The 57,671-nt window shown below is 59.6% G+C and carries 43 protein-coding genes, 2 tRNA genes and 2 rRNA genes (2 of these 47 cut by a window edge); 16 read left to right on the top strand and 31 right to left on the bottom strand.

The features are described from left to right. From DKK74_RS00630 to DKK74_RS00625, 3 genes are all read right to left on the bottom strand, one after another. Positions 1-223, bottom strand: a 23S ribosomal RNA gene (locus DKK74_RS00630); it reaches 2,848 nt to the left of the window's first position. A 171-nt stretch (positions 224-394) separates the two neighbouring features. Further along, the gene (locus DKK74_RS08665) at positions 395-616 is read right to left on the bottom strand and encodes a hypothetical protein (RefSeq protein WP_146210516.1); all 222 of its coding nucleotides are present in this window, start codon (positions 614-616) and stop codon (positions 395-397) included. 11 nt (positions 617-627) lie between these two features. After that, positions 628-2,152: ribosomal RNA gene (locus DKK74_RS00625) — 16S ribosomal RNA — on the bottom strand. The 16S and 23S rRNA genes sit together here, the layout of an rRNA operon. A gap of 652 nt (positions 2,153-2,804) precedes the next feature. Here DKK74_RS00625 and DKK74_RS00620 point away from each other — a divergent pair. The 7 genes from DKK74_RS00620 (at position 2,805) to DKK74_RS00595 (ending at position 9,828) form a co-directional block, all read left to right on the top strand. Further along, the gene (locus DKK74_RS00620) at positions 2,805-3,560 is read left to right on the top strand and encodes a Sir2 family NAD-dependent protein deacetylase (protein ID WP_110412322.1); all 756 of its coding nucleotides are present in this window, start codon (positions 2,805-2,807) and stop codon (positions 3,558-3,560) included. Positions 3,561-4,534: 974 nt separating this feature from the next. Next, entirely contained in the window at positions 4,535-5,188 is a 654-nt protein-coding gene (locus DKK74_RS00615) for a DUF1648 domain-containing protein (protein WP_110412321.1), read from the top strand. A 45-nt stretch (positions 5,189-5,233) separates the two neighbouring features. Beyond that, positions 5,234-5,605, top strand: coding sequence for an SdpI family protein (locus DKK74_RS00610; RefSeq protein WP_110412320.1), 372 nt, complete (start codon positions 5,234-5,236; stop codon positions 5,603-5,605). A 505-nt stretch (positions 5,606-6,110) separates the two neighbouring features. Continuing rightward, complete coding sequence (locus tag DKK74_RS08710) at positions 6,111-6,254, top strand: hypothetical protein (RefSeq protein ID WP_181414841.1); 144 nt, start codon at positions 6,111-6,113, stop codon at positions 6,252-6,254. Then, entirely contained in the window at positions 6,255-6,449 is a 195-nt protein-coding gene (locus DKK74_RS00605; RefSeq protein ID WP_110412319.1) for a hypothetical protein, read from the top strand. Between the two features lie 648 nt (positions 6,450-7,097). Further along, on the top strand, positions 7,098-9,131 hold the full coding sequence (locus tag DKK74_RS00600) for a bacteriocin-associated integral membrane family protein (protein ID WP_146210518.1): 2,034 nt from the start codon (positions 7,098-7,100) through the stop codon (positions 9,129-9,131). A 25-nt stretch (positions 9,132-9,156) separates the two neighbouring features. Beyond that, positions 9,157-9,828: an ATP-binding cassette domain-containing protein gene (locus tag DKK74_RS00595; RefSeq protein WP_052733229.1), complete on the top strand. Its 672-nt coding sequence runs from the start codon at positions 9,157-9,159 to the stop codon at positions 9,826-9,828. Between the two features lie 5 nt (positions 9,829-9,833). Here the strand turns inward: DKK74_RS00595 and DKK74_RS08705 are convergent, their stop codons facing one another. The 7 genes from DKK74_RS08705 to DKK74_RS00565 form a co-directional block, all read right to left on the bottom strand. Then, positions 9,834-9,980 (bottom strand): hypothetical protein, encoded by a 147-nt coding sequence (locus DKK74_RS08705; RefSeq protein ID WP_181414840.1) that lies wholly within the window; start codon positions 9,978-9,980, stop codon positions 9,834-9,836. Positions 9,981-10,359: 379 nt separating this feature from the next. Then, positions 10,360-11,625, bottom strand: coding sequence for a threonine ammonia-lyase (ilvA, locus tag DKK74_RS00590; RefSeq protein ID WP_110412317.1), 1,266 nt, complete (start codon positions 11,623-11,625; stop codon positions 10,360-10,362). 457 nt (positions 11,626-12,082) lie between these two features. Further along, complete coding sequence (locus DKK74_RS00585; RefSeq protein WP_181414839.1) at positions 12,083-14,548, bottom strand: bifunctional alpha,alpha-trehalose-phosphate synthase (UDP-forming)/trehalose-phosphatase; 2,466 nt, start codon at positions 14,546-14,548, stop codon at positions 12,083-12,085. A gap of 162 nt (positions 14,549-14,710) precedes the next feature. After that, entirely contained in the window at positions 14,711-16,621 is a 1,911-nt protein-coding gene (locus DKK74_RS00580) for a glycoside hydrolase family 13 protein (protein WP_110412315.1), read from the bottom strand. 87 nt (positions 16,622-16,708) lie between these two features. Next, the gene (locus tag DKK74_RS00575) at positions 16,709-17,608 is read right to left on the bottom strand and encodes a carbohydrate ABC transporter permease (protein ID WP_258334393.1); all 900 of its coding nucleotides are present in this window, start codon (positions 17,606-17,608) and stop codon (positions 16,709-16,711) included. Between the two features lies 1 nt (position 17,609). Beyond that, complete coding sequence (locus tag DKK74_RS00570; RefSeq protein WP_110412782.1) at positions 17,610-18,548, bottom strand: carbohydrate ABC transporter permease; 939 nt, start codon at positions 18,546-18,548, stop codon at positions 17,610-17,612. Between the two features lie 20 nt (positions 18,549-18,568). Next, positions 18,569-19,867, bottom strand: a complete 1,299-nt coding sequence (locus DKK74_RS00565; RefSeq protein ID WP_110412314.1) for an ABC transporter substrate-binding protein — start codon at positions 19,865-19,867, stop codon at positions 18,569-18,571. A 165-nt stretch (positions 19,868-20,032) separates the two neighbouring features. Here DKK74_RS00565 and DKK74_RS00560 point away from each other — a divergent pair, with 165 nt between their 5' ends. Beyond that, complete coding sequence (locus tag DKK74_RS00560; protein WP_110412313.1) at positions 20,033-21,316, top strand: ROK family transcriptional regulator; 1,284 nt, start codon at positions 20,033-20,035, stop codon at positions 21,314-21,316. A 22-nt stretch (positions 21,317-21,338) separates the two neighbouring features. Here DKK74_RS00560 and DKK74_RS00555 read toward each other — a convergent pair whose 3' ends face one another. Both DKK74_RS00555 and DKK74_RS00550 read right to left on the bottom strand, forming a co-directional pair. Then, on the bottom strand, positions 21,339-23,591 hold the full coding sequence (locus DKK74_RS00555) for an alpha-galactosidase (protein WP_110412312.1): 2,253 nt from the start codon (positions 23,589-23,591) through the stop codon (positions 21,339-21,341). A gap of 150 nt (positions 23,592-23,741) precedes the next feature. Continuing rightward, a complete protein-coding gene (locus DKK74_RS00550) occupies positions 23,742-24,716 on the bottom strand; it encodes a ketopantoate reductase family protein (protein WP_110412311.1) in 975 nt (324 codons plus the stop codon). Positions 24,717-24,827: 111 nt separating this feature from the next. Here DKK74_RS00550 and DKK74_RS00545 point away from each other — a divergent pair, with 111 nt between their 5' ends. Next, positions 24,828-25,766 carry a sulfite exporter TauE/SafE family protein gene (locus DKK74_RS00545; protein WP_309146450.1) on the top strand — a complete coding sequence of 313 codons (939 nt, stop codon included), beginning with the start codon at positions 24,828-24,830 and terminating at the stop codon, positions 25,764-25,766. A gap of 16 nt (positions 25,767-25,782) precedes the next feature. Here the strand turns inward: DKK74_RS00545 and DKK74_RS00540 are convergent, their stop codons facing one another. After that, a complete protein-coding gene (locus DKK74_RS00540) occupies positions 25,783-26,205 on the bottom strand; it encodes a nucleoside deaminase (RefSeq protein ID WP_110412309.1) in 423 nt (140 codons plus the stop codon). A 59-nt stretch (positions 26,206-26,264) separates the two neighbouring features. Further along, positions 26,265-29,051, bottom strand: a complete 2,787-nt coding sequence (locus DKK74_RS00535) for a cation-translocating P-type ATPase (RefSeq protein WP_258334392.1) — start codon at positions 29,049-29,051, stop codon at positions 26,265-26,267. Between the two features lie 522 nt (positions 29,052-29,573). On the opposite strand from DKK74_RS00535, the gene DKK74_RS00530 reads away from it, so the two are divergent. Further along, positions 29,574-31,805 (top strand): cation:proton antiporter, encoded by a 2,232-nt coding sequence (locus DKK74_RS00530; RefSeq protein WP_110412307.1) that lies wholly within the window; start codon positions 29,574-29,576, stop codon positions 31,803-31,805. A gap of 6 nt (positions 31,806-31,811) precedes the next feature. Here DKK74_RS00530 and DKK74_RS00525 read toward each other — a convergent pair whose 3' ends face one another. The 6 genes from DKK74_RS00525 to DKK74_RS00500 form a co-directional block, all read right to left on the bottom strand. Next, positions 31,812-32,567 carry an alpha/beta hydrolase gene (locus tag DKK74_RS00525; protein WP_181414838.1) on the bottom strand — a complete coding sequence of 252 codons (756 nt, stop codon included), beginning with the start codon at positions 32,565-32,567 and terminating at the stop codon, positions 31,812-31,814. A gap of 31 nt (positions 32,568-32,598) precedes the next feature. After that, positions 32,599-33,408, bottom strand: a complete 810-nt coding sequence (locus DKK74_RS00520; protein WP_110412306.1) for a hypothetical protein — start codon at positions 33,406-33,408, stop codon at positions 32,599-32,601. Positions 33,409-33,608: 200 nt separating this feature from the next. After that, positions 33,609-33,842: a DUF2188 domain-containing protein gene (locus tag DKK74_RS00515; RefSeq protein WP_045934889.1), complete on the bottom strand. Its 234-nt coding sequence runs from the start codon at positions 33,840-33,842 to the stop codon at positions 33,609-33,611. 651 nt (positions 33,843-34,493) lie between these two features. Beyond that, the gene (locus tag DKK74_RS00510; RefSeq protein WP_110412305.1) at positions 34,494-34,952 is read right to left on the bottom strand and encodes a hypothetical protein; all 459 of its coding nucleotides are present in this window, start codon (positions 34,950-34,952) and stop codon (positions 34,494-34,496) included. Between the two features lie 103 nt (positions 34,953-35,055). Beyond that, positions 35,056-35,126, bottom strand: a tRNA-Gly gene (locus DKK74_RS00505). Between the two features lie 123 nt (positions 35,127-35,249). Further along, positions 35,250-36,446, bottom strand: a complete 1,197-nt coding sequence (locus tag DKK74_RS00500; RefSeq protein WP_110412304.1) for an ROK family transcriptional regulator — start codon at positions 36,444-36,446, stop codon at positions 35,250-35,252. A 220-nt stretch (positions 36,447-36,666) separates the two neighbouring features. Here DKK74_RS00500 and DKK74_RS00495 point away from each other — a divergent pair, with 220 nt between their 5' ends. The 4 genes from DKK74_RS00495 to nagA are packed head-to-tail and all read left to right on the top strand — an operon-like array spanning position 36,667 to position 41,190. After that, positions 36,667-37,971, top strand: coding sequence for an AGE family epimerase/isomerase (locus DKK74_RS00495; RefSeq protein WP_110412303.1), 1,305 nt, complete (start codon positions 36,667-36,669; stop codon positions 37,969-37,971). 5 nt (positions 37,972-37,976) lie between these two features. Then, positions 37,977-39,083 (top strand): ROK family protein, encoded by a 1,107-nt coding sequence (locus tag DKK74_RS00490; protein WP_110412302.1) that lies wholly within the window; start codon positions 37,977-37,979, stop codon positions 39,081-39,083. After that, positions 39,080-39,868, top strand: coding sequence for a glucosamine-6-phosphate deaminase (gene nagB, locus DKK74_RS00485; RefSeq protein WP_110412301.1), 789 nt, complete (start codon positions 39,080-39,082; stop codon positions 39,866-39,868). The genes DKK74_RS00490 and nagB overlap by 4 nt, the downstream gene beginning before the upstream one ends. A gap of 14 nt (positions 39,869-39,882) precedes the next feature. Then, positions 39,883-41,190: an N-acetylglucosamine-6-phosphate deacetylase gene (gene nagA / locus DKK74_RS00480; protein WP_110412300.1), complete on the top strand. Its 1,308-nt coding sequence runs from the start codon at positions 39,883-39,885 to the stop codon at positions 41,188-41,190. Between the two features lie 20 nt (positions 41,191-41,210). Here nagA and DKK74_RS00475 read toward each other — a convergent pair whose 3' ends face one another. The 10 genes from DKK74_RS00475 to DKK74_RS00430 form a co-directional block, all read right to left on the bottom strand. After that, the gene (locus DKK74_RS00475; protein WP_110412299.1) at positions 41,211-42,053 is read right to left on the bottom strand and encodes an ABC transporter ATP-binding protein; all 843 of its coding nucleotides are present in this window, start codon (positions 42,051-42,053) and stop codon (positions 41,211-41,213) included. Positions 42,054-42,185: 132 nt separating this feature from the next. Further along, positions 42,186-44,018, bottom strand: coding sequence for a hypothetical protein (locus tag DKK74_RS00470; RefSeq protein WP_146210517.1), 1,833 nt, complete (start codon positions 44,016-44,018; stop codon positions 42,186-42,188). Between the two features lie 223 nt (positions 44,019-44,241). Continuing rightward, a complete protein-coding gene (locus DKK74_RS00465; protein ID WP_110412297.1) occupies positions 44,242-45,441 on the bottom strand; it encodes a sensor histidine kinase in 1,200 nt (399 codons plus the stop codon). Continuing rightward, positions 45,438-46,097, bottom strand: a complete 660-nt coding sequence (locus tag DKK74_RS00460; protein WP_181414837.1) for a response regulator — start codon at positions 46,095-46,097, stop codon at positions 45,438-45,440. The genes DKK74_RS00465 and DKK74_RS00460 overlap by 4 nt, the downstream gene beginning before the upstream one ends. Before the next feature lie 47 nt (positions 46,098-46,144). Beyond that, complete coding sequence (gene htpX / locus DKK74_RS00455) at positions 46,145-47,080, bottom strand: zinc metalloprotease HtpX (protein WP_110412295.1); 936 nt, start codon at positions 47,078-47,080, stop codon at positions 46,145-46,147. A gap of 81 nt (positions 47,081-47,161) precedes the next feature. After that, the gene (locus tag DKK74_RS00450; protein ID WP_110412294.1) at positions 47,162-47,755 is read right to left on the bottom strand and encodes a DUF4411 family protein; all 594 of its coding nucleotides are present in this window, start codon (positions 47,753-47,755) and stop codon (positions 47,162-47,164) included. Then, positions 47,752-48,933, bottom strand: coding sequence for an ImmA/IrrE family metallo-endopeptidase (locus DKK74_RS00445; protein WP_110412293.1), 1,182 nt, complete (start codon positions 48,931-48,933; stop codon positions 47,752-47,754). The genes DKK74_RS00450 and DKK74_RS00445 overlap by 4 nt, the downstream gene beginning before the upstream one ends. A gap of 175 nt (positions 48,934-49,108) precedes the next feature. Next, positions 49,109-50,575: an FAD-dependent oxidoreductase gene (locus tag DKK74_RS00440; RefSeq protein ID WP_110412780.1), complete on the bottom strand. Its 1,467-nt coding sequence runs from the start codon at positions 50,573-50,575 to the stop codon at positions 49,109-49,111. Between the two features lie 118 nt (positions 50,576-50,693). Next, positions 50,694-52,661: a heavy metal translocating P-type ATPase gene (locus DKK74_RS00435; protein ID WP_110412292.1), complete on the bottom strand. Its 1,968-nt coding sequence runs from the start codon at positions 52,659-52,661 to the stop codon at positions 50,694-50,696. A 154-nt stretch (positions 52,662-52,815) separates the two neighbouring features. Next, on the bottom strand, positions 52,816-54,702 hold the full coding sequence (locus DKK74_RS00430) for a S1C family serine protease (protein WP_110412291.1): 1,887 nt from the start codon (positions 54,700-54,702) through the stop codon (positions 52,816-52,818). 231 nt (positions 54,703-54,933) lie between these two features. Between DKK74_RS00430 and tgt the strand changes: the two genes are divergently transcribed. Together tgt and DKK74_RS00420 are read left to right on the top strand one after the other, a co-directional pair. After that, on the top strand, positions 54,934-56,232 hold the full coding sequence (tgt, locus tag DKK74_RS00425; RefSeq protein ID WP_110412290.1) for a tRNA guanosine(34) transglycosylase Tgt: 1,299 nt from the start codon (positions 54,934-54,936) through the stop codon (positions 56,230-56,232). 56 nt (positions 56,233-56,288) lie between these two features. Then, positions 56,289-56,371: transfer RNA gene (locus DKK74_RS00420), tRNA-Leu, on the top strand. Positions 56,372-56,561: 190 nt separating this feature from the next. Here the strand turns inward: DKK74_RS00420 and DKK74_RS00415 are convergent. Continuing rightward, positions 56,562-57,671, bottom strand: the 3' portion of a protein-coding gene (locus DKK74_RS00415) for a dicarboxylate/amino acid:cation symporter (RefSeq protein WP_110412289.1). The gene runs 225 nt beyond the window's last position; the window shows 1,110 of its 1,335 coding nt (coding positions 226-1,335); its start codon lies off the right edge, out of view — the gene reads right to left on this strand; its stop codon occupies positions 56,562-56,564.

Below are 57,671 nucleotides of genomic sequence, written 5' to 3'. Positions count from 1 at the left end.
TACTCACGGAATATCCTTTCCTGCAGGTACTGAGATGTTTCACTTCCCTGCGTACCCCCCGCACGAATGCGGTGCCGGCCCATAACAGCCGGCGGGTTACCCCATTCGGACACCCTCGGATCAAAGCCCTGTCGGCGGCTCCCCGAGGCCTATCGCGGCCCCACGCGTCCTTCATCGGTCCTGTCTGCCAAGGCATCCACCATGCGCCCTTGCCGACAACACGACCACAGGCCATGCCACGACAACAACAACTGCGAACTGCCAGACGACAAATCATCACACTAAACGATCACAAAACGATCGACCCGAACCCACTCACATGGGCCCGGACGAAACAATACAGCAGACAGCCAGCACAACAGCCAGCCATCCGCTCGCGTCCACTATCCAGTTCTCAAACCACCAGCACACCATCAGGACCCGCCACAGGGCAAAACCCCACGCAGGACCCGACGGGCATCAGGAACACCACCCACAAGGGTGGCGGTCCGGGAACCCAACAGCGCATCCATGCCACAGCCTCAAGACCGTTCCACGCCAGCACGCCCACGCCAGCCAGCCATCCGGCCGACCCGCAGGCACGACCCCCACGCAGACCACGCAGGGGAATTTCCATAATCTCCGTAGAAAGGAGGTGATCCAGCCGCACCTTCCGGTACGGCTACCTTGTTACGACTTAGTCCCAATCGCGGACCTCACCTTAGACGGCTCCCCCCCTCACGGGTTGGGCCACCGGCTTCGGGTGCTGCCCACTTTCATGACTTGACGGGCGGTGTGTACAAGGCCCGGGAACGCATTCACCGCGGCGTTGCTGATCCGCGATTACTAGCGACTCCGCCTTCACGGAGCCGGGTTGCAGGCTCCGATCCGAACTGAGACCGGTTTTCAGGGATCCGCTCCATGTCACCATGTCGCATCCCGCTGTACCGGCCATTGTAGCATGCGTGAAGCCCTGGACGTAAGGGGCATGATGATCTGACGTCATCCCCACCTTCCTCCGGGTTAACCCCGGCGGTCCCCCGTGAGTTCCCACCATAACGTGCTGGCAACACGAGGCGAGGGTTGCGCTCGTTGCGGGACTTGACCCAACATCTCACGACACGAGCTGACGACGACCATGCACCACCTGTGAACCGGCCCCGAAGGGAAGCCACGTCTCCGCGGCCGTCCGGCACATGTCAAGCCCAGGTAAGGTTCTTCGCGTTGCATCGAATTAATCCGCATGCTCCGCCGCTTGTGCGGGCCCCCGTCAATTTCTTTGAGTTTTAGCCTTGCGGCCGTACTCCCCAGGCGGGATGCTTAACGCGTTAGCTCCGACACGGAACCCGTGGAACGGGCCCCACATCCAGCATCCACCGTTTACGGCGTGGACTACCAGGGTATCTAATCCTGTTCGCTCCCCACGCTTTCGCTCCTCAGCGTCAGTGACGGCCCAGAGACCTGCCTTCGCCATCGGTGTTCTTCCCGATATCTACACATTCCACCGTTACACCGGGAATTCCAGTCTCCCCTACCGCACTCCAGTCCGCCCGTACCCGGCGCCGATCCACCGTTAAGCGATGGACTTTCACACCAGACGCGACGAACCGCCTACGAGCTCTTTACGCCCAATAAATCCGGATAACGCTTGCACCCTACGTATTACCGCGGCTGCTGGCACGTAGTTAGCCGGTGCTTATTCGAAAGGTACACTCACTCTCGCTTGCTCCCAATCAAAAGCGGTTTACAACCCGAAGGCCGTCATCCCGCACGCGGCGTCGCTGCATCAGGCTTGCGCCCATTGTGCAATATTCCCCACTGCTGCCTCCCGTAGGAGTCTGGGCCGTATCTCAGTCCCAATGTGGCCGGTCGCCCTCTCAGGCCGGCTACCCGTCGAAGCCTTGGCAGGCCATCACCCCGCCAACAAGCTGATAGGACGCGACCCCATCCCATGCCGGTAAACCCTTTCCCACACCATCATGCGACGGTGCGGAGCATCCGGCATTACCACCCGTTTCCAGGAGCTATTCCGAAGCATGGGGCAGGTTGGTCACGCATTACTCACCCGTTCGCCACTCTCACCAGGCAGCAAGCTGCCCGGATCCCGTTCGACTTGCATGTGTTAAGCACGCCGCCAGCGTTCATCCTGAGCCAGAATCAAACCCTCCACAAAAAACCATGAAGAAGGCCGAAACAGCCCACATCAATAATTGACGGGCCAGCTTCCATAAGGAGGAAACCAACCCACGAAAAACCCCGACACCAATTACACGCTCCCACGAAACCCCACAACAGAGGAAGGCATCGGACTGGCAATCAAAAAGCTATAAGTAGCACAAACACGCTCTTGAGTTCTCAAACCACCACCACACCAACAAGCGCTCATCTTCCTCCCGGAAGAAGAACCGCCGTGTTGAGCAGCAAGAGATAAACTTACCACGAGCCGGCCAAAACGCAACCCGGCCCCTCCGAAAAGACCCTCAAAACAAGATATAACAAGCCCTCATACGGCGTGTCGCTACATGTCCCCTTTTAACTTTAGACGTCGCGAAGATTGGACTTCAGCGCACTGCCACGGCTTCATGCACACATTTTATTCACAAAGTGACGATCGGGTTCCAGCGCTATTGGCGCGTCGGCTTAGTCCCTTCATAGTCCTTTTGAACTCTGCTCATAGTCGGCTGTATCCAATGCGGAGTTCACCTTCCGTTCTCGACCGCCAGTCATCCACAGCCTACGAATATGAATGTTGATATAGATGTATGTTCGCGCACTATGTTGGTCTGCGAGTCATGGATTCTGTTGACGGATGGTAAGACGGGTGTATGAGCACAACAATTGCAGTACTGACCGGGGCGGGAATCTCGACTTCCGCCGGCATACCGGATTTCCGCGGGCCTGACGGGGTTTGGACCAAGCATCCTGATCAGATGAACGTTTATGACCTGGACCTGTTCATGAGCGACAAGAAGCAGCGGGAGTATTCATGGCGGTGGCAGAAGGAGTCACCAGTCTGGAAGGCCCAGCCCGGAGTAGCGCACAAGGCACTGGCCAGGCTGGAGCAGGCAGGCATGCTGAACCTGCTGGCTACGCAGAACTTCGATGCCCTCCACGAGAAAGCCGGCAACTCCGAGGATGTCATCGTCAACCTTCACGGGACCATCGGCAGCTCCCATTGCATGAAGTGCGGTCAGGCATATCGGACGGCCGACATCATGGCCAAGCTCGATCAGGAACCTGATCCACACTGCCACAAGCACATGCCCTACCAAGGCAACATGCCTTGCAATGGCATCATCAAGACTGATGTGGTTTATTTCGGTCAGGCCCTGCCCGAGGGAGCCATGGAAAAGAGCATGAGGCTAGCCAGCCAGGCTGATCAATTCTGGGTGATCGGCTCCACCTTGGAGGTGTATCCGGCGGCCTCACTGGTGCCAGTGGCAGCCCAAGCAGGTGTGCCAATCACCATCATGAACATGGGTTCAACCCAGTATGATTCTCTGGCAACCCGACTCATCCATGAACCTATCGAAGAAGCGTTGCCCAAACTCGTCGACAAAACTATTGCCGGACAGGAATGATTCGCTGACTGCTCCGCGCAATCGCTGGAACAGATCTGCGATCTGCAGATTTCTGATGGGCTCTGCAAGAACCTGCGGGGCCTACTATTGCAATCCTTGCGCCGTCTTCCGTCTCACTACAGACAGACTCCGACTGTACCGGTCCCCTGTCAGCGTCGCTTTGGGACCCCGGCACCCCTATCACGCGGATACTCTGCATCAGGTAGCAAACCCCTGCCCCAGAAGAAGGACAGCGAATCGACTCCGGAAGCCAAAGTCTTCCCGCCCGAGCAAAGCTAAGATGCCCTGGACATGCCCTTATCAGCACCGCCGAGTACTGGGACAAGATACCGATAGGGCCCATGAAATTCGAACAGGAATAACCGTGCTCCCCTGCCCCTCTGCTTCCAACTCACCCCCGTCCTATCCATCCACCCATTCGCAGCACCGACAGAGTCGATTCTTTGCTCCAAAACACCCTAGCCACGCCATAATGATCAGGGGGCACTCCGCTGACTTCCAGCCATACATCCCATCGGAGTCTTTTCATGCCCGATAGCATACTTTTAGTAGAGCCATAAGCCTGAAGCGCACTGTCCCAACAGAGCTCCGACGCTTCCGATATAGAATCTAGCCCTCAGATAGTCACCAAGTAGATTAAACGTGTAATAGCCGAGCTCAAACTCGCTTGAAAGACATGATCACGAGTCCAAATTCATCGGAGAAAGAACCGGCGCCTCTCGCCAGCGGAAAACGACCGATTATCGCTTGACAAGTACTACAATATTTGTCAATCGCATCACATTTTGCGATTGCATTTGATGAACGTATATCGACTAGGGGGTTGTTGATTATGGGTACTGTAACTAAGGAAAACGAAGAGTTAGTGGACGGAGTCTGTACCTTTATTTTGCGTTCCCGAAAGGGTGACGGTGGTTTAACGCTGTTGAATTATGGACATCCATATTCCCAGTCATTAACGTGGAAGTTATGATATGAAAAAGTTGCTGTCGCCGTCCGTAATGTTTTCGTTCATTCTTGCTTTGGTGATGGCTATCGTACTTGGTAGTAACTATTATGCACTGCCTGATGTAGTGCCAACGCACTGGAATGCTCTTGGGAAGGCTGATTCTTGGGGGGAAAAATATACCGTTCCGATTTTCCCTGCAGTCATTGTGTGTGTGGTGCTCATTGTTCTCATTGCTCGATCTGTACTCGTGATTAAACAAAGTGTTGGACGAGCAATTGACTCTATTGATGTTTATCTTCCTGTGGCCACTGCCGTTTCAGGGTACGCTGCAATGGTGATACTTAGTAGTTCAATGGAGCATCAATCACCAGCTTTTAGAAATCCAGTGAATCAATTTATTGTTGCTTTTTCGGTGCTTCTTGTACTGTCAGCCATCACAACAGTTCCATCAAAAAGGACCCTTCTGCAAGAACCCGGCAATGGAGATTGCCTTATGAAACTGTCGATTCGGACAGTAAAAATCATATGGGTTTCTGATCTTCTTTTTGTTGGAGTCGCAGGTCTTGTTGTCGCAGCACTGATATCGATGACTGGCTTCATAGCTCTTATGTTTGCCTTGATTGCCATCTTTTTATTACTTATCGGTGTTGCAACAGCGTTTGTCATATCCAACAATTAAAAATCGGATCCATTAGCAATAGTTTTCAAAAAAAAGCGAAATTCAATGGTAGCAGCACTTTGTGTATTGATGATGGTTTTGGCAATTTACTTTGTGTGGCTGTACCGAAAGGCGAAGCTGGGTAATTTACGCAGAAACGGGCAAGTCGGATTCAGGACTAAAGCCATAATGTCATCTGATGAAACCTGGGGGTATATTCACGCCAAGTATTCTTGGTTGTTCCTATCGGAAGCCGTAATTATGGCATTGATGTCGATAGACTTGGCGTTTAGTTGTATTTTCACTAAGGGTGTCAGCGCATTTGATCCCACTTGTTTGGTCATACTTTGGGTGTTGCTGGTAATAATGCTTGGAGCAACTGCCGTTATTGGAATTTATGCAAACAGTGCTGCCAATAATCATAATAAGCGGGGATAGAGTTTCGGATATCTGAACCAGGCTATGTGTCGTAACAAGCAAAATAGTGGATTAATTCTGGCGTTCCGCCACTGATTACGATACGTAGCCTAGTTTATTTCTTATGTATCGTAAACGACCCAAAAACAGCCCACCACATCCATGCAATCACAGCCCACCAAACGTAACCACCCAAGCATCAGACCCACCAGCAATCACGAAACCGCCATCATCAACACACCCCAAGTGCATCAACCAGCGCAGACAGCAATCACGCCCAGACAAGCCACAATCAGGCCAAATCAAGAGAGGGACTTTGAATGCAGCAAAACCCTCTTAACCATACTCGCAGTGAGGCTAACGAGAGGTCCCCCTATATACCTATACAAGAAAACTTGAATTTTTGATTTTGACCGTGGATAACTTCGCCTCACGGGCATTGGGGAGACGCCCATCGAGAAGCTGCACGAACAGATTAAGAGCGTGGCCGGGGAACTACAATCGCTGCCGGACGAAACGAGGAGACATGGACGAGAACCCAAACCAGAGCAACGAGGAGGACCTGAGCGCGCAACGGCGCGAGACGAGGCATGTACTCGAGGAGCTCAGGAACTACCAGGGCGCGCAGATACAGCTCGTCACCAGCCGCCAGGTGAACCTCAGGGAGTAGTTGGAGACGATAACCTCCACGATGGAACAGGCCAACCAGATGCTGTTGACCAGCTTGCAGCGATTAGAGGACTCAGGCGACAGGCAGAACGAAGCCTCAAGGAAGGTCATCCTCTCTGGCTACAAGGCATTCGAGGAGAGCGTGGAGCAAACGGCCAGCAGGGACGAAACACAGCTCAGGAAAATGTACGACTAGCAGCGGCACGTGAACGAGCAGCTCTTAAGCCTGCAGAGCAAGCAGAAAAGCAGGCTCGACTCGCTCGCCCACAACGTCCACGGCACCTCGACGAGGCCCTGGCCTCACTCAATCGACAGGCCAGCGAGCAGATCGGACGAATGAGCATCCGACTCGACTGACATCAGATCCGCAAATGGCTGACCGCCGGCATCCCCACCAGTGTCATCACCAGCGGAATCCTCTACATGATTCCGCACTGCATCCACTAAACATCCCATGCTCATGGTGTGAGTGTAACCAAGCAAACTGGTCTTTTATGTGTTGTTCGAATTCCGGCAGGGGTATTGTTCCAGGAGTGGTGGCGTCATCGTACCAGTTCGGATTTCCACATCGGTGTCAGTGACATGAGAGCAGTCTCAATGTGTGAGAGGCCGGAATGAGTTAGCTGTGTTTATGGAGTAGAATAGTCAGCGGTGGAACGTTTTCGCCTCATATTTGCTTTCAAAGGAGAAGACTATGAGGAAGTTTGGGAAAGTTATTGCTTCATGAATGGCAGCTCCTGCCTTGTCGGCCGGCATGTGTCTGCTCTTTGTTTTGAGTGGGTGAGGTGATTTGCGAATTCACTGGATTCAACGGTTGACGATTTGGGCTTCCTTGATTCTCACCATGGTGGTGACATTCGAGATGCTTATCACTATCGACCAGGAGCTTCCAGCTGGTACCGGTACCTCTTTCACCGTCGAGAGGGTTGATACCGCGACGAAGGCGGATGCTGTGCGTGCGATTGCTCAAGCATCAAGAAATTTAGGGATTAATGTCTTCAAAATCCAACCTTCATTTCGTGATTCAATGAAGTCTCGTGTTCTCGTGGCCTTTGTGGGTGACCAAAAGTCTTTTCAACGAAATGGAGGGTACGATTATCCTTCCTTTTCAACGCGTGACCAGTCAACGAAAGTAGTTTCTTTTGAAGAGATTACCACCCAGGACTTGCGCGGAAGCTATGCGACCAATGCGGATAGGTCGCATATGGAACAGCTCGCCAAGGCTTTGTCACGTTCCCGGATAGTGGTTGACGAATCACAAAGCCTCTGGTCACGAGGCTTCTGGATAGCTGCGATGATATACGCGTTAGGGAAGGGTGGCCTTTGGGCGGGAGTCGTTATCATCGCCATCACATTGGTGGTTTCCACCGCGTATTCCCTGTCCAGGAACAGGAAGATACACGCGATCAAGGCGATGCACGGTTATACCAGCGGAAGGATACTCGTCGGCGAGCTGGTGTCACTGCTCGCCACACTCGCCGTGGGATTGGTGACAATTACCTTAGTGGGATTACCTTTCCTCTGGTTTATCAATAACTTCCACCAGATTTGGCGACTCCTTCGAGCGCTGTTTATCGCCGTGGCTGTATTGACAGCATATCTTGTCTTCCTGGCGTTGGCTTTAGGTGGTGCCAGTACATTCCGCGATCGAATACCCGCCGTTCTCAACGGAGAGGGTAACGAACTCCGTGATGGCATCATCGCGGGTTTTGCCCAGTTCATGGTGGTGGCTGTTCTCTTTGGCACCATCAGCGGTTCTCTGAATAGAATCAGCGCGGTACAGAGCACCAGCCGGTCCTTGGCACAGTGGTCTCGCATCTCGGATCAATATGTCCTGAGGTTTTCAATCAAAATCAACATCACACAGGAGGATATGCTCCGGGCAGCGCCTCCCCTGATGAAAGTGATCGAGGATCTTGACAGTAGAGGGAAGGCGATGTTGGTCGGGTATAACGGTGACTCCGTTCGTCCCGCTGATGGGAACAATGATCCTTACGAACCGGACGGATCCGATTCGATGATAGTGAGCCCGAACTATCTTGACAAACAACCCATTGCCGGACTTGATGGGAAACCGGTTAGAGTGTCTGAAAGAGATATCGGGGCTTTCACACTCCTGGTGCCTTCATCATATAAAGGGGACCCCGGAGCCTTGTTGAAGAAATACGCCGAATATTTCAAGACACAGTGCCAACTGGGTGTTACCCGGAAACAGAAACCATATTCCTGCAACCCTCACGGCGTCCTGGTCCGCACACGTTCGGGCCAAGACATATCTCTCTTCTCGGGGACCCAGTTCATGCCTGCGGAAGATCAGCAGAAGCTGTCTTTGAAAGATCCAGTGGTAGCCGTCACATCCCCATCGTCAGGGTTGATCAGCCCCATGGTATACCTGTCATACACATCAAGCGATAGTGTATTGTTCTCTGATCCGGAACTCTTGCAAAGCAAGCTGGACCATTATGGAATCTCTGGATACTTCCAGGGTATTGACAACGCCAAAGACTCGGTGGCGTATACGTTGTCATTATCCAGGAACGAGCAACGCGGGGACATTATAGCCATATCGTTCGGTCTGGCCGCTGCCATGATGGCCATCCTTGTGTGCTCGGCCGCGTATTGCGCAAGACGACGCAGGCTCTCCTTCGTCCAATTCATCCATGGATACGGGTTTTTCAGAAGACATGGAGGCTTCCTTATCATGCAGAATACCGGGGTACTGCTGACCCTCATGGCAGTCGGCATGATCGGCTCGATGAACAAGGTTGCGGATCTGGTGGCTGGAACATTGCTCTTCGCCGGATCCAGCCTCATCATGGCCATTACCGTATCGGCATACGAATCAAGGTTCCGTGCCGACGACATCAAACGCCCGTGAATCCGCGGTGCGGAGGGAGATGCATATGACAGACGCAGGCATGCAGCCGACATTGAAAGTCGAAGGACTTACCAAGAGATTTGCAGAACACACCTTATGGTCGAGACTGTCCTTCGACGCTGGACCTGGTTCCATAATCGCAGTGAGCGGGCCGTCCGGTGCAGGCAAGACGACCCTGCTCAACTGCGTCGGCTTGTTGGAGGACTTCGATGAAGGATCGGTCACTTACAACGAAGGGACATTCCGTTCCGGTTACTTACATAAGAGCAGGAAGGGACAGCGAGTGTGTCTTCGCGAAAACATAGGATTTCTATTCCAGAACTATGGTCTTGTCGAACAGTGGAACGTATCGCGTAACCTGCAGATTCCCCTCAAAATGAAGAAGCGCGAGCATCGCAAGGAACGGGACGAACGAATCGACAGCGTACTTGACATCGTCGGGATGAATGGCTCACAGAAGAAAAAGATTTACACCCTATCGGGCGGGGAACAACAGAGAATCGCCCTCGCAAGGCTCCTGCTCAAACAGCCGAGTGTCATTCTTGCAGACGAGCCGACATCTGCGCTGGATCAAGACAACGCTAACGTCGTAATACGTATACTGTGCGAACTTGCCCAACAAGGTGCCGCCGTCATCATCTCAACGCACAATGAAGAAATAAAGCAAATCTGTTCGTCGATTATCGAGATAGGCTGATATACCTACGTCCTCCACCCGCAGACCGTGACGACCCCGGGGAAGGGCACCACCCACATCTGGCCGTACGGGAAGAAGGCCAGGCTGCTCATGGTGCGGATTAGCACCCAAGTCGCGCGCCAGAAGAAGCACAAGACCAGCCGCGTCATCATGCTCCCCTCCACAGGCCGGGGTACGGAATTCGCTCCAGAACCAAATGGGCTCGAACTACGCCAAAACACGAAACCTCGTCACCAGATTCAAGCAGTCGCTGAAGCATGCGGCCGCTCTCTGGGTCGCGGCCCTGACCGATGCCGGCGCAGAGGGCAGGCCTCATGAGAGCATCAAGAGAGGGACTCCGACTGTGATGAGACGCAAAGCAGCACAAGAATCGCCATAGATTGGCCCTTTAAGAACCAGCAGGGCCCATCAGCCAAGCCCAGCAAAGGCGTCGACCATTCTGACTGTTCTCCCGGCGATAATCATCGTCCATCATTGTCCCCGAACATCGGATGCCAGGCACAGGCACCGGATCCAATCGGAACATAGTGCTCAGTAGTTCTGATGGACCTGGAAGCCGTGGCTGCGCAAGGTGTCCAGAATCTGGGTGATGTGATCGGGGCCGTTGGTCTCCACAGTTACCTCCAAGAGCACGCCGTTGTCATAGTGGCCAGAGGATTTGAACTGGTCGTGGTTGAGCTCGATCACATTGGCACGCAGGTCAGCCAGGACCGTGGCCACCTTGACCAGCTGGCCGGGGACATCGGGCAACTCCACCCCGAACTGCATGATGCGCCCGCGGGAGATCATCCCCCGCTGGATGACTGCACCCATGGTGACCGTATCGATATTGCCACCCGAGATGATGGGGACGATCACATGCGGACCCGGGGCCGATCGGAAGACATCGGATTGTAGATCCAACTGACCCAGTGCTGCCAGGGAGACGGCGCCAGCCGCCTCGACCACCAGTTTGTGCTTCTCCAGCATGAATAGGATCATTTCGGAGATATCGCTTTCGGTCACCTGGACCAGATCATCCATATAGCGGCTGAGCAGAGCATAGTTCAGATCGCCGGGACGTCTGACGGCTACGCCCTCGGCAGCCGTACGCATCTGATCTGCTGCGACCACATGACCAGCTGTCAGAGATTCACGCCAGGCCGGAGATCCGACCGGGGTGGCTCCGATGACTCTGACCTCAGGCTTGAAGGTCTTTACGGCGAGCGCCACGCCGGCGCCCAGCCCGCCCCCACCCAGGGGAACCACGATATCGGTGACATCGGGCACATCCTGAAGAATTTCCATGGCGATGGTCCCCTGACCACAGACGACCTCGTAGTCGTCAAAAGGCGGGACGAAGGTCATGCCGCGATCACGTGCCAACCCCAGGGCGTAATCAGAGCTTTCATCGAAGACCTCACCCTGCAGGACAACCTCGGCACCATAGGCCCGAGTGGCATCGACCTTGAGCGGCGGCGTGATTCGGGGCATGACGATGGTGGCCTTCGCGCCACGACTGCGTGCGGCAAAAGCCACCCCCTGGGCATGATTGCCAGCGGAAGCGGTGACGATGCCGCGGTCCAGCTCGTCCTGATTCAGCGAGGCCACCTTGTTATAAGCTCCGCGAATCTTGAAGGATCCGGTCAGCTGCAGATTCTCCGGCTTGAGCAGAACGCGATGGCCTATCCGAGCACCCAGGTCATCGGATTCCTCAATAAGGGTATGGCGGGCAACACCTTTCAGACGTTGGGCGGCGGTGCGCAGGTCGGCGGCATGATCAGCCTCAAGACAGGCGGTGATTGTTGAAGTATCCATGCTCCAAGTATGGTCGGCCGGGCCCGACCAATGGGGTCAGCCGTCAACATGGTGGACACCCAAACATGCCAGAAAACCAAAACATGTGAGCAATCGGACGTTTGGGCACCCGAGGACCAGACAAGTATGAGAGAGGATTGAAACAACCAGGCCGATAACCAGGTGAGTCACCAGCAGCAGACGGATCGGCGTGCCAACAGACAGATTGGTTCGCCAATGCGATCAAGCTGGACAAACAAGTCGGCATGATGAGCAAAAGTCCGTCTGTGGCCAATAGTTACCGGCACCCCTCGCCAGTCGCCACCGACAGACAGAACAGGCGACAGAAGGCAACGGTCGCACCAGACCGACCATAGTCATTCCAGGCTGCCGCCGGTGGTTGGTGATCGCCACCAGCCACTCGTAAACTTGCCGGCATTCACTAGCTGCCACCGGTAGCGGTTGGCGGTGACCTGCCTTACTTGTCGTCAGTGAGCTGGGCATGTGCCTCGTCGACCACGGTATGGTCGTCGCGGAAGTCGTGGGATGCCACGGGCTCATTGGAGTCACGGGCCACACCGGCACCCAGGTCGGCCAGCAGCAGAGTGACCGCGGTCGGATCGTTGACCCGCAGCCGGGCCTTGGTCTGGCCGGGCCCGACCTTGATGGTCCAGCCCTTGTCAGGCATCACGGCGAACATGGTCTCGTCGGTTTCATCGTCGCCCAGAGCCATCATGAAGTCGTAGTCATCGCTGTTGACGAAGGGCAGGATGGCCTGGCCCTTGCTGGTGGCTACGGGGGTGACCTCGACGACCTTGGAATTCTCCATGATCATCAGTCCTAGGCCGACTACTACGCCGCGCAGACGACGGAGCAGATCCTGACGCTCATGGTCGGCCACCTGGGCATCGCTCATCCGGTAGTGCCAGGCCACCGCATCGGACTTGCTTTCCACAAAGGAGTTGGGGACCCTGGTGGCCGACTCATCCATGATGGGCCGGATCACCTTCTGCCAGGTATCGGAGTCGGGCAGGCCTTGCGCCCGCTGCCACTCGTCCGAGTCGCTGCCGGGCAGGTTGCGGTTCCAAGCGCCGTGCTCGGCAATCAGCCCCACCGGCAGGTCGCCGAACCAGTCCTGCATGATCTGATGGCTGCGGCCGGAGACCAGCAGGAAGTCCACATCGGGATTGCTGCCCACCTGGGTCAGTAAACGGCGGAGGGCCTGGGTGGGCTTGGCCCGCTCAGGACGGCGAACCAGCGGGGTCAGCGTCCCGTCATAGTCGCACAGGACCAGACGACGATGGGCGCCGTCCCACTGACGAACGATGGCGTTGTGGTGATCCATACGCAGCCTCCTGTCTGTCATGCCCGGAGTGGATACCTGCCGCAGGGAGTCGAGGAACGAGGTGCACCAGTTGGCTGCAGTGCGCACCTTGAGTCGGGCCTGCATGCGGATGTTGCGACGCTTGGACTCATCGGGGGTGATCTCCAGAGCGTTGTGCAGGGCCTCGCAGACCATGTCGATGTCGTAAGGATTGACGATGAAGGCATCGGTCAGCTCGTCGGCAGCCCCGCACATGTCCGACAGGACCAGGGTGCCGTCGCGTCCGTCATGGCAGGCCAGGTATTCCTTGGCCACCAGGTTCATCCCATCGCGCAGGGGGGTGACCAGGGCTACGTCTCCAGCCGTGTAGATGCCGCAGACCGGCTTGATGGACAGGGAGCGGGTGATGTAATGGATGGGGGTCCAGGCCAACAGGGAGTAGCGGCCGTTGATCTCCCCCACCAACTGGTCCACCTGGGCCTTGAGCCGCTGATAGGACTCGACGACCTCGCGCGAGGGGGTGGCCAGCAGGTAGTAGGTGACATGGCCCACCCACTCAGGGTACTTGTCCAGCATGCGGCCGAAGGCCTGAAGCCGCTCGGGCAGACCCTTGGTGTAGTCCAGCCGGTCCACCGAAACGATGACCTTGTTGGAGCGGCTGCCCACCGAGGAAGCCGCCTGCTTGGCCAGCGTGGACTCGGGGATGTCCTTCTCCATGTAGTGGCTCCACCAGTTGGCGTCCGATGTGGCGGCTTCGTTGGCCGCCACGCCCTCGGCAGTCACCGAGGTGCGGTAGCGATGACGGGGGGACTTGCCACAGACCTCGTCGATTCCCCGACGCATGGCCCGGGCCAGGCCGGAGTGGGCGGTACGCCGGTAGAGGTTGTAGTCGATGCCGATGGGGAAGGCGTCGATGGCTGCTCGGTGGCCGTCAGGCATTTCGACCACGCCGTCCCGGTTGACCGGCAGTTCGGGCAGCAGCCTGTGCAGCGAGGCCAGGAAGCTGGCGGAGAAGTCCACGGTATGGAAGCCGATCAGGTTTGCGCCCAGGACGCCCTCCAGTATCTCGCGGCTCCAAGGCAGGGAGCGGAAGATCTCGGCGCTGGGGAAGGGTACGTGCAGGAACCAGCCGATGGAGGCATCGGGGTAGCGTTCGCGCAACATCTTGGGCAGGAGCATCAGGTGGTAGTCCTGGACCCAGATGGTGTCGCCCTTGCGGATGAGCGGCTCCACCACCTGTGCGAAGCGCATGTTGACCTTGCGGTACATCTCCCAGTCCTCCTGGCGGAAGACGGCCTCATGCGAGAAGTCATGGAAGAGCGGCCAGAGGGTGTTGTTGGAGAACCCGGCATAGTATCCATTCAGCTCCTCCTTGCTCAGGAAGATAGGAATGCACCGGCTCTCCCGGTAGGCCTGACGGATGCGGTCCAGCTCCTTTTCCGAGTACTTTTGCGGATCGATGCCGCTCCAGCCGATCCAGAGGCTGTCCTTATGGGAACGGTGGTAGGGGCCGATGGCCGTGGCCAGTCCCCCCACGTTCTGGCGCAAGGTGTAAGAGCCGTCCTCCTGTGCCTGCAAGGACATGGGCAAACGGTTGGAGACGATGATCAGACGAGACATGCAACCCGCTTTCTTTTCCCGTCCGCGCCGGAATCGTCGGGATTGACCACAGCGCGAACCCATCGCCCCGGGACCCGCGGACCCGACCGGTCCGCACAGGCCCATCAGGGCATCGCTGACTTCCACTCTAGCCTGGAAAGCGTGCCGACGGCGGGGTTTTCCTCAGAGTCGGTAGACGAAGCCCTCCCAGGGGGAGAGGCGGCCGGTCAGCAGGGAGCTGGCGGTTTGCTCCGGTCTGTAGGTGGATATGAGGATCCGATCGGGGTCCACCGCTCCGAAGGCCATGGAAGTGAATCCGGTTTGGTCCAGGCCCAGAAGTGCGGCGGTTTCAGGCGGCAGTGAGGCCGGGCGGCTGCTCAGATTGACCACAACCAGAAGGCGCTGACAGGGCAGGGCATCCAGAACGCTGGCAGCCTCGGGTCCCGACTTGGGCTCCGGTGCCTGGTCCAGGGAACGGGTGAATGAGTAAATCTGGTCCGCATCCGGATCCAGAAGGGTGAAGCCGCCGGCCGCCACGACCGGATTGGTATGACGCAGGCGGATCAGCTCCCGGTAGAAGGCCAGGACCGAGTCCGGGTCACGCAGCTCGGTCTTGGCGTTGACCTTGTCCCTATTGGGATTGACGGCCAGCCAGGGCTCCTTGGGGGCGTATGGAGCCGTGAAGCCGGCGAACTTGGTGGAGTCCCACTGCATGGGGGTGCGGGCGTTGTCGCGGCTCATATAGGCCAGGGCGGCCATCATGGACTCCGGATCCTGCTCGTGCGCCTGGTCGACACGCTGGTGGTAGAGGTTGATGGACTCCAGATCCTGGTACTGGTCGAGGCTGGTGAAGCCGGCATTGGTCATGCCCAGCTCCTCGCCCTGATAGATGTAGGGGGTCCCCCGGTGCATGTGCAGGAGGAGCCCCAGGGCCTTGGCCGAACGCGAGCGCAGCTCCTCACTGGAGGTGTCGCCCCAGCGGGAGACGATCCTGGGCTGGTCGTGGTTGTCGAAGTAGAGGCTGGCCCATCCGGCCTTGGCCACAGCCTGCTGCTGCTCGTCCATGGCCGCCTTGAGCCGGGGAACCTGGAAGGGGCGGATGTCCCACTTGCTGTCCCCCGTGTCAACCTCGGTCTGGGTGAAGAGGAAGAGCATGTCCAGCTCGTGGTTGGCCGGGTCGGTGATCTGCCCGCTGCGGGCAGGCGCCAGACTGGGAGCCTCCCCCACGGTCAGGTAACCCTGCCGACCCTGGAAGACCTGGCTGCGCATCTCTTGGAGGAACTCATCCAGCCTGGGGCCGTCCACGCAGAAGGGCACCGAGGACGAGTACCCCTCAGGCCCCACGGGACCGTCAGCAATGGCCGATCCGTCCTCGCCGGGCAGGCGGCCCTCGGAGTCGACGGTCTTGGAGATCATGACGATCACATCCATGCGGAATCCGTCGATGCCCCGGTCCATCCACCAGTTCATCATGTCGAAGACGGCCTGCCGGACCTGGGGGTTCTCCCAGTTGAGGTCGGGCTGCTTCCTGGAGAACAGGTGCAGGTAATATTCGCCGCGCTGCGGATCATACTGCCAGGCGGAGCCTCCAAAGTAGGACCCCCATTGGTTGGGCTCTGCGCCAGGGGTGCCGGGTTCGTGGCCCGCCTTGGCGGGCCGCCACCAGTACCAGTCGGCGTGCGGGTCCTCCTTGTTGCGGGAGGCCTGGAACCAGGCATGCTCGTCCGAGGTGTGATTGACCACCAGGTCCATGACCACCTTGATTCCCCGCTTGTGGGCCTGGTCCAGAAGCTCATCCATGTCGTCCATGGTGCCGAAGATGGGATCGATGTCCCGGTAATCGGCGATGTCATAGCCGTTGTCGTCCTGGGGGGACTTGTAGACCGGACTGAGCCAGATCACGTCCACGCCCAGGTCGGCCAGGTAGTCCAGCCGCTGCGTGATGCCCGGCAGGTCGCCGTAGCCATCACCGTTGGTGTCCTGGAAGGACCGCGGATAGATCTGATAGACCACCGCGTTGGCCCACCAGGGATTGGGGGTGGCTCCGTTGGTCCGTACCCGATCGGGCAGCTGCATGCGTTCTTTCCGGGTCATGGTCCTCCTCACGAAGATTGGGTTCCTGGGACTTCCTTGTTCTGTGACCTCCACTATAGGCTGACCTAACTGCCTGTCCTGGCGGGGCTACTTGACAGCTCCTCTCATGACGCCGCTGATGACCCACTTCTGTGCGAACAGGTAGACGATCAGAATGGGCGCCAGGGCCATCAGGTAGCTGGAGAAGGCCATCGGGTAGTTGGTGGCGAACTGGGAGCTGAAGACATACTGCGCCAGAGGGATGGTCTGGCTGGTCTGATCCGTCAGGACGATCAGCGGCATGAGGAAATCGTTCCAGGCCCAGAGGGCCGTGGTGATGGCGATGGTCGCATTGATCGGACCCATCAGGGGGAAGATGATGGTCCAGAATATCCTCCAGGTGCCTGCGCCATCCAGGCGGGCGGCCTCCTCAAGAGCGGTGGGGATGGATCGGATGAATCCCGTGGCGATGAAGAGGTTGGTGCCCAGGCCCAACACCACGTAAAGCAGGATCAGACCGGGTACGTTGTCCAAGTGCCAGCTGCCGAACTGCTTGGCGATGGGAAGCATGACCACGGGGAAGGGGACGAACATGGCCGCGATGAAGAAGTAGTAGAGGAAGCGGAAGAAGCGCTTGTCCATATTCCTGGCCACGGCATAGGCCACGAAGGTATTGGTCAGCAGGGTGAGTGCCACTGCGCAGACCGTGACGATGGCCGAATTCAGTGCAGCCTTGGGATAGTTGACCTTGTTCCAGGCATCGGCGAAATTGTGCCACTGCCAGGAAGAAGGCAGGCTGAAGGTTCCGGCCTCCGCAGGGGTCTTCAGAGCCGTGACCACGGTGAAGTAGAGCGGCACAAGAATCGTCAGGGAGAGCACAGCCACGGTGGCCGTCAGCCACCAGTTGACCCTCTTGAGGCGCGACCCCGGGAATCCCAAATGCCGCCTTCCCCCTCTTTCTGATGATTGTGCCGGTGTCTGCGGTTGCATAAGCGCTGTCTGTGCCATCTCAGATCTTCTCCCCTCTTCTGGAAATGCCCAGCTGGATGAACGCGATCACAGCCAGGACGATGAAGAACATGACCGCATTGGCCGTCTGATAGGCGTACTCGCCTCCGGTAAGGCCACCCTTGTAGATGAGGTAGGTGACTGTTTCGGTCTTGGAATCTGGTCCTCCTGCGGTCAGAGCCACCACCTGATCGAAGGTGTTGAAGGCATTCTTCAGGGTCAGCACCAGATTGATGGTGAAGAATGGGCCGATCAAGGGGAAGGTGATCCTCCAGAATTTCTGCCACTCGTTGGCGCCATCGATGGAGGCGGCCTCATAGACCTCCGAATCGATGGTCTGCAGACCAGCCAGATAGATCAAAGTTGAGTAGGCCACCGCCTGCCAGACCGAGAGGAAGACGATGGGAATCCATGCATAGTGCTCGCTGGTCAGCAGGGACTGGGAGAGCCAGCCGATGCCCAGGGCCTTGCCTAGAGCCGGCAGGGGCGTCATAAAGATGTATTTGAAGACATAGCCGATGACCAGAACCGAGAGCGTGTAGGGAATGAAATAGATGACCCGGAACCCGTTCTTGAAGGCGATCTTTCCATTCAGCGCCACCGAGATGAACAGGGCAATGAAGTTGACCAGCAGGGTGATCAGGATAGCAATCAGCAGAGTGAACAGGTAAGCGTGGCCCACACGGCTGTCACGGAAGAGGGCGCCGTAATTCTTGAAGCCGATCCATGAATAGCGCCCGTATCCCTGGGAATTCGTGAAGGAGTAGGCCACACCTTGGAGGAAGGGCACATAGAGGAAGAGCGCGAAAATCAGGGAGGCCGGGACCGCCATCCAGTAGAAGGCGCGGTCCACCTTGCGATTGGAGAACCTTGAAGGCCGCTTTCTGGCCTTGGCTGTTGCGTCAGCAGTACGGATGCCGACGACCTTGGATTGTGCCATGTCTGAGTCCTGACCTTTCATCATTGGAAGTTCCTTGCTTGGACCTTGTCCCATTCGTTCTGCATGGAACCGATGAAGCCATCCACGTCCCCCTTGGTGACCATGGTCTGCAGATAGCCGCCGATATTGATGGAAGAGGGGATGTAATGGTCGCAGAAGTCGGCCAGTCGGTTCTGCTGGAAGAAGGGAAGAACCCCGTTCAGGGCCGGATCGCCTGCCTCCACCTTTCTGGTCGGTGTGAAGGCCGTCTGGGCCTTTGCATACGTGCGCAGCTGCTCGGGCTGCATCAGATAGCGGATCAGCCGCATGGCCTCCTTGGGATGCCTGGTGGTGGCGCCCATGGTCAGCATGACATCGTCGCCAGCCGTCAGTATCTGCCGGGAGGGGGAATCATTCGCCGGCATCTGGGCGAATCCGAGGTCCACATCCGGATCGATCATCCTGATTTGCGGTATAGCGTATGTTCCCAGGGGAAGGATCGCCACCTTGCCCTTGGCCATGTTCTGAGTGCCCTGCTGGTAGGTAACGCCCTTGTCGCCAGTGGAATGGCTGAAGAGCTCGACCTCGCGCCGAGCCGGCTGTGTCCACAGGGTCTTGAAATCGGTTTTCCCAGCCAGAAGATCCCTGTACTTGCTCTCGGGGACCAGAGTCCCCGCCAGCGACGCCAAGGGGGCCTGGGCGGTCCAGGAATCGGAGAGGGTGCCCTGCACAGGTTCGATGCCCTGGTCCTTGAACTTGTCCATGACGGCTGTGAACTCCGACCAGGTACGCGGTGGATTGTCAGGATCTACCCCTGCTTTTCGCCAAAGTGTCTTATTGTATATGTATCCGCTGGCGTTGCCGGCAAAGGGCAGGCCATACAGGCGCTTGGCCGAAGGATCCTTGGTCTGGACCAGATTCCTGGCTATCGACACCATGCCCGGATTGAGCTCCTTGACCAGGGGATCGTCAGTGAAATCATGGAAGACCCCGGATGCCGCGAACATGCCGAAGCTGATATCGCCGTTGAATGTGATGACATCGGGCACCCGGTTTTTGACCAGACGGGTACGCAAATCCGTCTGGGCATCGGCCGAATTGTTGATGTTCACCCTGATGCCAGGATTCTCCTTCTCGAATTGTGCCACCATGGCCTTGAACTGGTCGGCGGCCTCGAACTTGAACTGGAAGAAGTCCAGAGTGACCAGGCCTGAATCCGCGGAACCGCAGCCCGCCATGGCCACGACGGTCAACAGAGCCAGAAGTGAGGCGACTCCGCTGCGGACCCAGGCCGATACTCGGCCAAGCCCGGATCCTTCCCTACTGCCGATATCCTTCATATTTGGCTCCTTTACCATCCACACGGGCAACAATGACCTAGATGATTCTGCGGACCAGCATAGGGGACCGAGATATTTCATTCCCAGCTCCGGCGAGTTCCTTTCGTTAAGAAAGTAATTAGGATAGGCTGTTCAGTGTATGGGGTTTGTCCGTGAGGAGGCGCCGTGGCCGACAGAGACAACATGAGATCAAACCAACACGGGGATGATGACCGCTTAGGGGAAGCACGGCCATTCCCGGCCTGGTTCACGGCCTCCAAATACACCCACCGCATCGCCGTCGAGATCCTCCAGCACGGTCCGATCTCCAGAGTGGCTCTGGCGCGTCGATTCAACCTGACCCAGGGCGCAGTATCACGCATTACCAACGATCTGACCCACCGCGGGGTCATCAAAGAAGCAGGCACACTGCTGCAGACAGACAAGGACCCAGGAAGACAGGATGGCCGCAAGCATAGTTCCAGTAGCGTAGGCAGACCGCAGCAGGCCCTGGTCATCCGCCGGGAAGCCAAGACCTTCATTGGCATCAATCTTCACGGTGGCACCGCGCTGGCCACGGCGACGGACCTGGCCTGTCGACCAGTCGGCCGGTCTCACAGTCATCACATTCGACAACGAGACCCGGGCCAGGTCGTAAGGATGCTGTCAGACCTAACCCAAGATTGCATGCGCGAGATCAACCAGGCCGGACTGCCCAGCCCCTCCGGCCTGGCCATCTCCCTGGGCGGACGAGCGGAGGGAGACAGGGTCGTCACCTATGCCCCCTTCCTGCATTGGAGCGAACCCGTTAATCTTGCAAGCGAGATGGAGAGCACATGTGATCTGCCTTGTCTGGTCTTCAATGATCTCGACGCCCTGGCCCTGTACGAAGGATGGTTTGGCGAGGGCATTGGGCTGGACCGGTTCGCTCTGATCACCATGGGATCCGGCATTGGCTATGCCTTAAGCGAGCACGGCATGCCCGTCTCCTCGCCGGATGAAGGGTTTGGGCTGATCGGCCATCAGCTGGTGGATCCGGATGGGCCGGTCTGCTATCTGGGCCATCGTGGCTGCGCCCAGTGCCTGACTACAGGCTCCCTGGCTGAGCAGTACTCGCATGCCATCGGGCAGGCCGCCAGCCTCGAGAAGTTGGTCAAAGACCTGGAGGAGGACATGCCGCAGGCGGAGACCCTGCTCAATCTGACCGGTTATCGGCTAGGGGTTCTGATCGCCTTGGTGGCCAACGTGGCCCTGCCTGACAAGGTTCTGGTGGGTGGAGAGACTTCCTATCTGATGAAGAGATGCATCGAATCCGTACGCAAGGGCACGGCCTCATTCCGTCATAGCCAGATGGTCGAGGTCCCCGTGAAGATCATCGACGGCGACTGGCTCCGTTGGGCCCAAGCCCCCGCAGCCAGAGCAATCGCCCGGTATCTGCAGGGTCCCGAAGAGGCCGATAAGCCCGAATGAATCGGGAAACGGCTCGACGGATTCAGATACGGCTCGCCTCAAAGATCACTGCCTCCGCCGGGTGAATGACCGGCGGCCGGATTCCTTGAGCGCCCAAGGCCGCACCCGGGAGGACCGCCCCTTGGGGACGCCACCAGGCCAGAGGGCTTTGTCCGTTGCCAATCCGATCCAGGTCACGGCAGACATCCAAGGGCCTGATCCGGTAATCAGCACTGGGGTCCAGGCCGGGAAGCGCCAGGGGCTGCGGGGGGTAATTGGCCGAAGAAGTCAACTGGGTGAAGCGGTAGAGCGCCTGCGAGCCGTCGGCAGAGACCACCCCGTCCAAGCGGACTGCCGGGTCGGGTACGTCGCCATGTACCACATGACCGGTGTGCAGCATCCGCCGCCACTGCTTATACAGATCGATCCACCGCCCCAGCTCATCCCGCTGATCCTGGGGTACAGCGAGCAGGTTCCACTCCACGCCCATATGTCCGAAGAAAGCCATGGCCGCACGCAGACCGAGCGAGGTGGCGCGGCCTGTGGTATGAGACGGGGAATCACCCACATGCTCACCCATCATCTCCGGCGGCACCAGCAGGGATGTGTACCTCTGGATGTCGGCCCGCTCGACCGGATCAACGCAGTCCGAGACCCAGACCCTGTCGGCATATTGCAATACGCCCAGATCGATGCGGGCGCCCCCTGAAGCGCAGGACTCAATCTCCAAGCCGGGATGCCTGGTTTTCAGGTCACGCATGATTCCATAGACCGCCTCGGTCTGCGCATGCACGGCAGGACGTCCTGACCGGGGCGAGCAGGCCTCGGTCACATAACGATTATGGTCCCATTTGATGTAGTCGATGCCCATAAGCGCAATGAGCGAGTCCATGGCATCGAACACATGGGCATAGGCATCGGGATTGGTCAGATCCATGACCTGCTGGTTGCGGCCTTCGACAGGCAGCCGGGAAGGCCCCGGGGACAGGGCCCAGTCAGGATGATCGCGGAAGACGTTTGAGTCCGGACTGATCATCTCGGGCTCGAACCAGAGGCCGAATTCCATTCCCAGCTGATGCACCCTGGCAGCCAGGGCTTCCAGGCTCTTAGGCCCCTCGGGCCATACCTGCCGATCGATGGACCAGTCCCCCAGCCCGGCCTCATCCGAACGCCTGCCCTGGAACCATCCGTCATCAACGACAAAGCGCTCCACGCCTATACGGGCCGCCTGCTCGGCCAGGGCAGCCAGCTTGTCATAGGACTGGTCGAAGTAGACCGCCTCCCAGGTGTTAAGGGTGACAGGCCTGGGACGTGAGGCCAACCCAGGATGGAGGGACCTCAGGAAAGCATGATACCTGTGGGCCGCCTGGTCCAGCCCTTTGCCCCGGGAACCATAGAGCCAGGGCGTGGAATACGCCGGCTGGTCGGCATGCCCGCCAGCGGGAGGAAGCGTGATCTCCCCGGCCATCAGAATCTCGCCACCGCCCAGCGATGCGGGAGCCGAAGGAATCCTCTCGGCGCTGAGCAGACCATTGCCGCTCCAGCCCAAGTGGACTGTGTATACCTCATCATGTTCGAATCCGAACCCGGGTCGACCCGCACACATGACCAGGGAGGAATCAAAATCCGGCCGGCCCACCAGGCTTGGACGCTCCAGACGGCCTACGGTCAAGGGCTGACGTTGTGGACTGCGCTCGCGCAGGTGGTGACCGGTGGTGGTCAGAATCTCGGTTGCCTCGGCCGGCAAAGGAAAAGCCAGCTCCAGGCCGTTGACATCCAGATCTCTGACCGTGTCCAGGTTGAACAGGTCCGCACGCTGCCTGACGAGGCCGGACGGAAGCATCTGGCAACGCCAGGTCAGCCCCACGCCCTGGTCCCGGTCACAGGCCCGGACCTTCAGCGTCGGGACAGCAGAGTCGTCAGACCGGATCGGTTCTGCACCCAGATCGACTGATTCCACCTGGAAGCTGCAAAAGACCTCAACACCGCCGCGGCAGATGCGCAGTCGGCGCTGTCCGGTCCAAGCCTCGGACTGGGTCGGAAGGATGCTGGGCCAGGCCGTCAGGTCCAGTCCTCCTGAGACCCGCTGCGGGGCCAGAGCGTCGTAGGTTCCCAGAAGGGCCTGCGGATCGGCCACTGGATCGCCCCAGTGAACTATCCGCGGCAGACCCTTCCCCGGGAAGAGGACGGCAAGGGCCAGCCCGGACTGCTCCATGTAAACCAACCTGAGGGGAACCCCCAGATTCGATTTGCTCTGATAAGACCCCGTCCTTGGGCCGCCGCGATGATCCTCCATGACACCTCCGCCATAAGCCCGGCGATGTCGGTCGCCGACACTGATAAATCAGGCTCCATGCTAGGGACCTGCGGCTAACTTGTCTGGAAGTGCGTGTTTTTCTTACTTGGGAAAGTAATTCATGGAAATCTGCTCAGTAGCCCCTTGGCATCACCCCTGATCGGACTGCTCCTCATGGTGGACGCGGAAGGCCAGCTCGGCCAGGTGGACACCGTGGGTCAGGAACTCCTGGGTCCGGCAGACGTAGTCATGCTCGCGGCCCAGGCGCGCCAGGTAGCCGTTGATGTAGTCCACCTCGGTCGGACGGCCCTTGGACATGTCCTGGTACATGGAGGGGTAGTGGAGCGGGTTGCCCACGCGGCTGACATAGTCCACCTCGTCCAGGGTCTCCTGGCGGGTCTGAATCAACTGCTTGCCGGCCCGCTCGCAGGCGTCATAGGCCTCGTCGATCAGCTGGCGGGACATGTCCTTGGCCCCCGGGTAGGAGATGAACTGGCCCATGGTGATCTGGTACATGGTGCAGATGGTGTTGACCACCGAGTTGAAGATGATCTTGGCCAGGCAGGTGCCCTCGAAGTTCTCGGTCAGGATGGGGTTGAGGTTGGCGGCCTTGAAGTCGTCGGCCATCCGGCGCTCCAGGTCGGTGGTCTGCTCGGTCATGGCACACAGGTGCATGGAACCGCCCCCGGACTTGCCGATGAAGTCCACGTCGCCCGGCCCATTGAGGACTGTGCCGATCATGGCCGTGCCGCCGTAGATGCGCTCCTTGGGGAAGTACTTGAGCAGCTTGTCGAAGTGACCCCAGCCGTTCATGGCCGAGAAGACCACCTGATGGTCGCGGAAGAGCGGTGCGCAACGCTCCAGGACCCCCTCAAGCTGCATCTGCTTGAGCATGACGATCCAGACGTCGGGGTCGCCCTTGTAGTCCTCGGGGGTGTAAATGTTGACGGGCACCAAATGCCGATTCTCATGATCGCGGGAAACATAGACGCCTCCCTGGTCATGAACCTTGTCAATATTGGGCATCCAGGTATCCACGAAATCCACCTGCAGGCCGGCCTGCTCCTGCAGCAGCACGCCCAGCCGATAGCCCATGGCTCCGGCACCGATGACCGTATAACGCATCGAAACACACCCTCTTTGTTCTCTTGATTAGGCAACGCACCTCCGGGGACCGGCCCGGGGGATACCAAGCAGTATGCCGAGACGGCAGAAGGGAACCGAGGCAACGGTCGCATGATGGACATAAGGACTGGAATACGCCCGGATTCCTGCACCTTGGAGGACTTGGCCGCATACGCGGACATCCTGTCATCCCGAAGAAAACGTCGACCTAGGCTGGAACCCATGCAGAAAGAGCAGAGCGGAGCCGGAAGGATGGACCGGCGGACCCTGGCCATCCTGGTCCTGGTGGGCGTGATCAGCGGATTCCTGTCGGGGATGTTCGGCATCGGAGGCGGATCGATCATCGTGCCTGCCCTGGTGTGGACCGGACTGCAACAACGACAGGCCTCGGCCACCTCATTGGCCTCCATGATCCCCATGTCGCTGGCAGGGGTGGCCTCCTACGCCTTGGGCGGGCATGTGGACTGGCTGGCCGCCCTGCTGCTGGCCGTGGGCACGGTCATTGGGGCGCAGATCGGCACCTGGCTGCTGGACCGGCTTCCAGAGGTGATGCTCAGGTGGCTCTACGTAGGCTTCCTGATGGCAGTCATTGCCCAGCAGCTGCTGTCCACGCCCTCCAGGGAGAGCAGCATCCAGCTGAGCCCGGCGGTGGCCTTGATCATTCTGCTGGTCGGCATCCTGATCGGAACCCTGTCGGGGTTGCTGGGCGTTGGCGGCGGAGCCATCGCAGTGCCAGCCCTGGCCCTGCTAGGGGCTAGCGACCTGATCGCCAGGGGAACCTCCCTGCTGGCCATCCTGCCCAGTTCCTTGTCAGGAACGTTCACCAACCTGCGACACCACCTGGTCCACGCCGGTCAGGGGCTGCTTCTGGGAATCGTGGCCGCCTTGACAACGCCTTTGGGCACCTGGGCGGCTTCAGGGGTCAGCGCGCGAGTAGGCGCCAATCTGTTCGCCGCCTACCTCTGCCTGATCGTCCTGCGGTGCATCTGGGCGGCCCTCCAGGTCACTCCGGCTTTCCAGCGGTACAGGACCAATCGCAACCGCAGCTGAAAAACAGGACTCAGCCCTAACGGTGCTGGGCGAAGAAATCGGCAAGAATTCCTGCGCATGTCTGTTCACACACACCGCCCAGCACCTCGACCTTTGTTCCGGTGTGCGGGTCACGGGGCAGATCCCAGACCGACCCGCAGGCACCCATCTTGGGATCCCAGGCACCGAAGACCACCCTGCTGAAATGGCAGGCCATCAGGGCTCCAGCACACATGGGGCAGGGCTCCAGAGTGACGACCATGGTGCACCCTGCCAAATCCCAGCCCGCGTCGGATTTCCTGATGGCCTCCATCTCGGCGTGGGCCAGGGGACGGCCCAGGGCCTGCCGCTGGTTGAAGCTCCGGCCGATGACCCGGTCCGAGGCATCCAAGACCAGGGCGCCCACGGGCACATCCCCCCGGTCTCCTGCTATGCCGGCCAGCCGCAGGGCCTCCTCCATGGGCGCCTTCCACCGTTCTTGCACGGGTTCAGTCTGACAGTCCAGCCCGACAGGTCGGTTCAGTTGATCATGCCCGCGATGCGCCGGCGCACATGGTGCAGATGGCCCTTGGGCCGCCCCGACGTGTCGATGCCACGCTTGGCCAGGAAGGCACGAACCATCTTGTCGCCCTCGCTGAAGATCAGGACCGTCAGCCCAATCACCAGGCAGATGAGCCACTGGCTTGCGCTCAAGGGGGCCATGCCCAGTACGCCTGCAACCGGAGCCAGATACATGGCCCCCGCATGGATGCCCAGGGCCACGAACGAGGCCACCAGAAGGAAGGTGTTGTCCAAGGGATTGAGTTGGAAGATCAACCTGTTCTCGGACCTGGCCGACATGGCGACGAAGAAGTTGAAGAGGACCAGCAGGGTCAGGGCGATGGTCCGGGCGTGGGCCAGATCCATTCCCGCGTTGATGTTGAGGCGGAAGAGGACCAGGATGCAGGTGGCCATCCAGAGCCCGCAGACGGCAAGTCGCGCCCAGAGCACCCGCGAGAGCAGGCCCTCTCCAGACGAACGTGGGGACGACTCCAGTTCATCCCCGTTGCCTGGTTCGAATCCCAGGGCAATATCCTGGACACCGTTGGTCACGAAGTTGATCCAGAGCATCTGCAGGGGCAGGAAGAGCAGGGGCTCCTCGGAGATCACATTGACCCCCACGGCAATCATGGCGGCTGCAGCCGTGGACAGGAGGAAGTAGGCGGACCCGCGGATGGCCTTGAAGATGACCCTCCCCTGGCGCACGGCCTGGGTGATGGTAACGAAGTTGTCGTCGGTCAGAACCACATCGCTGGCCTCCCGGGCCACGTCGGTGCCGGAACGGCCCATGGCGATGCCTACCGAAGCAGCTTTCAGGGCCGGGGCATCATTGACGCCGTCGCCGGTCACGGCCACCACATGGCCCTCATCCTGCAGGGCCTCCACAATGCGCAGCTTGTCCTGGGGGGAGACGCGGGCGGCGATGGAGGTCTCGCGCAGACGGGCCCGGAGGACCTCGTCGCTCATCTCCAGCATCTCGCTGCCGGTCAACGCCTGGTCGGTGTGCTCAAGGCCCAGTCGGCGGCCTATGGCGGCTGCGGTCACCGGGTGGTCGCCGGTGATCATGACCACACGGATGCCGGCCCCGGCGCAGTCGGCGATGGCCTCGCGCACGCCGGGTCGAGGCGGGTCGAGCATGCCCTCAAGCCCCAGGAATGTCAAATCGTCTGGTCGACGGCGGGAAGCGGGATCCTGGTCAGGGGAAAGGACCCTGCTGGCCACGCCTATGACACGTAGCCCCTGGGAACCCATGGCTTCGTAGGACTTGTGGACGGCCTGGGTGTCCAGGGGAACAACCTGGCCATCCGGGTCCAGCATGGTTCGGCTCATGGCCATGACCGCGTCCGGGGCGCCCTTGACGTATTGGGTCAGGGTGCCGTCAGAGCTGCGGCGGATGGTCATGGAGTGGAGCAGCTCCGGCTCGTAGGGGGTCTCCATGACGATAGGAGCCTCCAAGTCTTCGGTGGTCACGGCTCCGGTCTGGTCGGCCAGGCGGGCCATGGCCATATCGACCGCGTCGCCGCTGTATTCGATGCCGCCTTGTTCATTCGGCTGCCGATGGGCCTCATTGGTCAGAGCCCCGGCCCGGGCAAGTGCGGCCAGACCGCGCATGCGGTCGTCGTCGGATACAGCCACTTTGCCCAGGTCCAGGCCCTCGACGGGGACGGGCTGGCCGCCGCCCAGGGTGAACTGTTCCACGGTCATACGGTTCTGGGTCAGCGTGCCGGTCTTGTCCGAGCCGATGACGGTGATGGAGCCCAGGGTTTCAACGGCCGGCAGCGAACGGACGATGGCATGGTATTCGGCCATCCTCGAGACACCCAAGGCCATGGCCACGGTCAGCACGATGGGCAGGGCCTCGGGCATGGAGGCCACCACCAGGGAGACTGCGGACAGGAAGGCCCCTGTGGCGTCGCCATTGAGGATGGCTCCGCCGATGAAGACGAAGATGGCCACCAGGATGACGGCGACGGCGATGCCCACCTCGGTACGGTGGATGATCCGCTGCAGGGGCGTGCGGCCCTTGGCCACGTGGACCAGATCGTTGATCTCGCCCAGCTCGGTGTCGGAACCAGTGGCCACCACCAGCCCTCGTCCACGGCCGCTGGTGACCATGGTGCCCGAGAAGGCCATGCAGCGCCTGTCGCCCAGGGCTGCATCGCGGTCCACGGGGTCCGTATTCTTCTTGGCATCCTCGCTCTCGCCCGTCAGCATGGCCTCGTCGATGCGCAGGTGGAGGGCCTCGATCAGCCTCAGGTCAGCGGGGATCCTGTCGCCGCTCTCCAGGAGGACCAGGTCGCCTGGCACCAGCTGGTCGGCGTCAATCTGCTCCATCCGGCCCTGACGCACCACTCGTGTGGTGGGGGTAGATAGAGTGGTCAGGGCCTCTACGGCCTTGTCAGCCTTGGACTCCTGCACATAGCCGATGATGGCATTGAGAAAAAGGACCAGGAAAATGGCTGCAGCGTCCACATAGTGCTGCAGAAAAATGGTGATGATGCCGCAGACCATCAGGACGGCGATCAGGGGGCCGGCGAATTGCTCCAGGAAGAGCTTCCAACGGGGTTTGGCCTGGGCCTCGGCCAAGCTGTTAGGCCCGAAGAGCTCCAGTCGGCGTGCGCTCTCCTGCGTATCCAAACCCTGGTCCCCGGTGTGCAGGGTCTCCAGCACAGCCGAGGTCTCCAGGCTGTGCCAGTCGGTGTCGTCGAAACGCATGTCAGTCCCTGCTGCCGCTGCGTTCTGATTCTTAATGTTTGTAGATGTCATGGATGATGTCATCGGTCAACCTGGCCTTTCCAAACCGGATCGGTCATTTGTCCCCGCATGCGACCCTCTGCAGACGTTCATGCAATCTTCCTTTTGGACCGGGGGATGTCCAAAAGCATCGGGGAAACAATAGCGTGCGCGCAAGTCCCCGGGGTCAAGAGATGGGGCTCCATGATCAGCCGCCGCAAGCGGTGCACCTCTAGGAGGTTCGGAGCCTTCCCGGTCTTCACGAGTATACCGATTAAGCCGGCCTTTCATGCACTTACGAGGGGTCCCCGGGCCGGATTTTCACAAATGTTCGCCTATCGCGAGCACAGTCTTTCCACCATTTTTACTTGAGGTGTCAACTTAGCGCACATTGTCCATTAGTGCTGTTCCTGGATATCGCCATTCCGTATAATGGACGATGCGACGTCGATCCTCATGCGACCCTGCACTCGGAGATTCCTTCATTGGTCGAACGAACCCTGCTAGTCGGGCCTGCAGCAGCCCGCCCGGGATTGCGTGGCGGAAAGGAAGCCCGTGGAAACATTCATCCTCATTCTATGCATACTTGCTGCCGTCCTCGTCTCTTCCTTTATTTCCAGGTTCATTCCCCGGATCTCCACCCCCCTGGTCCAGATCGTCCTGGGCGCAGTCATGGCCCTGTTGCCCATTTTCCCGCGGATGCGGCTGGATCCCCAGCTGTTCATGGTCCTCTTCATCGCGCCCCTGCTCTACTACGAGGCTCACACCATCAACAAGGTGGAGTTGCTCAAGGGACTGCGATCATCCCTTTCCCTGGCCATTGGTCTGGCTGCTTTGACCATGCTCATGGTGGGCGTCATCCTGCATGCCGCCTGGCCCATGTTCCCCCTTGCCGCAGCCATGGCCCTGGGCGCCGCCCTGGGACCCACCGATGCCGTGGCCGTTTCCTCCTTAGGCGAGAGCGCCGACCTTACACCGGACGAACATTCGATCCTTGCAGGCGAATCGCTCTTCAACGACGCCACTGGCGTCATCGGCTTCCAGTTCGCCATCCTGGCCACCGTGACCGGCTCCTTCTCCCTGCCCCAGGCCCTGGGCGAGTTCTTCGTTGAATTCGTAGGTGGCATTGGCTTCGGCCTGATCATGGGCTTTGTGATCAACTGGCTCTTTGAGTCGGCCCGCCGCCTGGGCTGGGAAACCACCACTACCAGGATCCTGCTGGAGCTCTTCCTGCCCTTCCTGATATACATGGTCGGGCAGAACATCCTGCATGTGTCCGGAATCCTGGCCGTGGTCTCCACCGGACTGCTGATCCGCTTCGACCACACGGGAGTGGGACCCAATACCTCCAAGGCCAACATCGTCTCATCCAGCGTCTGGAAGGTGCTCTCTTTCAGCCTCAACGGTGCGGTCTTCGTCCTTCTGGGCATGCTGTTGCCGGCAGCCATGGGCACCAGCTGGCGAGACCGGCGGGTCAGCAACTGGATGCTGGTTGCCACCATTACTCTGGTCTGCCTGACCGTGATCGTACTGCGCTTCCTCTGGACGGCCAGCGTTTTGATCTTCACCAAGGACCATGAAACCGGCAGCAGACCACGGATCACATCCAAACTCCTGAGGTCGGCGGCCGTCATGACCTTCGGTGGCCCCAAGGGAACCATCACCCTCTCCCTGGCGCTGACCATCCCCTATATGACCGACGACGGGTCGGCTTTCCCCATGCGCAGCGAGCTGATCTTCGTGGCCGCCGGGGTCATCATCGTCACCCTGGTGCTGGCCAACTTCGCCCTGCCCCTGCTGGCTCCTTCACAGAGCAGCGAGGTACCGGCCCAGCAGGTCGAGAAATCCATCAAGGTGCTCAGGGGCACGGTCCGGGAACTCTCCAGCAGGATTACAGACGAGAACCGGCTGGCCGTCCAGCAGGTAATCAAGCAGTACAATCACCGCATCGCCAAGCTCAAGTCAGAAATCGGCCAGTACTCCCCCAAGGACTTCCAGGACCTGCAGGTGCAGACTATGGAGTGGGAACAGGATTATATGGAGGAGCGGCTGAGCCGGATCGAAGAAGCCCAGGATCAGCTGGAGGAGCGGCTCAGAAGCGAAGACGCAGGCATAGAACAGACGCCTGCATCAACGCAGTCTGCCACCGGAAACCAGACCGAGGCCGAGACCAGCACCGAGGCCGAGACCGTAGCCGACAGGGATGCCGATGCCCAGCTGATCGACCGGCGCAGCGAGCGCGGAGACGACCAGGAGGAACTGCTGAATCTGCGCAGCCAGGAACAGGCCGCCCGCAGGATCCTGTCCACCATATCCGGATCCCTCTTCCACTTGGACAGGGGCGGGGAGCTGCGCTGGAGGGCCTACACGGCTCGCAGACGACTCAGAGGGCTGTTGCACAGCCAGTTCCACCGCCTGAAGCACCTGACCCAGCCGATCGACAAGGACCAGGTCTTCGTTGCCGGGCGCCACCTGCAGGCAGAGATGAACCACTTCCTGATTGAAAAGCTCTACTCCGAGCTGGGCAAGGGCCGCTTCAAGACCGAGGACCTGCTGAACACCATCATCAACCACCAGATGATTGAATCCTCGGCGGAGGGAAAGACCGAATACGCAGGGATACCTGCCGTCAGGGATCAGGTGGAGGAGGCCAAGCGCGAGGGCTACGCCATCGAGCTGAGCCAGATCCAGGACATGGTCGAATCCGGGGAGATCTCACGCACGACGGCCAGGAAGATGCGCCGCAACGTCTACGTCATGCAGGTCGACGCCGACTCGGCCCTCTGATCCGATCTACATAAGGCCCGAGGTCACATCGATTTCGCCCAGCCACTGACGAAGGTCGTTCATCTCGCGCATGTCCACGGCATGGTCCAGGTGATCGTACTCGGTGGTGTGCAGCCATACGTGCTCATCCAGCCAGGCGGCCAGGGCCCGGAATTCGTACTTGGGCACCGTGGTATCATCCGAACCGAATCCCAGGAAGACCGGCTTATTCAAGCCAGCCAGACGCTCATCCGCGGGAGCAGTGCCAGGCACCAGGCCTGGGGCCAGGAACCCGGATAGGCATATGGAGGCTCGGTAGCGCTCAGGGTTGACCCGAAGCAGATGAACAGCCAGCATGGCTCCCTGGGAGAAGCCCATGGCCACCACAGGTCGGTCCTCAGGGATGTTGGCTGAAACCCAGGCGTCCACAGCCCGAGCTGCTGCATAGCCATCCCGATCCAGATCCTCCTGCTCGGGGCGCATATCGTGGAACCAGGTGTAGCCCGGGCCGAACATGCCGCGCTCGCTGCCAGGCACCACCATGGGTGCCCGCAAGGAGGCGTAGTCGTTGTAAGGAGCCACGTAGCGCATCAGTTCAGCCATGTCCTCCTCATTGGAGCCCCAACCGTGCATGAGTACAAAAATGGGCCGCGAGGGGTTGGCTGTGCCCTGCTTGCGGGACCAACGGACCTGCTCGACCGTGAGCTCCTGCCCAAAACGTCCGGGCACCACCGTGGAGGGCCGACCCACCAATCCGCCGTTATCCTTTTGTGCTTGATCCATATCTGCCACGATAGTCGACCGGCCCGGTCATTCAATGCTGACTCATGAGCGGCTCGGCCTGGCCACCCCACTGGCCCTGCAGTCCGGTCACTTGGGCCTTGCTACCAATCACCATCCAACGCTTGCCGGTCAGCAACCATAGATCCTGGGGCTGCAACCCGCCTCCATAGCGGGAGATCAGGTCAGGCACGCGAGCGCGGATAGGCCCTTTGGCCAAGGAGGCCGCTGAATCGTTGTCGAAGACCACGTAGGCCATGGTCGTATCCGTGCAATACCGGGCTTGGGAGATGCCCACATACCCGTCCAAGCCGATGTCATGCCAACCTGAAGCGCACTGGCCAGCAGCCTTATCAATACCGCCGGTCATGGCCTGGGGCGAGCTGATGGGCGCTTCGTCACGCGCAGGAGCCTTGATGATGCCCTTGGGGGAAGAGTTGGCAATAAGCAGGCCTGCCACTGTCAAGAGCATTCCGCAAATCAAAAGAATAATGCCCGCCGAGCCCACCGATGGCCGGTTCGGGACTGGTCCGGAGTGACGGGCTATGACGACCAGGATTATGGTCAACAAGGCAAAGGCCACGGAGACACCCACCCAAGCCGAAATACCCACCTGGCCTATGACACCCAGCCTGGAGGGGGCTATGGCATGGGCCAGCAAGGCCGCGCCCGCCAGGGCCGAGACCAGCCCCGTAACCGCCGCAAACCGACTCCAGATGTTGGCATGGGCTATCTGAATAGGGCGCTCATCAATATCCGGGTGAGGAGGGTAGGAGGCTGGCAGACCCTCATCATACCCGCTGTTCGCCAGCCGCTGATCCAGCTGGTTGAATCCATCGGCCATTGACCTCGCCACCTTTCGCGGTTGGTTTCAGTCTATGGGAGCGGACACATACAGACCAGCGAGGGCGGCCAATGCTTCACCATCCCAACATCCTGCCGGGCTGATAGATGGGCATAGTTAGGCATAGTTACCCATCACCACGACGCTTGGCGCCAGCACAGCCCCGATGGCGGCGAGAAATCCCAGAGCTAAGTTCTCGTTCAGCCCTTGATGTCTCGGGGATCCTTCTTGCCTATGGTGCGCTTGTCGCGGATTTTGTTGCCGCCCTTGTTATGGATGTTGACCTCGCCGCCGCCAGACCGGTCCGCAAAGACCTTGGCCTGCTTGGTGGCCTCCGCCTTGGTGGCGAAGGTGCGGGAGACGCGTGAGGCCCCGGCCCGCTTGACTGTCCACAGATCGCGATCCCCGTCGTATTGCACGTGATAATCAGCCATGATGGCCGTCCTTTCCATACTTCCCTGTACCCCCTCATCTTCCACTGCCCGACCTAAGGCACCGTGCTTCGACACTCCAGAATTTCCAGGAATATTGTCAGGTACTGATTTTGCAAAAGAAATCCTTTCGCTACGAGTTTTGCGACCTATATGGGGTCTGAGGAAATGGCATTTATGCCAAACTCCTTTAGAAGAAAGAGGACAAGTAAAACGACGAAAGCTACAACGGTAAGGAGCGGAGCCACAAACCGGAAAAGCTATAGATCAGCCTGTAAAAGTCGGAATCATAGCAGCTTCTAATATTCTTAAATCATGCAATCCCGGCCATCGCTATTGCGTCATATTTTGAATATCCGGAACCTCACCTAAATATTTGCAGATGCAGAGGGTCATTTCTTCCCGAATGTCGCCGAACAGTTATATACAGTTGGCAAGAATCATTCGTGTCCATTAACGCATTACAATTCCCAGAATGGCCCGGACTTCGGAAACTACTGCACAAGTCGCTAAGTGTCAAGCGTAATACGGATGAACTTGAAGATCGACTCAACGGGTCTGCATTGCATTTATATATGTCGTGAGCTACGAATTCATCTGGCAAAACGAATTGATAAGACTCTTTTCCCCTAAAGATATCGATAGAACTAGTTGTTAATTAATTGCAATTTTCCCAGATAAGCCTTTTTGAATTGCGTCAGCGCATATTCTTGTTAGCGGCTCTCCAATTGCTTCTTTGTAGTTGAAGCCTAGAAGCTGTATAGCTTTGAGTGTGTCCACCGAGATAAGTGCATTTATTTGATCGGCCGTCTCCGTAAATTCAGCATCAGATTTTCCGAAAATCCTAATCAGCTTTTCTATAGTATTATGCAAATGGTTGATGTCATCATCGCTGATTTCAATCCTATCAACCTCTGTCTTGTACGCTTGGGCTATCCTTATAGCTTCAGCCCGATCCTGCACTAAATCGTTGATAATTGCATCATATGCATTAGCCATTGCATTCTGATCTTTTTGCAGTTTAATCGCTTTCACCTTTGAAAGAATTCCATCACCGACAGACTTTGCAACTAGTTGTGTAAGAGATACTGCAGCGGTCTCTAATGCAACCATTTTCAATCCTTTCATGATTGATATAGCTAGAACGTTTAAGTTTATTTATAAATAGGAAGCTATAAGCCATCGCCCTCTTTGGCATTCCAATGTTCCTAGCGAGAGCGGGCGACGGGAATCGGACCCGCCTCTGAAGCTTGGGAAGCTTCCATTCTACCAATGAACTACGCCCGCAAATGCGACTACCGGACTCAGACCTCGGCCAACCGCATGCGAGTCACCATGGTAGCAGGTCTCGGCGATGTGCGCGAATCACCAGCTCTGGGCACAGTTGCGAGATAGGTATTCAATCCACTTTCAGACAGTGCCGTCGGGCTCGATCAGATCGGCCACCACTGTGGAGCAGGCTCCAAGCAAGGCTGCATCCTCACCCAGAGCCGAACGGTCAACTACCAAAGGCCGACGGAAATCAGTGGCCAGGGCATCGTTCATGGTCTTCTCCATGGCGCTCAGGAAGATGCGGTTGACCACTCTGGAGTCGCCCAAGACAGCCACGCGAGGAATGTCCATAAGGCCGGCAGGCATGGTCAGAACACGACCAAGCAGTTCGCCAGCACGGCGCAAAATGCTGGCCAGATTGTCGGGATCCCGGTCCATCGCAGCAGTCAGCTTGGGAACGCTAATCAGCGACTCCAGGCAACCGCGCTTACCGCAACGGCACTGAGGACCGGTGGGATCCACCACCACATGGCCGATCTCGCCGGCCGCACGATTGCAGCCGGTCACAAGCTCGCCGGAAACCAGCAACCCTGCCCCAACTCCGTCGCCCAGATGGACCAGCAATAGGTCGGACTGGCCTGAGCCAAACTGCTGCTCGGCCAGTACCTCGTTGTTGGCGTCGTTGTTGACCGTCACCTCCAGGCCTGTCTTCTCATGCAGATAGCCGCGAAGGTCGGTCTGAACCCAGCCCAGGTTGGTGGCATCATCCACCACGCCTTCGGCGCTGACGATGCCGGGACTGGATACGCCGATGCCCATGATGGGATGGGCTGCCCGCTGGATCAATGAATCAGTCAACTCCCCCACCAAGTCCAGGGGGACCTTGCCGTCAGCGGTCAGAGGGATCTCCTCACGCGCCACCACCTGTCCGGTCAGGTTGAGTACCGCCCCCCTGAAGACGTAGGGCGTAGAAAGGTCCAGGGCCAAGATACTGCGCCCGTCAGGATTGATGCGCAGCAGCCGTCCCCGCTTGCCCGGCCCAGTGGATTTGCTATAACCCACCTCCATGATCAGATGCTCGCCCAGCAGCTCGGCCACGATGTCTGATATGGCGACCCTGGTCAACCCTGAGGCGCGGGCCAGATCAGCTCTGGTCATACTGACATCGGGGTAGAGCAGCCTGAGCAGGACGGCTCGGTTGTGATGCCGCACCGACTTGGGCAGCGCCTTGGACAGGTTGCCGGTATTGCTGGTCATGATTCGCCTGACGATAGATAATGCGGGTACGGGGACCCGCCATGGGGATTGGGCCTTGAACCCCGTAATCATGCCCATCCATACTTGCTCCTTATATTGTAAACTTCCTTGCTCGGTCAGGTCCAGACCTCGCCATTGCGGCAACAAAGCTGTTTGTTTTCATGATTGCGCACTAGCATCGTGAGCAAGACCACTGGGGCAACCAGTAAAAAGTTCAGTTTCCTAACAATTACGTGTTAGGCTATGAACAGATACCAGAAACAGCTGCATCCCCTCGCTGAGCAAAGGAGCGATCGCCATGACCACGACACCGAACCATTCGGGAGTCTCATCGTCCGCCATAAATCCCCGATACCTGCTGGGCAACGAAGCCAACCGTATCTTCATGGCCTCACAAACTTATGGCTTCCTGGACTTCGGGCGTGGGTTCCCCACCGAGCAGGGCGGCGCCGGCTGGCTCAATGACGACGGCAGCATCGATCCCGAGCAGGGAATCCAGACCTGGATCACCTGCCGGATGACCCACGTCTACGCCATCGGCAGCCTCCTGGGCTACCCGGGAGCATCAGAGCTGGTCCATCGCGGTGTTCAGGCCCTCCAGGGCAACCTGCACGACGACAAACACGGCGGCTGGTACCCCTCGGTCTCCTGGCAGGGCCAGCCCGAGAGCGGCAAGTCCTGCTACACCCACGCCTTCGTAGTCCTGGCTGCCTCCTCGGCCATGCTGGCCGGCGACCCCGATGGGCAGGCTCTGCTGGACCAGGCGCTGCAGATCTTCAACCGCTACTTCTGGGATGACGACAAGGGCCTTGCCGTCGACACCTGGAACAGCGAGTTCACACGGCTGGACCCCTACCGGGGGCTCAACGCCAACATGCACAGCACCGAGGCCTTCCTGGCCGTGGCCGATGCCACCGGTAAAGAGGACTACCGCGAGCGCGCCGGCCGCATCATCGACCAGGTCATCAGCTGGGCAGAGAACAACCAGTGGCGTATACCTGAGCATTTCAACAGCGACTGGCAGGCCGACCTGGACTACAACCAGGACAACAAGGCCGATCAGTTCAAGCCTTACGGGGCAACCCCGGGCCACGGAATCGAATGGTCCAGGCTGATCACTCAGTACGCCCTAAGCAGGTTCGATCAGGAGGCCGACCGTCGCCGCTACATCGAGGCAGCCGAGCACCTGTTCGCCAGGGCTGTGGAGGATGGCTGGGCCACTGACGGGGCCGAGGGCCTGGTATACACCACGGACTGGCAAGGCCGCCCGGTAGTCCACGACCGCATGCACTGGACCCTGGCCGAGGCCCTGAACACCTCGTCCACCCTCTACGCGGCCACCGGCAAAGCCACCTACGCCGACTGGTATGCCACCTTCTGCAGCTACGTAGACCACTACCTGATTGACCACAAGGGCGGATCCTGGTGGCATCAGCTGGATGCCGGCAACCAAGTCATCGGCACGGTCTGGCCCGGCAAGTCCGACCTCTATCACGCCTTCCAATCAACCCTGATCCCCTACAACGACCCGGCGGTCTCCATCGCTACGGCCATCAAGAAGGCCTGCGGACAGGGACGGGCGGACCAGGATCAGGCACGCTGAAATCCATGGCAGCATCGACCCCGCATCCCGAGGCGGATACAGATAGCGTCCAGGCCGGTCCGATCAGCCTAGGAATTGACATCGGCGGCACCAAGATAGAGGGCGTGGCCATAGACCGCTGCAAGCACCTGCTAGCCTGCCATCGAATCCCCACACGCGAGGGCAACCAAGCGGTTCATGACGACACAGTGACACTTATCCGCCATCTGCTGGATCAGGTGAGCCCAAACCAGGGTCCGGTCACCGTAGGCATGGGCATCCCGGGGCGTGTGGATGCCAACCGGGGAATAGTGGACGACGCAGTCAACCTGGGCATCCGCCACATGGCTCTGGGTCCTGCCGTTGCCAAGACAACCGGTCTGCCTGTTCGCATCGAGAATGATGTCAACATCGCTGCTCTGGGAGCCGCCTCGCAGGCTGACAACATCCTGATAGCCCCTGAAACCACACCGCACTCCAAGGCTGCCCGGGAACAGGTCCGACGACCCGCATCAGAGCCTGGGCGTGACGGACCCAGGGCCCTGCCCGACCAGGACGACCACGTAGTGGCCTTCATCAACCTAGGCACTGGTCTGGCTGCGGGCATCATCCGTGAGGGTCGGATCGAACATGGAGCCAGCGGGGCAATCGGCGAAATTGGCCACATCGCAGTGGATGCCCACCAGTTCCCCTGCAAGTGCGGACAGTGTGGCTGTCTGGAGACCGTGGCCTCAGGTTCGGCAGTGGAAGCACTTTGGCCGGGAATCGCCCATCCCCTGCCTGACCTGATTGCCCAGGCAAGCAAGGGGAACCAGCACGCCCAGGAAGTCCAGGACATCATCGGCCATGGCATTGCCCTGGCTGTCCAGATCGTGGCCCTGACTATCGATCCAGCTGTAATCATCTTGGGCGGTGGCATGAGCAAAACCGGTCAGCCCCTACTGGATCTGGTCACCGAGCATCTGAATAGGAGCGCGGCTTGCAGCCACTTCATCGCCTCGCTGAAGCTGCCCGGCCGGTTGCGCCTGGCCCCAGCCGACCTGCCCATCGCAGCCATCGGTGCCGCTCTGGCAGGACGCATGGCCGCTGGTAGTCGCCCATCTGACTTTATAGGAAAGGAAATCGCATCATGACCGAAATCATCATCGTCAAGTCTCAAGAGGAAGCCGGCGAAATCTACGCCCGCTGCACAGCCGACCTGATCCGGCGCAAGCCCGACTGCGTGCTGGGCCTGGCCACGGGGTCCAGCCCCCTGGCGGCATACCAGGCGCTGGCTGATCTGGTCCACAAGGAGGGAATCGACGTCTCCCAGGTGCGTGGCTTCGCCCTGGATGAGTACGCGGGGCTGGATCCGGCCCACCCCCAGTCCTACCGTTCCACCATCGACCGGACCGTGGTCGAGCCTCTGGGCCTGGACCCCGCCAAGGTGAGAGTGCCCAATGGGAACTTGGACACCATCAAGGACGCTGGCCGGGTATATGACCAGGCAATCGAGGATGCCGGCGGAGTCGACCTGCAGATCCTGGGCATCGGCACAGACGGGCACATTGGCTTCAATGAGCCTGGATCCTCCCTGGCTTCGGGCACCCGCATCAAGACACTGACCGAGCAGACCCGCATCGACAATGCCCGATTCTTCGACAATGACATGGATCAGGTGCCCACCCACTGCATCACCCAGGGCATCGGGACCATCCTCAAGGCACGCCAGCTGGTTCTCCTGGCCTTTGGTGCCGGTAAGGCAGAAGCCGTTGCCGAGAGCGTAGAAGGCGGCATATCGTCCTTCTGCCCGGCCTCCGCCCTCCAGATGCACCCCCACGCCACTGTGATCGTGGACGAGGCCGCCGCCTCCCGCCTGCGCAACCGCGACTACTACAAGTGGGCATACGCCAACAAGCCTGACTGGCAGTCCATCTAGAAGGCAAACTAAACATGTCCAAGGAAGCATACGAGTCGGCGGGGCTCGCGGTTGAATCATCCCTCCACGGACCGGCCCATCCCCTTGTCCTGACTGGCGCAAGGCTGATAGACGCTCGAGGAATCAGGGAAAACAGCTGGATTTTGGCTCTGGATGGCAGGATTGAGCAGGTCGGGCAAGGCAGAGAGAGCCTGGAATCCGCCCTGAGGGCCGCTGGCCTGCCCAGCCTGCCGCCCTCCTTCCAGCCTGGATCAGATACCCATGACGTGAATGCGGACGGTGCTGAGTTCATCGATGCAGCCGGCTTCATCCTCACCCCCGGGTTCATCGACATCCACTCCCACGGCGGCTGGGTTCACTCATTTGACGACGGCGACGAGGCCATTCGCACAGCCAGGGCCTGCCATATGGTCCATGGAACAACCAGGCAGGTGCTCAGCCTGATCACCAATCCGGTCGACACGATGTGCACCAATCTGCGCTCAGTCAAGAGGGTCATGGACTCCAGGCCCGACGTGCTGGGCGCCCACTTGGAAGGGCCCTTCATCGCACTCTCCCGTAAGGGCGCGCACGATCCCAAGTGCCTGCGCGATCCTGAGCCAGCGGTTCTCGACAATCTCCTGGAGGCTGCCGACGGTTGCATACGCCAGGTGACCCTGGCCCCCGAGCGCGACCATGGCTACGAGGCCATATCCCGCCTGGCCGAGTCCGGTGTGGTGCCTGCGGTTGGCCATTGCGATGCCGACTATGACCAGACCCGCCGCTCATTCGATGCCGGCGCCCGCATACTCACTCATGTTTTCAACGCCATGAACGGCATCCACCACCGTCAGCCGGGCCCTATTCCAGCCGCCGTGGAGGACCGCCGGGTTACGGCCGAGTTGATCAACGACGGTTTCCATGTGCAGGACCCCTGCGTCGACCTGGCCTTCAGGCTCTTCCCCCATCGGATAGCCCTGGTCACCGATGCCATGGAGGCCACCGGCTGCGAGGACGGCGCCTACAAGCTGGGTTCCCTGGATGTAACTGTGAAGGGCGGCCACGCCCGCCTGACCTCCAACGGAGCCATCGCCGGCTCAACCCTGACCCTGGATGTGGCAGTCGGCAGAGCTGTCCAGGCCATCGGCCTGCCAGCCCCCCAGGCCGTGGAAGCCGCCACTCTGACACCTGCCCGGGCCCTGGGACTGGACCGCTCCAACCCGATCACCGGTGCTCCGCTGGGTCTGCTGGCACCCGGCTATGCGGCCGACCTCCTCCTCCTGAACCCGGCTGACTGGTCCGTCAAAACCGTGGTCTGTAACGGGCACAGAATTCAGCTTTGAATCGACCTCAGCGGCTCCTCCTACTCCGACCCGGACAGAAGGAGCCGATCTATATCCTCTTGATCCATATGGGGATAGGAACCGCAAATCCTCCCATCCCGCATATACAGAATTCTGTCGGCCCTGGAAGCCACCCTGGCATCATGAGTAACCAGAAGGCTGGCCTTGAGTCCCGCACTCATGGCTGCTTGGATGGCATCAAGGGTGTCCTCACGGGCTCTGGGATCCAGATTGCCGGTGGGCTCATCCGCGAAGAGAACCTGCGCATCCATGATCATGGCCCGAGCGATGGCCACCCGCTGCTGTTGACCTCCTGACAGCTCGCCCACCTTTCGCCTCATTACACCGGTCGGCAGGTCCACACAGGCCAGAGCCCGACGTACAGCACCATCATCGGTGGCTGAACCATTCAAGGACCGCGGCAGGATGATATTCTCGGCGACCGTCAAAGAATCGACCAGCATGTAATCCTGAAAAATGAAGGCGAATTCGGTCCTGCGAAGCCTTGCCCGGCGAAAATCCGGCTGCCGAGCAATATCCCGATGCTCATACCAGATCTGACCTCGCAAGGGGGTCAGGATGCCGGCAAGCAGCTTGAGCACAGTGGACTTCCCGCATCCCGAGGGTCCAATCAGGGCCGTAATACAGCCATCTTGCAGTTCTATATTGACTGGCCCGATTTGAGGTGCCGGCCCATTCCTGTCATACGACTTTCCCAGCAGACGATGCCTGCGTCGTCCATTTTCCGAGTAGTCGTAGCAAACGGACCTGGCCCGCAAGACCGTACCGCCACCATCCGGGCCCACACCCTGGGCAGTTACCTGAGATTTACTTGCATCCCATCCATCATGTCCTGTTTCCATACATCCCTCCTTCTCACGCCCAGCCTTCTTACACGCAATTTTCAAAACATCCGCTCACAACCGCCGAATGTAAGACTCCGTCTCATTTCATGGCGCTCTCACTTATTTCCAGTCCACCACAGGCCGCTTTGCTCATCCCTGACAGACCAGACGAACATAGGAAATCATGTGGGCGACCAGGGCCACCAGCCCCATTGCCAGGACCACCGCCAGAAGCAGACCCAGCTGCCCAGCGGGACAGTAAAAGGAGATACCTCCATAGAGTTCGACTGACTGCGGGTGAGAGCAGAGGTTGACAACCAGGAGCGAACCGGCGCAGGCCAGCAGGAAGGCCGGCAAGACTTCGCTCAGGTACCTTAACGTCCCACTGCATCCGTACCGCCAGACTCCCAAATCAAGAAGGACGGCCACGGCCCTGGTCCTACGCCTCTCCTCAACCATGGTGAAGATCAGCGACAGGACGCCCACGGCACATATGACCAAGACCGGGTAGACGATGACGGCCATTTCCTTCATCCCCTCCCCTCCGGTCTGTGCATAGATCTTGCCAGTCGGCAGATTCGCCACCCATGCTTCAGCCGTCTGGTCAACGACCCCTGTCGGCACCTCCCGGCCACCCACCTGTGACGAAACCAGAGCCAGTGGAGTGCGCCCGCCCCAACGTTCATATCCGGTCTTCCATGCATTTCGGGAGGTAGAAGTAGATAGATGCGAGGGGATGAAGTACTGACCCATTCCACCCGGCAGGTCAGCTATAGCCGCAATCCGACTCCGTCGAGCTGGTCCGTTCCCATCATCAATACAGACCGGCGCGCCGAGGGACAGACCCGCACCCACCTCCGGACTGGAAGCCACCACCCCATCGAGCCCGTCCAATCCTGTACTATCCCGCGCAGGATGCAGGGCTGCCGACGGGAAAATCCGACTTAGATCGCCATCTATTTGAAGGCGTGAGGCACCACGATAGTAGGAGGCGGCCCGGCGTATTTGCCGGTCGCATCCCGCACCGTCCTTTGCCATAGGCACTACGGTGGCAGGAGCCAGAATAAGAGGATCAGTATCGCGCGACCGAACATAGGCAGCCCAATGATCCAGGGCCCCTCGGTCACTGCCGACCGGGCTGATCACAGACCCTCCTGCCAGAGCCGTGGTCAGAGAGGCGCGCGCATTGGCATCGCTGTATCCCAAGAAGCCGAAAAGTCCGCAGGCAACTGCAGTGGCGACGACCACCATCGTGAAGAGCGAGGCCGCCCTAGTGGTCTCCTGATTGCGCAAAGCCAAGGTGACCACAGGACCTCTTGGGTAACCCGCCATGATGACCCCCGCTGCTCGGTTCAATAGGGGTCTGCCCACTCTTATCAAGGCCCATGCCAAGAGAGGAATCAAAAGGATGCCCATACCACCGGCGGCCGCTCCAGTCCCCTTTAGGTAGATCATCAAGCAAGTCGCAAGGACCACCAGGAGCATGACCGCAGTAGACAGGGCGCGGTGCCGTCTCCCGGAAGAGCGGGGCATGGACTGCAAATCGGGCCGAGCTCGGATGACCCTCACTGCAGCCAATATGGCGCCCAGGCATTGGCACAAAACGGAAAGCAGGACCGTCATAAGAATGGAGGAGAGGTTTGGCAGGATGCCATGCTCCGGCAAAAGCATGTCCAGCCGTGCCATGGCAGGCCTTGCCAGAGGCTTCATCAGCTCGCCCAAAGCCACGCCAATGAGGCCTGAGAAGGCAGCCATGAGACCTTGGACGGCCAGTATCGAGCCCAGGAGCCGACAGGGGGAGGCGCCCAGCAGACGGATGCGCATGAGCCTGTCCCATTGAGCAGTGAAGGCATGGTCGCTGATGGTCTTGGAAACGGAAGCTGAAGACGTCAGAAAGATGGCTACCATGACTACCGGAGTGGTCGAATCGGCACCCTCTCCTCCCCGGACCATAGCCTCAAGAACCAGGAGAATCAAGGCCATGGGACAGGCTCCAGCCAGGATGTTCAGGATTTGCAGGCCGCGGTTTCCCCTCCACAAGGAATTCACCAGGCGGATGTACCCGATCCTAATACTCCGCCCCTCAGCCCCTTCCGTTCCGGGTCCTTTCCTTTCACCGCCTATTGCTGCCCATTGCATAGGGCCAAGCTATATCGACGGATAGTGGAGATGCTACCGACAGATGTCACCATCAGGAGGACAAATGTCACTGCGTCCGCTGCACTGCAGAAGTTACCTGCGAATCCGCGGTCAATGGGAGGGAGAGTATTACCCGGGTACCTCGGGAAGACTCCGCTGTCTCTGCCGGTCCTACCTGCAAGGAGCCGCCCAAGTCCTTTACCCTCTGCTCAAGGGAGGACAGGCCGAAGCCCGGCACAAACCGACCAGACCCTTTGCCAGGACCCACCCCGTCGTCCGTCACACACAGGCGAAGGGTTCTCGGTGCCAGATCAATAACAATCGAGGCGGAGGAGGCATGGGCGTGACGGACCACGTTGGTCAAAGTCTCCTGCAAGGCCCGGTAGATAAGGACCTTATTCTGCGATGACAGGCCCTCCAGGCTCCCATTCACCGTAGCGGTCACATGCAGACCTGTGGATTCAAAGGAGTCTGCCAGACCGACAATCGACTCCTTGGTCAGCTCCCCGCCAAAGGCAGCCGGGTTCAAAGCCCTGGCCTGCTGACGTACCTGAGCCAGTGCCTTCTTATCGATATCTTCGGCCTTGATCACATGGGTGAGGGCCCGGTCGATGGATGAACCCTTGTGCAGGGTCCTTTGCGCCGCCTCAAGCTCCATGTGCATGGCCGATAGGTACTGACCAATCGAATCATGCATCTGCGAGGCCATCTCTGCCCGCTCCTTAGCTAGGGCCAGGCTCTCTATTGTGAGCGACTGCCTGGCGAGCTGCCGGTTCTTTTCAATGAGCATACGACTGGCCCGTGCGTAAAAGAGGAAAGCCACCGCGAAGAAGACGATCAGAGCCAGGTTCAGGACCGTATCGCCCCAGGAGGCCCGTCGCCATTCTCCCCTCCATGCCATATGCAGAATGTAGACCCCTATTTCCCCTCCCACTGCGACCCAGGTCCAGATCTCCGGAAAGGCGAAGAGAACATCCACGGTCACGATGGTGGTGAGAAACATCTGCGGCGGATTGTCGAAGAGAGTGGCTGCCAGACAAACCGCGATGAGAAGGCCCCCACAGATGAGGGCAGGAATACGTCGCCGAATCAGCCTATAACCCAGCCAGGCCGACACCATGACCGTCTGGAAGAGGAAGAAGTTGAGAGGATTGCCATATTTTGACCACAGGAAGGAGCAGCAGAACGAAGCGACCTCCACCAGGCCCACGTATGGGAGGGACCCTGGTTTCCGCTCCTGAGACGACTCAGGTTCTGACAGGCTCATGACCGCCTTAAGGTCATGGCCAACTCGGTGCGATTGCGCACGCCGGTTTTGTCGAAAATGCTACTGACGCGGTTTCTGACCGTGCCCAGGGACAGGCAGAGATGATCGGCAATCTCCCTGTTGGTTGAGCCAGCCACAATCATGTCGATGATCTGACGGTCAGTCCGATCGAAGTCGTCGGCTACGTTGACTCCTCCCGCTGCTTTGACAGGCTGCGACGGTTCGCCTTCCCTGCTGATGAGGTCCATCAGCCTACCCGACTCTGCAGTCCCGAGGACGCGTTCACCCCTATAGACCCTATGCACGGTGCCGATGATCTCCTCTGCATCGGCATCTTTGAGCAGGTGCCCATATGCTCCAGCCTTGATGCTTCCCACAAGGTTCTCATCCTCGTCGAATGCCGTCAGTGCGATGCATCGGGCTTTCAGTCCTCTACTACGCAAAATGTCAATGAGGCGAATCCCGTCAATGTCAGGCATCCGGCAGTCAACTAGGGCCACATCGACATCTCTCAGATGAGGATGCGCCAGAAGCTGCCGGGCACTGGCTGCATCCGCGACAATCTTGATATCGTCTTCATCAGCCAGTATCGAGACCAGTCCTGCTCTGACCAGCTCCTGATCGTCGACGATGGCCAGATTGATGGTCTCCGTCATCCCAGGCATCATCTCCTATCGACAGGGACGCAAAACTGCTCGACCTCTCAGTACCCCACCTGAGCTCCATGCCCGGAATTCACCTGGGTCTGCCCCATCTCCTGACTCATCTGCATTAGGCGGGCTATGCGCTCATCGGTGGGTGGATGGGTGGAGAAGAGCCTGCTAAATCCCCTGACCGAGAAGGGATTCTCGATCATCATGGCAGCGGCGCTCTGGGTGCCAGCGGTCTGAGGCATGGGCACGGCCTGAGACCCGTAGGATATTTTGTTCAGCGCCGATGCCAGAGCCGCCGGGTCCCCAGTCAGCCGACTACCGTCCTCGTCGGCGTCATACTCGCGGGTTCGGGAAATGGCCATCTGGATCAGGGATGCGCCCAAGGGGGCCAGAATCGAGCTGATCAGCACACCCAGGAGGCCGAAGACGCCGGAATCGTTATCCCTGTCCCGGCTGTCGCTACCGAAATACATGAGGGAGTAACCCAGGTAGGTGATGACCGTGGCCATGGCCGAAGCCACAGCAGAGGTCAGGATGTCATGGTTGTAGACGTGCATGAGCTCGTGGCCCAGCACTCCACGAATCTCGCGCTCGTTGAGGATGCGCAGGATTCCCTGGGTGCAGCAGACGGCAGCATGGCGCTCGTTACGGCCTGTGGCGAAAGCGTTGGGAGAGTCGGTCGGGGCGATGTAAATACGGGGCATGGGCTTGCCGGCCCTCCCCGACAGTTCTCGGACAATCCGGTACAGGTCGGGAGCCTCCTGCTCGCTGACCGGCCGGGCATGCATGGAGGCGATCGCCACCTTGTCGGAGAACCAGTAGGACCCGAAAGTGGTGGCCAGGCCTATGAGGATATAGATGCCCAGCGTCCCCTGGCGACCGCCAGTCAGCCACCAGATGAGCATAATAACGGCCCACATAAGGGCGAACAAAAGCGTCGTTTTAAGGCCGTTGAAATGTCCGTGAACCTTCAGCTTGCCATTCATGGGTTCCATGGTAGACAATGCCGCTGAATTTTTGCTGAACGACCGCTGAAAAGATGAAACTGCCGATGTTCCCTCGCCATTTCAGAACAATACGATTGGATCTTCGCTCTTCTTATCACGAGGCTTAGGAACATACCGGGCTTTCTTCAACCTTCCGTTGGCATCGAAGAACTGACGCAGGCTCATGCTCTCCACCCCAAAATGGTCTGCGATATTAGGGATCTTGGGCTCTTTCTTCATATGCTGCCCCTGTTGCAGCGGAACCCGGGCCTCATCCGTCACTATGACTGCCCCCTCGACCTTGGCCACGGCGATCAGCCAGGGATCCGCCTTGCTCTCTGGCTCCCAACATTGGCGTGACTCTTCCGTATAATTCCCGCAGGTGACCAGATAATCCTGAATTTTCGCATAGACCTGCGCATACTTGTCACCCTTATGGCTTATTTGGCGGCCTTTGAACACTGCACGCACCCAAAGATCCAGCATATCGGGATCAGCGGCTTGCTCGTTGATCAGCTCTTCGTAGACGACATCCACCATGGCAATTGCCTTGTCCTCAACCAGCTTTTCCATCCATCGCCAGAAGGGGTGGAACTCCTTATAGTCGAAAGGATGGTTGAACCGGTAAGAGGCGATGAAGATGTTGGAATCAGGCAGGTAAAGAGTAGCGGTCATATCAGCTTCTTTTCACGAATCAACCCCTGATAAGACTGCGGGGAGCGCACCCCCACCAAGTCGAAGCCCTCAGTCGGAGCCAGTCTGCCCCCGTCCATGGCGGCATTGACCAAGCGGACGAAACCGGTATCGACCCTCGAGGCATTGGTCCTGTTGCCATTACCACGGGTTTCCCGCTCCTGACGATGAGCGGCCTTGCCCTGAAGATGCCGATCCATTCGTGCTCGCAGCTCCTCAAGCGTATCCTCGTCAGTCAAGCCGAACTGATGGGCTTGTATCCCCATGGCCAAGGCACTCAGATGGAAGTCGTCAGCTATGGACTCCGCGGCATCGGCCGGCTCTTTGCCCCCGTCCAACTTCTCCTGCCAGAGCCGCCGGAAGCGTTCATCGTCAATCACGGCCTTTACCACTGCTCGGTTTATCGTGCGCTCCGTGGCCTTGCGGTCTCCTTGGCCGCCAATGCCGTCGAAGAGCTCCTGAGTGCCCAGCAGTACGTGCCCCACCTCATGAATCAAAGTGAAGATCATGCCGTCAAAGGAATCGTTTCTGTTGATGAACACCAGCGGAGCCATGTCGTCGATCAGCACGAATCCACGGAATTCCTGAAGATCCAGTTTTCGAGAACTCACGGAACCCACCTGGGAATTGAGCATGATCATGATGCCCGCATTGGATGCCCGTTCCTTGAGCTGACGGAAACGGTCGCTGGAATTGCCGCCCTCCCAGGCAGAGCGACCATCCAGTCCAAGGGTGGAGCGAAGCGCATCAGCCAGGGCATCGTCATGCTCGGCATCCTGTACCGAACCGACCAGCGGGTTGGCGTCCAAGCCGGACTCAAGCAATTCGTCCCTGGCCCATTCCTGCCTGAATCGCATCTGGTCGATGGTGTCCTGCAGGTTTTTGCTGGGCTGCACAGACGTATTGCCTACGGTACGGTACCGGACCAGAGGCTCAAGGCGACGCTGGGGCACGACCGACCTGACCAAGGCGCCGAAAGGAACATGCAGGGCCCTGCTGAGCTGCTCAACCTTGTTGAAGGATACGGACACGGGCTCCTTGGATTCCAGCCAATCCGGCAACTGGCCAAGCCCCCGGCGCCGAGACAGGGCCACCGGATCGGCATCGCTCTCCTCAACGGCCCACTGCAGGGTTGCCGGATAGAGAGTCAGATTAGCCATGCCACGCTCCTTCGATTCCGTGAAGGGCTCTAACGACAATGATAGCTGGGCCGGATCTATCCGCCTACTGTGAGCACCCGGTAATGCTAGTGCAGATCAAGAAAAAAGGGCCTGGATGAGGATTTTTCATGAATCCTCATCCAGGCCCCGCCACTGCCGATCTAAGACCGATCGCCTACTCGCCGTGGGCGAGCTGGCGAAGCCGGTCGGGATCGATGACCTTAATGTGCTCGCGGCCGACCTTGGCGCCTTCGGCCCGCTCGTAGGCATCCACCCGCTTCCAGCCGGCGAAGTCGATAGGCTGGATGCCCTTGCCCGCCAGAAAACGGTCAATTGAATCGTCGTCCCGGTCCTGGGCAAAGCGGCCGCGAGTCGGGCTGGCTGCCAGGTCATCCAGCATGTTGCCGATGGTCTCCAGGGCATCGGACTTGGTGGATCCGATCAACCCCACAGGTCCTCGCTTGGCCCAGCCCGTGGCGTAGAGGCGGTCGATGGGCCGGCCGTCCTGCCCCTCGGGAGCAGTGGTCACACGACCGTGGACGTTGGAAAGGGTGTAGCCAGAGAAATCATAGGGAATGCCGGGAACCTCGGCGGGCTTGTAGCCGATGGCGTGATAGACGGCCTGTACCGGGTACTCCTCGTACTGGCTGGTCTCCTCCATGGTGCCCTCGGGCGTGACCTTGGTCTTCTCCACGCGAATGCCGGTCACCTTGCCGTCCTGGCCAATGATTGCGGCAGGCATCCGGTAGAAGTGCATATAGAAATGGCGGTCGGCGGGATTGCCTTCGAAGTCGACACCGCCGTCCTCAGCCATGTCCTCGGCCATCTCCCTGATGGTGTAAAGCTCCTCCAACATCTGCCGGGTCAGCTTGTCGGCACCGGCCCGGTCGATGGTCTCCTGATCCAGGTCGAAGTCCTCTTCGTCGATGACGATTTGCACTCCAGGCAACTTCTCCAGCTCACGCAGCTCCTGGACCGAGAACTTGGCCTGGGCCGGGCCACGACGGATGAACATGTGCAGCTCGCGGGCCTGGTTGCCCTGGATCCCCTGGTAGACATTATCGGGGATGTCCGTGCCCAGCAGGTCGTCGGCCCGGCGCATCAGGATTCTGGAGACATCCATGGCCACATTCCCGCCTCCAATGACGGCCACCTGCTTGGCATCCAGGGGCCAGTTCTGGCCAGCGTCGGGATAGCCGTCATACCATTCGACGAAGTGGGCGGCCCCGTGAACGCCATCAAGCTCGTGGCCGGCGATCTCCAAGGGGCGGTCGTCCACGGCACCGGTGGCGAAGAGCACGACATCGTAGCGCTGAAGCAGATCATCCAGGTTGATGTCCCTGCCAAACTCTACATCCGCATAGAGATGGATCTCGGGGTTGTCCAGGGTCTTCTCCAAGGCGCCGGCGATGTACTTGATGCTGGGATGGTCCGGGGCCACGCCGTAACGGACAAGACCGAAGGGAACGGGCAACTTCTCGAACAAATCGATCCGGGCCCGGTCGCCCAGACCCAGGTCGGCACCCTTCTCCCGAAGCTGCCGCAGCAGGATGTCAGAGGCGTAGACCCCTGCCGGCCCCGCGCCTATGACGGCCACGCGCAGGGGGGAGCCGGCTTCCTCGCCGCGGGCCGGTGCGGGCATGGTGGAATCGTTGACATTATTATCGCTCATGCTTGTCAGCCTAACGCAAAGCGACGGTCGGGAACAGAGCTAGTTGGGCTCCATCCCCGGGACTTTCACCAAGCGTCGCGGAATGAACTCAGTCCCGGTCTATCAGCGCAGTCAGGGCCCAGAGGATGGAAACCACGTCGATGGCCTCCTGGGTAAAGGCGCCGACAACCACCGGAATCAGGTCGAAGGCGGCACAGAGCATGCCCACTGTGGCCAGGGTCAGCCCCAGCATGACCGCCTGAAGCATGACCCGCTTGGTCCTGCGGGCGATGGTGATTGACCTGGGCAGGCAGGCGATGTCGTCATTCATGATCACGGCCTGGGCGGACTCGGAGGCGGCCGTAGTGGTCCCGTCGGTGATGGCCATGCCCACGTCGGCGGCGGCCAGGACCGGAGCATCGTTGACCCCGTCCCCCACCATCAGGGTGATGGATTTGGTCACTGACTCACCAAGGAATTTGGACAGCCAGATGTCCCAGAAGGGCTGCCGATTGGGCTCCTCCCTGGAAGCCTTGGCGATCAGATCGGCCTTGTCCTCGGGGAAGAGGCCGGCATGCACGTCGGTGATGCCCACCTGGTCGGCGATGATCCGGGCCGAGTCCTCCTTGTCGCCGGTGACCATGGATAGACGGGTGATGCCCAACTCCCGCAGCTGGGTGATGGTCTGGGCGGCATCCGACCTGGGCACGTCCTTCATGACGACCCTGGCGGCAAGGACCCCATCAATGGAAACATAGGAGGCCATCTCATCAGGCGCCAGGGGACCGAATAAATCATTTGAATGCCCGTCGGCCACGAACTGGGCCCTGCCCACCTTGACCTGGTGACCATCGACCTGGCCCTGGACCCCGTTGCCGGAGTCCTCCTGAACCTCCCGCGCATGCAGATGGGTCTCGCCCTTGCCCTGTGCCCGCAGTCGCTCCTGGGCGGCGGCCCCGGCCTCAGCTATTCCGTTGGCCAGGATGTGGACCGAGTAGGACTCCACAGCGCCCGCCATGGCCAGAATACGGTCTGTATCGACCTTTTGCTTCCCGCCGTCAGGCAGGTCAATCTTGGCTACCTGGGGACGTTTGACGGTCAACGTGCCGGTTTTATCGAAGAAGATGTGCGAGACCCGACCCAGATTCTCGATCACGTCCTGGGTCTTGATCAGCAGCCCCGCCTTGGCCAGCCTCCCGGTCCCGGCCATGTAGGCCACAGGTGCGGCAATCAGCAGAGGGCAGGGGGTTGCCAGGACCAGAACCTGGGCGAACCGGGTCGGCACACCGGAGATGATCCAGGCCACGCAGGCGATGATGAAGGCCACCACGGTGAAGGGGACCGCCATCAGGTCGGCTGTTCTGACGACTGCAGCCCGTGAGTTCTGGGCGGAGCGCACCAGGTTCAGAATGCGCTGGTACTGGGAGTCCCGGGCCAGCTGCCGGGCCCGCATCAGGAAGGTGCCCGAGCCGTTGACCGCTCCGGACATGACCTGGGCGTCCTGGTAGAGCCTGCGGGGCATGGGTTCGCCGTTAATCGTGGACATGTCCAAGGTGGCGGTTGGGCTGATCAGCTCGCCATCGACGGGCACGGTCTCGCCGGGCTTGACCACCAGGAGGTCGTTCAGACGGACCTTATCGACATCCACCGTGTTCCAGTCGCTCTCCTTGGGAAGGACATGCTCTCCCTCCGGCAGCTCTGCCTGAACCACATGGGCCACCTGAGGGGCGGCCTGGACTAGGACGGTCAGGTTGTTCTGCGCCTTGTTCCCGGCGTACTGCTCGATTGCGTCTCCCGAGTAGAGCATGAGGACCACAGCCCAGCTGGCCCAGTACTGCTGGACGGCGAGGGTGGAGAGGATGGCGACCACGGCCAGGATGTCCACGCCCACGTGGCCCTGGCGCACGTCATCGATCATCCCCTTGAGGGTGTCCACAAGCGAGACGGCCACCAGGACGGCGACCAGCCATTGGGCAGCCTGGCGATAGGGGTGCCAAAGCAGGCCCATGACCAGCCCGCAGACCAGAACCACCCAAAGCATGGGGACCTTCTTGGCGAAACCCAGGATTCTTGACATGACCACTTCCCCGCTCCGGACTTGTCTACCTGACAGCCGTAGCCGGATCACGGCTCTCTTCTGCTCTTGACATATCAAGCCTATACCGCGGCGAGTATGACCAGGGGCCGCACCCGCCAAACTGACGGATGCGGCCCCTGGGTTCAGTCCTGGATCACTGCCCGAAGAAGAAGCGGAAGGGATCCATGGAGTCATCGTCGTCGCCCGAACCGCCCTGGTCGGAGTCGCCGTCCTGGCCACTGCCGCCCGAGTTCTTCCTGTTGGTCCTAGGCTTGCCCTGAACGGCCTGCTCCTCGCTATCCAAGGTGGCGTTCACCTCGGCGGTCTTGCCGTCGCGTACCACGGTGATCTTGACCGAGTCGCCGAAGGCTGCAGCCCGGACAAAGCCCAGCAGGGAGTAGTTGTTGTTGACAGCATGGCCATTGAAGGCCACGATGGTGTCTCCGACCTTGATGCCGGCCTTGTCAGCCGGGGAGCCCGAAACCACATTGGTGACCTTGGCGCCGCCGCGGGTGACTCCGTCGGCCTGGGCCGTGCTGCTCTGGATGGTGACGCCCAGGGAGACGTGCTTGGCCTTGCCGTCCTTGATGATCTCATCAGCAACTCGCTTGACCAGGTTGGATGGGATGGCGAATCCGATGCCGATGGACCCTGCCTCGGACTTGGAGGAGGCCATGGAGGCGATGGAAGAGTTGATTCCGATGACCTCGCCAGCCGCATTGAAGGTGGGGCCGCCCGAGTTGCCGGGGTTGATGGCCGCATCCAGCTGGATCGCGTTGGTCACAATGGGGTTGTTGTTGCTCTCGTCCATGACCGAGACCGGGCGGTTCAGAGCCGAGACAATGCCGGTGGTGGCCGTGTTCTCGTAGCCCAGGGGGTTGCCGATGGCCATGACGTTCTCGCCCACAGCCAGCTTTTCGGAGTCGGCGAACTTCACAGGCTTCAGGTCGGAGGGTGCCTGATCCAGGCTGAGGATGGCCAGATCGGCTGTGGTGTCGGTGCCGACCACCTTGGCCGTGTACATCTGTCCGTTGGAGAGGGTGACGTGAATCTCCTGGGCGCCATCGACCACGTGGTTGTTAGTGACCACATGACCGTGGGTATCGAAGACCGCGCCTGATCCGGCCCCCACCCCGCTCTTGGTCTGTACCTGGATGGAGACGACGGACTCGGAGACCTGCTTGCTGATGCCCTGCCAGTCAGGAGCCTGCCCGCCCTCGACCTTGGCTGTGCCCTGGCCCGAGGAGTTGGAGGAGACTCCGCTCAGCGAGGAGGACGAGGGCAGGGTGATCCATCCGTTGGACAGAGCCGCCCAGCCCAGGCCCAGCATGAGAGCTGCAGCCACCAGGGCAGCCACCACGGCGGTGAAGACGTACTTGCCCGTGCCGCTCATGTTGCTGCTGGCGTTGTGGGCGGGACCAGGCCGACCGTTGATGCCGCCGGATCCGAAAGGCACATAGGGGCCCTGGCCGGAAGGCTGGCCGCCCTGGGGGTTCTGGCCGGCGTTCTGACGTGGCTGGCCGTTCTGACCGAACTGGCCTGGCTGGCCGTACTGCCCGAAGAAGCCCTGCTGAGGACCTGAGCCATATCCCTGGTTAGGCTGCTGGTTGGGCTGCTGATTGGGTTGTTGCTGACCCTGATTGTTGGCAGGCGGACGTGAGCCTGCTGGCGCATATGCTCCATACTCGGGCGCAGGCCGATAATAAGGCTGCCGCTGCGTCGGCGCATCCTGCCCCGTGGCCGAGCCACTGGAGGCGGAGGCTGAAGCGCCGGTGCCGCTATCGCCATTCGACCCGTTTTCCGTAGTCGCGGGTCGTGCATCGCCGCCAGGCATGGCAATAGGGGTCGTGGGCCTCTGGTCCCAAGCCTGAGTCTGCTGATCCCCTTCTTCTGGCGCGGGGACTTGAGCAGAGTCGGTCTGGTCTTTGGAAGCTCCCGTCTCCTGCTCTTGACTGGCGGCCCCGCGCTCGATGTGGCTTGGCTGCCAGGACTGATCGTCATCGCCGCCCCTCCAAGGGTCGGCCTTGTGCTCTTCAGCCATTTCTGCTCCTTTGGATCGATGCCGCTGCCTGCTATTCGGTCACGCTTGTCAATCTACCCCGTCGCCCGCGCTTTTTGCTGTTTCCGGCTGACAGGCGAAGCGGGTCCTCGCGTGCATTGCTTCCAAGTCTAGAGGCGAAATGCTGAATGTTGTCTGGACATTGTATGAAAGTCACATCGACTGTACACAGGGCACAACAGAACGGTTGGATGTCTTGGATACAGTGGAGCCATGAGCCTGATCACCAACCCGCTGGGAGCCACGCCGGGCCGACCCGGCGACCGCGCCGCATTCTCATTCGAGACCCTGAACCGCCTGCCTGACAGCCCCGATGGCCTGGGGCACAATGGCCGCCGCTACGGCCGCACCGGCATCATCCACACTCCTCACGGAGACATCCATACCCCCGCATTCATCCCCGTGGCCACCCAGGCGGCCATGAAAGCCGTCCTGCCCGAGCAAATGCGGCAGCTGGGCGCCCAGGTCCTTCTGGCCAACGCCTTCCATCTGTTTGAACGCCCCGGCCCCGACATTCTGGACCAAGCAGGAGGCCTGGCCCGGTTCATGAACTGGGACGGCCCCACCTACACCGACTCGGGCGGCTTCCAGGTCCTCTCGCTGGGTGCCGGATTCAAGAAGACCCTGGCCATGGACGTGACCGGCATGAAGTCGGACCAGGTGATCGCCGAAGGCAAGGAGCGCCTGGCCTTTGTGGACGAGGACGGGGTCACCTTCAAGTCCCCGCTCAACGGCGACCGGCATCGCTTCTCGGCTGAGATCTCCATGGGCATCCAGCACCGCATCGGAGCCGACATCATGTTCTCCTTTGACGAGCTGACCACCCTGATGAACACCCGCACCTACCAGGAGCAGTCGGTGGAGCGCACCTTCCGTTGGGCCAAACGCTGCGTGGACGAGCACCACAGGCTGACCCAGGCACGGACCGGCAAGCCCTACCAGGCCCTGTTCGGCGTGGTGCAGGGGGCCAACTATGAGGATCTGCGCCGACGTGCCGCCCGCCAAATCGCCTCCCTGGACTTCGACGGCGTGGGCATAGGAGGCGCCATAGAGAAACGGCTGCTGGGGCAGACCTGCGCCTGGATCTGCGACGAAATGCCCGAATCCCGACCCAGGCATGTACTGGGCATCGCCGCTGTAGACGACATCTTCGCAGGCGTGGAGAACGGCGGAGACACCTTCGACTGCGTATCCCCAGCCCGTTGTGGGCGCAACGGAGCCGTCTTCACCCGTGACGGCCGCTGGAACATCAAGCGCGCCCAGTTCAAAACTGATTTCAGACCCATCGAAGAAGACTGCGACTGCTACACCTGCACCCACTACTCCCGGGCCTACATTGACCATCTGCTTCGCGCCCATGAGCTCAACGGCTACACACTGGCCACCATTCACAACGAACGCTTCTTTGTAAGGCTGCTGGACGAAATCCGCCAGTCCATCGACAGCGGCTACTTTGACGAGTACAAGAAGGAGACGCTGACCAGATTCTACGCCCACGGATCCAAGGGCTGAACCAACACGCCATTATTGCGTCGCATAGACAACCGTGCTAACCTTTCCAGTTGTCTGCGAACGTGGCGGAATGGTAGACGCGCTGTCTTCAGGTGGCAGTGAGCTGATGCTCGTGAGGGTTCAACTCCCTCCGTTCGCACGAAGAAATGAAAATGTCTTCGGCTGACTGATGTCGGTCGAAGACATTTTTTATTGGTCCGATGACAACCGTGGCTGTTCGGACTACTCGATATCCCGACAGCTACAGGTCGGGACAGGATGGTTCATCCTCTTGCCGCCTGCCGCCCGACCATACGGCTTGCAATGTTATAGAGACCAGTCATTCGATGTCATTCAATATCCTGGTCGTCGAAGACCTCGCGACCCTTGTAGAGGTCAAGGTCCAGCTCGTTCTCGGTCCTGGCCACGATGACTGCCGTGTTGGCGGCACCGGCCACATTCACCAGCGTGCGGCCCATATCCACAATCTGAGAAATAGGCTGCATGATAGCGATGAAGGGTACGGGCAGGCCAGCCGCCGTGAAGAGAGAGGTGGCGGTGATCGTGGCTGTGCCTGGCACACCCACCGTTCCCACGGAAACCACCAGAGCAAAGACGATCAGGAGGGCAAAACGCAGGGGGGAGTAAGGAATTCCCTGAGCATTGATGGCGAAGACCGCCAAGAGAACAGGCCAGAGTCCGGCGCATCCGGGCATGCCTAGATTGGCTCCCAGACTGGCCACGAAGGAAGCCGTCTCTTCGGGAACGCCGGCAGAGCGCAGCTGACGGACCGTAACAGGAATGGTGCCGATGCTGCTCTCGGAGGTGAAGGCCACCACGCCCGCCGGCCAAAGGGAGCGGAAGAAAGGCAGAGGATTGACCCTGCCGACCAGGGCCAGGATCAGGGGTTGGACCAGGAAGAGCTGAATGGCCAGACCCAGGTAGGCCACCAATAGAACAGCCAGCAGGGGCAGAAGGCTCTTCAGGTTGCTGCGACCAATGGCGGCTGCGATCAGGGAGAGGACCGCATAGGGGGTGAAGCCGACCACGATTTGGGTGGCCTTGGACAGGACCACATTGCCGGCTTCCACGAAAGCCTTGAAGGGGGCCACGCTCTGCTCGCCGCGCGGGGTTGAGGCAGCCTTGTTCAGAGAGACCGCCAGGAGGATGGCGAAGATAACGACGGGAATGACCTGGTTCTGGGCCCAGTTTTCCGCCAAATTCGAAGGGAAGAGGCCGATCAGGGTATCGAGCACTCCCGGCACCTCGTGAGGCTTGGCCCCCTTGGGCAGGGCCTGGTTGAACCCCTTGCCGACCTGGAAGAGCAGCCCCAGAACCAGGGCGATCACGGCGGCTGTGAAGGTGTTGACCATGAGCAGAACGATGGTCTTCACACTGATGTTCTTCAACCGACCTGACCCGCCGATGCGGCTGATGCTGGCGATGATGCTGAAGAGCAG

This window comes from Bifidobacterium asteroides, assembly GCF_003202755.1.
GTDB lineage: Bacteria > Actinomycetota > Actinomycetes > Actinomycetales > Bifidobacteriaceae > Bombiscardovia > Bombiscardovia asteroides_F.
Note: the sequence above shows the minus strand (reverse complement) of the source record. Positions and strands in the feature narration are given on the sequence as shown.

Excerpts from the sequence above, each read along its gene's own strand:
- DKK74_RS08665 (WP_146210516.1), bottom strand. The coding sequence starts at position 616 with ATGGAAATTCCCCTGCGTGGTCTGCGTGGGGGTCGTGCCTGCGGGTCG.
- DKK74_RS00620 (WP_110412322.1), top strand. The coding sequence starts at position 2,805 with ATGAGCACAACAATTGCAGTACTGACCGGGGCGGGAATCTCGACTTCC.
- DKK74_RS00615 (WP_110412321.1), top strand. The coding sequence starts at position 4,535 with ATGAAAAAGTTGCTGTCGCCGTCCGTAATGTTTTCGTTCATTCTTGCT.
- DKK74_RS00610 (WP_110412320.1), top strand. The coding sequence starts at position 5,234 with ATGGTAGCAGCACTTTGTGTATTGATGATGGTTTTGGCAATTTACTTT.
- DKK74_RS08710 (WP_181414841.1), top strand. The coding sequence starts at position 6,111 with ATGGACGAGAACCCAAACCAGAGCAACGAGGAGGACCTGAGCGCGCAA.
- DKK74_RS00600 (WP_146210518.1), top strand. The coding sequence starts at position 7,098 with ATGGTGGTGACATTCGAGATGCTTATCACTATCGACCAGGAGCTTCCA.
- DKK74_RS00595 (WP_052733229.1), top strand. The coding sequence starts at position 9,157 with ATGACAGACGCAGGCATGCAGCCGACATTGAAAGTCGAAGGACTTACC.
- DKK74_RS08705 (WP_181414840.1), bottom strand. The coding sequence starts at position 9,980 with ATGATGACGCGGCTGGTCTTGTGCTTCTTCTGGCGCGCGACTTGGGTG.
- ilvA (WP_110412317.1), bottom strand. The coding sequence starts at position 11,625 with ATGGATACTTCAACAATCACCGCCTGTCTTGAGGCTGATCATGCCGCC.
- DKK74_RS00585 (WP_181414839.1), bottom strand. The coding sequence starts at position 14,548 with ATGTCTCGTCTGATCATCGTCTCCAACCGTTTGCCCATGTCCTTGCAG.
- DKK74_RS00580 (WP_110412315.1), bottom strand. The coding sequence starts at position 16,621 with ATGACCCGGAAAGAACGCATGCAGCTGCCCGATCGGGTACGGACCAAC.
- DKK74_RS00575 (WP_258334393.1), bottom strand. The coding sequence starts at position 17,608 with ATGGCACAGACAGCGCTTATGCAACCGCAGACACCGGCACAATCATCA.
- DKK74_RS00570 (WP_110412782.1), bottom strand. The coding sequence starts at position 18,548 with ATGGCACAATCCAAGGTCGTCGGCATCCGTACTGCTGACGCAACAGCC.
- DKK74_RS00565 (WP_110412314.1), bottom strand. The coding sequence starts at position 19,867 with ATGAAGGATATCGGCAGTAGGGAAGGATCCGGGCTTGGCCGAGTATCG.
- DKK74_RS00555 (WP_110412312.1), bottom strand. The coding sequence starts at position 23,591 with ATGGAGGATCATCGCGGCGGCCCAAGGACGGGGTCTTATCAGAGCAAA.
- DKK74_RS00550 (WP_110412311.1), bottom strand. The coding sequence starts at position 24,716 with ATGCGTTATACGGTCATCGGTGCCGGAGCCATGGGCTATCGGCTGGGC.
- DKK74_RS00545 (WP_309146450.1), top strand. The coding sequence starts at position 24,828 with ATGATGGACATAAGGACTGGAATACGCCCGGATTCCTGCACCTTGGAG.
- DKK74_RS00540 (WP_110412309.1), bottom strand. The coding sequence starts at position 26,205 with ATGGAGGAGGCCCTGCGGCTGGCCGGCATAGCAGGAGACCGGGGGGAT.
- DKK74_RS00535 (WP_258334392.1), bottom strand. The coding sequence starts at position 29,051 with ATGACATCTACAAACATTAAGAATCAGAACGCAGCGGCAGCAGGGACT.
- DKK74_RS00525 (WP_181414838.1), bottom strand. The coding sequence starts at position 32,567 with ATGGATCAAGCACAAAAGGATAACGGCGGATTGGTGGGTCGGCCCTCC.
- DKK74_RS00520 (WP_110412306.1), bottom strand. The coding sequence starts at position 33,408 with ATGGCCGATGGATTCAACCAGCTGGATCAGCGGCTGGCGAACAGCGGG.
- DKK74_RS00515 (WP_045934889.1), bottom strand. The coding sequence starts at position 33,842 with ATGGCTGATTATCACGTGCAATACGACGGGGATCGCGATCTGTGGACA.
- DKK74_RS00510 (WP_110412305.1), bottom strand. The coding sequence starts at position 34,952 with ATGGTTGCATTAGAGACCGCTGCAGTATCTCTTACACAACTAGTTGCA.
- DKK74_RS00500 (WP_110412304.1), bottom strand. The coding sequence starts at position 36,446 with ATGGGCATGATTACGGGGTTCAAGGCCCAATCCCCATGGCGGGTCCCC.
- DKK74_RS00495 (WP_110412303.1), top strand. The coding sequence starts at position 36,667 with ATGACCACGACACCGAACCATTCGGGAGTCTCATCGTCCGCCATAAAT.
- DKK74_RS00490 (WP_110412302.1), top strand. The coding sequence starts at position 37,977 with ATGGCAGCATCGACCCCGCATCCCGAGGCGGATACAGATAGCGTCCAG.
- nagB (WP_110412301.1), top strand. The coding sequence starts at position 39,080 with ATGACCGAAATCATCATCGTCAAGTCTCAAGAGGAAGCCGGCGAAATC.
- nagA (WP_110412300.1), top strand. The coding sequence starts at position 39,883 with ATGTCCAAGGAAGCATACGAGTCGGCGGGGCTCGCGGTTGAATCATCC.
- DKK74_RS00475 (WP_110412299.1), bottom strand. The coding sequence starts at position 42,053 with ATGGAAACAGGACATGATGGATGGGATGCAAGTAAATCTCAGGTAACT.
- DKK74_RS00470 (WP_146210517.1), bottom strand. The coding sequence starts at position 44,018 with ATGGCCTTGATTCTCCTGGTTCTTGAGGCTATGGTCCGGGGAGGAGAG.
- DKK74_RS00465 (WP_110412297.1), bottom strand. The coding sequence starts at position 45,441 with ATGAGCCTGTCAGAACCTGAGTCGTCTCAGGAGCGGAAACCAGGGTCC.
- DKK74_RS00460 (WP_181414837.1), bottom strand. The coding sequence starts at position 46,097 with ATGACGGAGACCATCAATCTGGCCATCGTCGACGATCAGGAGCTGGTC.
- htpX (WP_110412295.1), bottom strand. The coding sequence starts at position 47,080 with ATGAATGGCAAGCTGAAGGTTCACGGACATTTCAACGGCCTTAAAACG.
- DKK74_RS00450 (WP_110412294.1), bottom strand. The coding sequence starts at position 47,755 with ATGACCGCTACTCTTTACCTGCCTGATTCCAACATCTTCATCGCCTCT.
- DKK74_RS00445 (WP_110412293.1), bottom strand. The coding sequence starts at position 48,933 with ATGGCTAATCTGACTCTCTATCCGGCAACCCTGCAGTGGGCCGTTGAG.
- DKK74_RS00440 (WP_110412780.1), bottom strand. The coding sequence starts at position 50,575 with ATGCCCGCACCGGCCCGCGGCGAGGAAGCCGGCTCCCCCCTGCGCGTG.
- DKK74_RS00435 (WP_110412292.1), bottom strand. The coding sequence starts at position 52,661 with ATGTCAAGAATCCTGGGTTTCGCCAAGAAGGTCCCCATGCTTTGGGTG.
- DKK74_RS00430 (WP_110412291.1), bottom strand. The coding sequence starts at position 54,702 with ATGGCTGAAGAGCACAAGGCCGACCCTTGGAGGGGCGGCGATGACGAT.
- tgt (WP_110412290.1), top strand. The coding sequence starts at position 54,934 with ATGAGCCTGATCACCAACCCGCTGGGAGCCACGCCGGGCCGACCCGGC.